General features: G+C 70.8%; 51 protein-coding genes, 2 tRNA genes and 1 riboswitch. Of the genes, 20 read left to right on the top strand and 33 right to left on the bottom strand.

The window, feature by feature from the left end; translation table 11 throughout:
• Window positions 1-194 precede the first annotated feature (194 nt).
• The 4 genes from ACFW47_RS33510 to ACFW47_RS33495 all read right to left on the bottom strand — a co-directional run bounded on the left by ACFW47_RS33510 (window position 195) and on the right by ACFW47_RS33495 (window position 5022).
• Complete coding sequence (locus ACFW47_RS33510; RefSeq protein ID WP_386286756.1) at window positions 195-1685, bottom strand: glycoside hydrolase family 3 protein; 1491 nt, start codon at window positions 1683-1685, stop codon at window positions 195-197.
• A gap of 8 nt (window positions 1686-1693) precedes the next feature.
• Window positions 1694-2590 (bottom strand): carbohydrate ABC transporter permease, encoded by an 897-nt coding sequence (locus ACFW47_RS33505; protein ID WP_386286754.1) that lies wholly within the window; start codon window positions 2588-2590, stop codon window positions 1694-1696.
• A complete protein-coding gene (locus ACFW47_RS33500) occupies window positions 2587-3579 on the bottom strand; it encodes a carbohydrate ABC transporter permease (RefSeq protein WP_386286752.1) in 993 nt (330 codons plus the stop codon). Before ACFW47_RS33500 ends, ACFW47_RS33505 begins: the two co-directional genes overlap by 4 nt.
• Before the next feature lie 138 nt (window positions 3580-3717).
• Window positions 3718-5022, bottom strand: coding sequence for a sugar ABC transporter substrate-binding protein (locus ACFW47_RS33495; protein ID WP_386286750.1), 1305 nt, complete (start codon window positions 5020-5022; stop codon window positions 3718-3720).
• Window positions 5023-5475: 453 nt separating this feature from the next.
• On the opposite strand from ACFW47_RS33495, the gene ACFW47_RS33490 reads away from it, so the two are divergent.
• The 6 genes from ACFW47_RS33490 to ACFW47_RS33465 all read left to right on the top strand — a co-directional run bounded on the left by ACFW47_RS33490 (window position 5476) and on the right by ACFW47_RS33465 (window position 12555).
• Window positions 5476-6240, top strand: coding sequence for a GntR family transcriptional regulator (locus ACFW47_RS33490; RefSeq protein ID WP_073724313.1), 765 nt, complete (start codon window positions 5476-5478; stop codon window positions 6238-6240).
• 135 nt (window positions 6241-6375) lie between these two features.
• Entirely contained in the window at window positions 6376-6633 is a 258-nt protein-coding gene (locus tag ACFW47_RS33485) for a DUF3311 domain-containing protein (protein ID WP_386286748.1), read from the top strand.
• Window positions 6630-8240, top strand: coding sequence for a monocarboxylate uptake permease MctP (gene mctP / locus ACFW47_RS33480; RefSeq protein ID WP_386286746.1), 1611 nt, complete (start codon window positions 6630-6632; stop codon window positions 8238-8240). The genes ACFW47_RS33485 and mctP overlap by 4 nt, the downstream gene beginning before the upstream one ends.
• Before the next feature lie 72 nt (window positions 8241-8312).
• Window positions 8313-8819 carry a GNAT family N-acetyltransferase gene (locus ACFW47_RS33475; RefSeq protein ID WP_386308103.1) on the top strand — a complete coding sequence of 169 codons (507 nt, stop codon included), beginning with the start codon at window positions 8313-8315 and terminating at the stop codon, window positions 8817-8819.
• A 60-nt stretch (window positions 8820-8879) separates the two neighbouring features.
• A riboswitch (cobalamin riboswitch) is annotated at window positions 8880-9041 on the top strand.
• Window positions 9042-9163: 122 nt separating this feature from the next.
• A complete protein-coding gene (locus ACFW47_RS33470) occupies window positions 9164-11536 on the top strand; it encodes a ribonucleoside-diphosphate reductase subunit alpha (RefSeq protein WP_386308102.1) in 2373 nt (790 codons plus the stop codon).
• Window positions 11536-12555: a ribonucleotide-diphosphate reductase subunit beta gene (locus ACFW47_RS33465; protein ID WP_386286740.1), complete on the top strand. Its 1020-nt coding sequence runs from the start codon at window positions 11536-11538 to the stop codon at window positions 12553-12555. Before ACFW47_RS33470 ends, ACFW47_RS33465 begins: the two co-directional genes overlap by 1 nt.
• On the opposite strand, the gene ACFW47_RS33460 is transcribed toward ACFW47_RS33465, so the two are convergent.
• Window positions 12468-12713 (bottom strand): hypothetical protein, encoded by a 246-nt coding sequence (locus ACFW47_RS33460; protein WP_386286738.1) that lies wholly within the window; start codon window positions 12711-12713, stop codon window positions 12468-12470. The two genes, ACFW47_RS33465 and ACFW47_RS33460, sit on opposite strands and share 88 nt — an antisense overlap.
• A 92-nt stretch (window positions 12714-12805) precedes the next feature.
• Between ACFW47_RS33460 and ACFW47_RS33455 the strand changes: the two genes are divergently transcribed.
• On the top strand, window positions 12806-13780 hold the full coding sequence (locus tag ACFW47_RS33455; RefSeq protein ID WP_386308101.1) for a GlxA family transcriptional regulator: 975 nt from the start codon (window positions 12806-12808) through the stop codon (window positions 13778-13780).
• Between the two features lie 16 nt (window positions 13781-13796).
• On the opposite strand, the gene ACFW47_RS33450 is transcribed toward ACFW47_RS33455, so the two are convergent.
• The 10 genes from ACFW47_RS33450 to ACFW47_RS33405 all read right to left on the bottom strand — a co-directional run bounded on the left by ACFW47_RS33450 (window position 13797) and on the right by ACFW47_RS33405 (window position 23772).
• Window positions 13797-15191, bottom strand: coding sequence for a cytochrome P450 (locus tag ACFW47_RS33450; protein WP_386308100.1), 1395 nt, complete (start codon window positions 15189-15191; stop codon window positions 13797-13799).
• Window positions 15188-16279: an epi-isozizaene synthase gene (cyc1, locus tag ACFW47_RS33445; protein ID WP_386286732.1), complete on the bottom strand. Its 1092-nt coding sequence runs from the start codon at window positions 16277-16279 to the stop codon at window positions 15188-15190. Before cyc1 ends, ACFW47_RS33450 begins: the two co-directional genes overlap by 4 nt.
• Window positions 16280-16528: 249 nt before the next feature.
• On the bottom strand, window positions 16529-17179 hold the full coding sequence (gene def, locus ACFW47_RS33440) for a peptide deformylase (protein WP_386308099.1): 651 nt from the start codon (window positions 17177-17179) through the stop codon (window positions 16529-16531).
• 90 nt (window positions 17180-17269) lie between these two features.
• Complete coding sequence (locus tag ACFW47_RS33435; protein WP_386308098.1) at window positions 17270-18250, bottom strand: tetratricopeptide repeat protein; 981 nt, start codon at window positions 18248-18250, stop codon at window positions 17270-17272.
• Window positions 18251-18364: 114 nt separating this feature from the next.
• The gene (locus ACFW47_RS33430) at window positions 18365-19618 is read right to left on the bottom strand and encodes a metal-dependent phosphohydrolase (protein ID WP_386286728.1); all 1254 of its coding nucleotides are present in this window, start codon (window positions 19616-19618) and stop codon (window positions 18365-18367) included.
• Window positions 19615-20940 carry an HD-GYP domain-containing protein gene (locus ACFW47_RS33425; protein WP_386286726.1) on the bottom strand — a complete coding sequence of 442 codons (1326 nt, stop codon included), beginning with the start codon at window positions 20938-20940 and terminating at the stop codon, window positions 19615-19617. Before ACFW47_RS33425 ends, ACFW47_RS33430 begins: the two co-directional genes overlap by 4 nt.
• A 100-nt stretch (window positions 20941-21040) precedes the next feature.
• Window positions 21041-21352: a mycothiol system anti-sigma-R factor gene (gene rsrA, locus ACFW47_RS33420; protein ID WP_386286724.1), complete on the bottom strand. Its 312-nt coding sequence runs from the start codon at window positions 21350-21352 to the stop codon at window positions 21041-21043.
• Window positions 21349-22032, bottom strand: coding sequence for an RNA polymerase sigma factor SigR (gene sigR / locus ACFW47_RS33415; protein ID WP_019326972.1), 684 nt, complete (start codon window positions 22030-22032; stop codon window positions 21349-21351). Before sigR ends, rsrA begins: the two co-directional genes overlap by 4 nt.
• 275 nt (window positions 22033-22307) lie before the next feature.
• Complete coding sequence (locus tag ACFW47_RS33410) at window positions 22308-22955, bottom strand: alpha/beta family hydrolase (RefSeq protein ID WP_386308097.1); 648 nt, start codon at window positions 22953-22955, stop codon at window positions 22308-22310.
• A gap of 1 nt (window position 22956) precedes the next feature.
• A complete protein-coding gene (locus ACFW47_RS33405; RefSeq protein WP_386286722.1) occupies window positions 22957-23772 on the bottom strand; it encodes an SOS response-associated peptidase in 816 nt (271 codons plus the stop codon).
• A 102-nt stretch (window positions 23773-23874) separates the two neighbouring features.
• Here ACFW47_RS33405 and ACFW47_RS33400 point away from each other — a divergent pair, with 102 nt between their 5' ends.
• The 4 genes from ACFW47_RS33400 to ACFW47_RS33385 all read left to right on the top strand — a co-directional run bounded on the left by ACFW47_RS33400 (window position 23875) and on the right by ACFW47_RS33385 (window position 27541).
• Complete coding sequence (locus tag ACFW47_RS33400) at window positions 23875-24597, top strand: M50 family metallopeptidase (RefSeq protein WP_386308096.1); 723 nt, start codon at window positions 23875-23877, stop codon at window positions 24595-24597.
• A 131-nt stretch (window positions 24598-24728) separates the two neighbouring features.
• On the top strand, window positions 24729-26045 hold the full coding sequence (gene aroA / locus ACFW47_RS33395) for a 3-phosphoshikimate 1-carboxyvinyltransferase (RefSeq protein ID WP_386286718.1): 1317 nt from the start codon (window positions 24729-24731) through the stop codon (window positions 26043-26045).
• A 12-nt stretch (window positions 26046-26057) separates the two neighbouring features.
• Window positions 26058-27071 (top strand): ribosome small subunit-dependent GTPase A, encoded by a 1014-nt coding sequence (rsgA, locus tag ACFW47_RS33390; protein WP_386286716.1) that lies wholly within the window; start codon window positions 26058-26060, stop codon window positions 27069-27071.
• A 146-nt stretch (window positions 27072-27217) separates the two neighbouring features.
• On the top strand, window positions 27218-27541 hold the full coding sequence (locus ACFW47_RS33385) for a multidrug efflux SMR transporter (RefSeq protein ID WP_019326978.1): 324 nt from the start codon (window positions 27218-27220) through the stop codon (window positions 27539-27541).
• Between the two features lie 16 nt (window positions 27542-27557).
• Here ACFW47_RS33385 and ACFW47_RS33380 read toward each other — a convergent pair whose 3' ends face one another.
• Window positions 27558-28169: a TetR/AcrR family transcriptional regulator gene (locus ACFW47_RS33380; RefSeq protein ID WP_386286714.1), complete on the bottom strand. Its 612-nt coding sequence runs from the start codon at window positions 28167-28169 to the stop codon at window positions 27558-27560.
• 208 nt (window positions 28170-28377) lie between these two features.
• On the opposite strand from ACFW47_RS33380, the gene hisN reads away from it, so the two are divergent.
• Together hisN and ACFW47_RS33370 are read left to right on the top strand one after the other, a co-directional pair.
• Window positions 28378-29178: a histidinol-phosphatase gene (hisN, locus tag ACFW47_RS33375; protein ID WP_386286712.1), complete on the top strand. Its 801-nt coding sequence runs from the start codon at window positions 28378-28380 to the stop codon at window positions 29176-29178.
• Between the two features lie 111 nt (window positions 29179-29289).
• The gene (locus ACFW47_RS33370; protein ID WP_386286711.1) at window positions 29290-29691 is read left to right on the top strand and encodes a cyclic nucleotide-binding/CBS domain-containing protein; all 402 of its coding nucleotides are present in this window, start codon (window positions 29290-29292) and stop codon (window positions 29689-29691) included.
• Between the two features lie 95 nt (window positions 29692-29786).
• On the opposite strand, the gene ACFW47_RS33365 is transcribed toward ACFW47_RS33370, so the two are convergent.
• Window positions 29787-31238 carry a catalase gene (locus ACFW47_RS33365; protein WP_386286709.1) on the bottom strand — a complete coding sequence of 484 codons (1452 nt, stop codon included), beginning with the start codon at window positions 31236-31238 and terminating at the stop codon, window positions 29787-29789.
• A 144-nt stretch (window positions 31239-31382) separates the two neighbouring features.
• Here ACFW47_RS33365 and ACFW47_RS33360 point away from each other — a divergent pair, with 144 nt between their 5' ends.
• Window positions 31383-31799, top strand: a complete 417-nt coding sequence (locus ACFW47_RS33360; RefSeq protein WP_386286707.1) for a Fur family transcriptional regulator — start codon at window positions 31383-31385, stop codon at window positions 31797-31799.
• A 129-nt stretch (window positions 31800-31928) separates the two neighbouring features.
• On the opposite strand, the gene ACFW47_RS33355 is transcribed toward ACFW47_RS33360, so the two are convergent.
• From ACFW47_RS33355 to ACFW47_RS33340, 4 genes are all read right to left on the bottom strand, one after another.
• Window positions 31929-32002, bottom strand: a tRNA-Met gene (locus ACFW47_RS33355).
• 98 nt (window positions 32003-32100) lie between these two features.
• Window positions 32101-33909: a tetratricopeptide repeat protein gene (locus ACFW47_RS33350; RefSeq protein ID WP_386308095.1), complete on the bottom strand. Its 1809-nt coding sequence runs from the start codon at window positions 33907-33909 to the stop codon at window positions 32101-32103.
• A 240-nt stretch (window positions 33910-34149) separates the two neighbouring features.
• Window positions 34150-34223 (bottom strand) — tRNA-Met (locus tag ACFW47_RS33345).
• A 75-nt stretch (window positions 34224-34298) separates the two neighbouring features.
• Window positions 34299-37286, bottom strand: a complete 2988-nt coding sequence (locus ACFW47_RS33340) for a UPF0182 family protein (RefSeq protein WP_386286949.1) — start codon at window positions 37284-37286, stop codon at window positions 34299-34301.
• A gap of 164 nt (window positions 37287-37450) precedes the next feature.
• Here ACFW47_RS33340 and ACFW47_RS33335 point away from each other — a divergent pair, with 164 nt between their 5' ends.
• Complete coding sequence (locus ACFW47_RS33335) at window positions 37451-37993, top strand: PPA1309 family protein (RefSeq protein ID WP_386308094.1); 543 nt, start codon at window positions 37451-37453, stop codon at window positions 37991-37993.
• Window positions 37994-38023: 30 nt separating this feature from the next.
• Here ACFW47_RS33335 and ACFW47_RS33330 read toward each other — a convergent pair whose 3' ends face one another.
• The 4 genes from ACFW47_RS33330 to ACFW47_RS33315 form a co-directional block, all read right to left on the bottom strand.
• The gene (locus tag ACFW47_RS33330) at window positions 38024-39118 is read right to left on the bottom strand and encodes a PDZ domain-containing protein (RefSeq protein WP_386308093.1); all 1095 of its coding nucleotides are present in this window, start codon (window positions 39116-39118) and stop codon (window positions 38024-38026) included.
• Window positions 39119-39167: 49 nt separating this feature from the next.
• A complete protein-coding gene (locus tag ACFW47_RS33325; protein WP_198941314.1) occupies window positions 39168-39332 on the bottom strand; it encodes a hypothetical protein in 165 nt (54 codons plus the stop codon).
• A gap of 121 nt (window positions 39333-39453) precedes the next feature.
• Window positions 39454-39915 (bottom strand): molybdenum cofactor biosynthesis protein MoaE, encoded by a 462-nt coding sequence (locus ACFW47_RS33320; RefSeq protein ID WP_386308092.1) that lies wholly within the window; start codon window positions 39913-39915, stop codon window positions 39454-39456.
• Window positions 39916-40036: 121 nt separating this feature from the next.
• Window positions 40037-41158 (bottom strand): SDR family oxidoreductase, encoded by a 1122-nt coding sequence (locus ACFW47_RS33315; protein ID WP_073724366.1) that lies wholly within the window; start codon window positions 41156-41158, stop codon window positions 40037-40039.
• A 192-nt stretch (window positions 41159-41350) separates the two neighbouring features.
• Here ACFW47_RS33315 and ACFW47_RS33310 point away from each other — a divergent pair, with 192 nt between their 5' ends.
• Complete coding sequence (locus tag ACFW47_RS33310) at window positions 41351-42805, top strand: zinc-dependent metalloprotease (protein WP_386286697.1); 1455 nt, start codon at window positions 41351-41353, stop codon at window positions 42803-42805.
• Window positions 42802-43317, top strand: a complete 516-nt coding sequence (locus ACFW47_RS33305; protein WP_386286695.1) for an NUDIX hydrolase — start codon at window positions 42802-42804, stop codon at window positions 43315-43317. The genes ACFW47_RS33310 and ACFW47_RS33305 overlap by 4 nt, the downstream gene beginning before the upstream one ends.
• Before the next feature lie 58 nt (window positions 43318-43375).
• Here the strand turns inward: ACFW47_RS33305 and ACFW47_RS33300 are convergent, their stop codons facing one another.
• From ACFW47_RS33300 to ACFW47_RS33285, 4 genes are all read right to left on the bottom strand, one after another.
• Complete coding sequence (locus ACFW47_RS33300) at window positions 43376-44131, bottom strand: AIM24 family protein (RefSeq protein ID WP_386286693.1); 756 nt, start codon at window positions 44129-44131, stop codon at window positions 43376-43378.
• A gap of 17 nt (window positions 44132-44148) precedes the next feature.
• Window positions 44149-44829, bottom strand: a complete 681-nt coding sequence (locus ACFW47_RS33295; RefSeq protein ID WP_386286692.1) for an AIM24 family protein — start codon at window positions 44827-44829, stop codon at window positions 44149-44151.
• Between the two features lie 13 nt (window positions 44830-44842).
• On the bottom strand, window positions 44843-46654 hold the full coding sequence (locus tag ACFW47_RS33290) for a TerD family protein (RefSeq protein ID WP_386308091.1): 1812 nt from the start codon (window positions 46652-46654) through the stop codon (window positions 44843-44845).
• Between the two features lie 145 nt (window positions 46655-46799).
• Window positions 46800-47396 (bottom strand): M48 family metallopeptidase, encoded by a 597-nt coding sequence (locus ACFW47_RS33285; RefSeq protein WP_386286688.1) that lies wholly within the window; start codon window positions 47394-47396, stop codon window positions 46800-46802.
• A gap of 250 nt (window positions 47397-47646) precedes the next feature.
• Here ACFW47_RS33285 and ACFW47_RS33280 point away from each other — a divergent pair, with 250 nt between their 5' ends.
• Both ACFW47_RS33280 and ACFW47_RS33275 read left to right on the top strand, forming a co-directional pair.
• A complete protein-coding gene (locus ACFW47_RS33280) occupies window positions 47647-48861 on the top strand; it encodes a TOMM precursor leader peptide-binding protein (RefSeq protein WP_386308090.1) in 1215 nt (404 codons plus the stop codon).
• Window positions 48854-50248, top strand: a complete 1395-nt coding sequence (locus ACFW47_RS33275; protein WP_386286684.1) for an ABC1 kinase family protein — start codon at window positions 48854-48856, stop codon at window positions 50246-50248. Before ACFW47_RS33280 ends, ACFW47_RS33275 begins: the two co-directional genes overlap by 8 nt.
• A 107-nt stretch (window positions 50249-50355) precedes the next feature.
• Here the strand turns inward: ACFW47_RS33275 and ACFW47_RS33270 are convergent, their stop codons facing one another.
• The 4 genes from ACFW47_RS33270 to ACFW47_RS33255 all read right to left on the bottom strand — a co-directional run bounded on the left by ACFW47_RS33270 (window position 50356) and on the right by ACFW47_RS33255 (window position 53914).
• Window positions 50356-50679 carry a hypothetical protein gene (locus tag ACFW47_RS33270; RefSeq protein ID WP_386286682.1) on the bottom strand — a complete coding sequence of 108 codons (324 nt, stop codon included), beginning with the start codon at window positions 50677-50679 and terminating at the stop codon, window positions 50356-50358.
• Entirely contained in the window at window positions 50676-51044 is a 369-nt protein-coding gene (locus tag ACFW47_RS33265; protein WP_073724386.1) for a WhiB family transcriptional regulator, read from the bottom strand. The genes ACFW47_RS33270 and ACFW47_RS33265 overlap by 4 nt, the downstream gene beginning before the upstream one ends.
• A gap of 173 nt (window positions 51045-51217) precedes the next feature.
• Window positions 51218-51550, bottom strand: coding sequence for a hypothetical protein (locus tag ACFW47_RS33260; RefSeq protein ID WP_386286680.1), 333 nt, complete (start codon window positions 51548-51550; stop codon window positions 51218-51220).
• A gap of 162 nt (window positions 51551-51712) precedes the next feature.
• The gene (locus ACFW47_RS33255) at window positions 51713-53914 is read right to left on the bottom strand and encodes an ATP-dependent DNA helicase UvrD2 (RefSeq protein WP_386308089.1); all 2202 of its coding nucleotides are present in this window, start codon (window positions 53912-53914) and stop codon (window positions 51713-51715) included.
• Between the two features lie 181 nt (window positions 53915-54095).
• Here ACFW47_RS33255 and ACFW47_RS33250 point away from each other — a divergent pair, with 181 nt between their 5' ends.
• Complete coding sequence (locus ACFW47_RS33250) at window positions 54096-54338, top strand: mycoredoxin (RefSeq protein ID WP_055417962.1); 243 nt, start codon at window positions 54096-54098, stop codon at window positions 54336-54338.
• Window positions 54339-54522: the final 184 nt, after the last annotated feature.

The following is a 54522-nucleotide window of genomic DNA, read 5'->3' as shown; positions in this document are numbered from 1 at the left end:
GATCAACGTGCTGTTCGCGATGCTCCGCGACGGAACCTTCTACGAACCCAGAACCCCACGCCTCGCTTGACGAACGACATAGAGGCACCCCCCCCCGCTGATCACCCCATCCCACCGCTGAACTCCCCGGATACGACAGAGGCGCCGGCCCTCACCCGAGGGGCCGGCGCCTTCGGCGTTCCCGTGGACGTGCGCTACGCGCCCGCGACGGCCTCCGCCGCCGCGCGGCCGCAGACGCGGGCCGCGCCGTGGGTGGCCAGGTGGAGGGAGCCGCGGGGCTCGGCGCGAGGGACGCCCATCTCGACCACGATCGTGTCGGGTCGGGTCGCCAGCAGCCTGTCCAGGGCCGCCGCCATCCAGGGGTGCCGGTGCTCGTCGCGGACGACGGCCACGATGCGGCGCTTCCCGGCGGCGGCCAGCACCTCTCCCCCGGCGTCCGGGCCGGTGAAGCTGCCGGTCTCCGTCCCGGGGAGCAGACGGGAGAGCTCGGCGGCGATGCCCCATGGCGTCTCGTCGCCGACCGCGATGTTCGCGACCGGCGTGAGCGCGGCGACGTACGGCGGCTCGGTGAGCGGTGTGAAGCCGTCGGCGCCGGTGAGCCGCAGGGCGCGGCGGGCGGCGCGCAGGCCCACCTCCGTGTCGGCGGAGCCCGCTGCCCCACCGGAGGGGCGGTTCGCCGCCGCCCAGCCGGCCAGGGCCCGGACGCGTTCGGCCGCGTCGGCCAGGCGTTCCTCGGGCAGCTCGCCCGAGCGGACGGCCTCGACCAGGGCGTCGCTCAGCCGCCGTACCGTGTCCTCGTCGGAGAGCCCGCCGCCCACGCAGATCGCGTCGGCGCCGGCGGCGACGGCCAGCACGCTGCCGCGTTCGATGCCGTACGTGCCGGCGATGGCCCGCATCTCGATGCCGTCGGTGACGATCAGGCCCTGGTAGCCCAGTTCACCGCGGAGCAGGTCGGTGAGGATGCGCCGGGACAACGTTGCCGGACGGTCCGGGTCCAGTGCCGGGGCCAGGATGTGGGCGCTCATCACCGCACGGCTGCCGGCGGCGATGGCCGCGCGGAAGGGGACCAGGTCGCGAGCGGCCAGCACGTCGCCGTCCACGTCGATGCGCGGCACGGCGTGGTGGGAGTCGACGGCCGTGTCACCGTGGCCGGGGAAGTGCTTGGTGCAGGCGGCCACGCCGGACGACTGCAGGCCGGTGACGTACGCGGCGGTGTGCCGGGCGACCAGGTCGGTGCCCGCGCCGAAGGACCGCACGCCGATCACCGGGTTGTCCGGGTTGGAGTTAACGTCGGCGGACGGGGCCCAGTTGAAGTTGACTCCGCAGTCCGCGAGCCGGCGGCCCAGTTCCGCGGCCACCTCGCGGGTGAGCCCGACGTCGTCCACCGCGCCGAGGGCGAGGTTGCCGGGGAAGGAGGAGCCGGTGCGCACCTCCAGGCGGGTGACGTCGCCGCCCTCCTCGTCGATGGCGACGAGGACGTCCTCGCGCTCGGCGCGCAGCCGCGCGGTCAGCGCGGCCACCTGCTCGGGCGTGCTGACGTTGCGTCCGAACAGTGCGACGGACGCCAGGCCCTCGTCGAGGCGGCGCAGCAGCCAGTCCGGGGCGGTGGTTCCGGTGAAGCCGGGCTGGAGGACCGCGAGCGCGTCGCGCGTGAGGGTGTCGGTGGCCCTGGCGATGGTGGTCATCGGTGGCGTCATCCCTTCACGGCGCCGGAGGTGAGACCGGCGGCCATCTTCTTCTGCACGAGCATGAAGAACGCGACGACCGGTATCGCGATCAGTGTCGAGGCGGCCATGAGCGCGCCGTAGTCGGTTCCGCGGTCGGTGGTGAAGTTCATCAGCCACACGTTGAGCGTGTACTTGTCGTTGTCCTGCAGCACGATGTAGGCGAGCAGGTACTCGTTCCACGCGTTGATCAGGGAGAAGATCGACGCCGCCGCCAGTCCGGGGGCGAGCAGCGGGAAGATCACCCGCCAGAAGGCACCCATGCGGGAGCAGCCGTCCACCATCGCGGCCTCTTCCAGCTCCTTGGGGATGTTCACGACGAAGCCGCGGATCATCCAGGTCGCGAACGGCAGCGTGGAGACGAGGTAGATGATGATCACGCCCCAGTACTCGTTGATCGCGCCCAGGTCGTTCAGCTGGATGTAGAGGGGGATGAGCATGGTGGTCGGCGGCAGCAGCTGCACCAGCAGCAGAATGATCATGAAGACCTTGCGGCCGGCGAACCGGAAGCGCCCGATGGCGAAGGCGGCGATCGTGGAGAGGATCATCGCGCCGACGACCGCGGTCACACAGATGATGAGGCTGGACTGGATCGCGGTGCCGAAATTGGGCGCGTCGATCGCCCGGGAGAAGTTGTCCAGGGTGAGGGACGACGGCCACAGCGTCTGGTCGTAGGACCGGATCTCGTGGTTGGGGCGCAGGGCGCTGATCACCAGCCAGTACACCGGGAAGGCCATCACCACGAAGGAGACGAGCCCCACGAGGTTGTAGAAGTGCCGGCTGCGCTTCTTGCGGTCGGGCCGCAGGGCGGTCTCGAGCGCGGGCTCCGTCGCGCCCGGGGCGGTCGTGGCGGTCGTGGTGCTCACTCGACGTCTCCGATCTTGATCAGCTGGCGCAGGTAGTAGACGGCCACGCCGGACAGGAGCAGCACGGTGATCAGCGCGATGGCGGCGCCCTGGCTGAAGGAGTTCGACTCGAAGGCCTTCTCGTAGGAGTACAGGCCGAGCAGGTTGTACTCCGGCTCCGGTTTGTTGCCGCGCATCAGGAAGACCTGGCCGAAGACGTTGAAGTCCCAGATCACGGAGAGTGTGGCGACCATCTGGAAGACCGGCTTGATGACGGGCCAGGTCACATACCGGAAGACGCCCATGCGTCCGGCGCCGTCGAGTTCCGCGGCCTCCTCCAGCTCGGCGGGCACCTGGGTGAGCGCCGCGTACAGGGTGACGGCCACGAACGGCACGGCTCCCCACACCACCACGGCGCCGATCACGAGGAAGCCCTGCTTGGGGTCGAGGAACCAGTTGTGGCCCTGGAAGTCGAGACCGAGGTACTCGGTCAGCACCATGTTGGCGACGCCGTAGTCGGAGTCGGCGAACCAACGGAAGATCGAGGTGGCCACGAGCAGCGGCAGCGACCAGGCGGCGATGAGCGCGCCGGTCAGCAGCAGCCGTACGGCCTTGGTCATGCGCTGCATGGAGTGGGCGAGGAAGAGCCCGACGGCCATGGTGGCGACGACGCATACGACCATGAACAGGACAGTGCGCCACAGGACGTCGTAGAACTCGCTCTCGCCGAGGATGTTGGTGAACTGCTCCAAGCCGACCCACTCGGCAGCCTGACCGGTCCACAGTTCCTTTCTGCCCACGTCCTGGAAGGACATGATCACTGTCTTGATCAGCGGCCAGACGAACACCGCGGCGAGTGCCACGACGGCCGGCGCGATCAGGAGATAGGGCAGCAGGGGCCCGTTCGTCCACCGGCTTCGCCGGGGTGCGGACGGTGCCGGGCCGTCACCGGCGGGTGGCCGCGGGGCGGGCACCTCCGGGCCGGCGGTCTTGATGTCGGCGGCACTCACTGTGCTGGCCTTCCGTTCGAAGGGTTCTGCATCGGAGCGGTGGCCGGTCCGCCGGAGGCGGCCGGCCACCCAACCGGCCCTGCCCGGCCGCGTGGCCGGGCAAGGCACCGGAGGTCAACGGGAGCCGAGCGGGGAGGCTCAGGCGCTCTCGTTGATCAACGAGTTGATCTCCGCGTCGGCCGCCTTGGTGGCGTCGGCGACCGACTTGCCCTTGAGGATGTCGAGCAGCATCGTCTCGAGCGTTTCCTTCTTCTCGATCGCGGCCCAGCCGGGGGCGATCGGGGTGAACCAGGCGTCGGGGACCGCGTTGGCGATCGGGGCCGTCTCCGGCTTGGCCTTCAGCGGCTCGAGCTGCTTGGTGTTGTTGGGCAGGATGTCCTTCTCAGCCAGCGCGGCCTGGGACTTCTCGTTGGTGAACATCGAGATCCAGTCCTGCGCCAGGTCCTGCTGGTCGGACTTGGAGACGGTGGCCAGGTCGGAACCACCGATGAAGGAGGGCAGGGTCTTGCCCTCCGGGCCGGGCATGCCCGCGACGGCGATCTTGCCCTCCAGCTTCGGGTTGCCGTTCGTCTTCGAGTCGACGACGCTGCCGGCCTCCCAGCCGTTGCCGTAGAGCAGGGCCGCCTTCTCGTTGGCCATGACGTTGGCGTGGTCCTGCTCGTCCTTGGTCTGGTCGCCGTTGTTGTACTTCTTGACCAGGTCGACGAAGTGCTGGATGCCCTTCTGCGCCTCCGGCGTGGACAGGGCCGCCTTCCACTCCTTGCTGCCCTCGTCGTACGTGGCGATCTCGCCGCCGTACGCGGCGACGTAGGACATGGCGGCGTACCAGTAGCGGCCCGGGAGGTAGAGCGCGGAGAAGGCGTTGTCCGCCTTGTACTTGTCCTGGACCTTGTCGAGGGCCTTGAGCAGGTCCGCCTCGGTCGTCGGCAGCTTGTCCGACCCGGTGCCGGCCTTGAACATGTCCTTGTTGTAGATGGCGACGCGGGCGCCCGCGTAGTACGGGACGCAGTAGAGCTTGCCCTCGTACGTGCAGGTGTCCTTGAGGCCCTCGATCCAGGTGTCCGAGTTGTCGTACTTCTTGGCGTCGATCTCGCCGAGGGCACCGTTGAGGATGTAGGTCATGGTCTCGGTGTTGCCGAGCTCGACCACGTCGGGGAACGAGTCGCCGGACAGGGCGGCGTCGAGCTTCTTGGTCTTGTCCGCCCACTGCTGGTACTGGACGTTGACCTTGACGCCCGGGTACTTCTTGTTGAACTCGTCATTGGCCTGCTTGACCAGTTCCGGCCAGCTGCTCTGGGCGTCGACCATGAGCCAGACGGTGAGTTCGCCCTTGCGGTCCTTCGGGTCCTGCTTGGACGAACCGTTGTCGTCGGAGCCCCCGCACGCCGCGATGGATGCCATCATGCCCGCGATACCGATCGCGGCTATCAGCTTGCGCTTCACGCCACCCTCCTCAGGGATGCCACAAACCCCCCTGCCTCCCTGCGGTTCAAGCGTGAACGCGTACCGCTCCTGGGGCCGGGACCTGGACCAATGGTGTAGACCAGTACGGGGAGCTTGGCCCAGACCAATAGGGCTGTCAAGGGTGTTCAACCACGCTCCCGGCGTCCGTGATGCGACCGAGATATGCAGGGACCTTTCATTGCGCAACCGGCAGATCGGACGGACCGGGACCGGGTGTACCACTGTCCGTCGAACGACGTGCCGGTACGGTTCCGAACGCGCGTACCAGCACCGTCTGGCGGCGCTGTGGACTAGACCAACAACGGTCCCGGCGGTATACAGAGGGGATCACGGAGCGTGCCGGACCATGCCGGCGCGAAGCCGTGCCACGATGTGAGCCGTGGCCGACAGGGATAGCGGTCGCTTCGGCGCCCGGAGCCGGGAAGGCAGAGCATGAGCACCGACGTCAGCAGTGCGGAGAACGAGGGTGGGACGACAGTCCGTACCGCGCGCGTGCCCAAGTACTACCGCCTGAAGAAGCACCTGCTCGACATGACCCGCACCCAGGCCCCGGGCACCCCGGTCCCGCCCGAGCGCACCCTGGCCGCGGAGTTCGACACCTCGCGCACGACCGTGCGCCAGGCCCTGCAGGAACTGGTCGTCGAGGGCCGCCTGGAGCGCATCCAGGGCAAGGGCACCTTCGTCGCCAAGCCCAAGGTGTCGCAGGCCCTGCAACTCACCTCGTACACCGAGGACATGCGCGCCCAGGGCCTCGAACCGACCTCGCAGCTCCTGGACATCGGCTACATCACCGCCGACGACCGGCTCGCCGGGCTGCTGGACATCACGGCCGGCGGGCGGGTGCTGCGCATCGAGCGGCTGCGCATGGCCAACGGCGAGCCGATGGCCATCGAGACCACCCACCTGAGCGCCAAGCGCTTCCCGGCCCTGCGCCGCTCCCTGGTGAAGTACACGTCCCTCTACACCGCGCTCGCCGAGGTGTACGACGTCCACCTGGCCGAGGCGGAGGAGACCATCGAGACCTCCCTGGCCACCCCGCGCGAGGCCGGTCTGCTCGGCACCGACGTCGGCCTGCCGATGCTGATGCTGTCCCGGCACTCGCAGGACCGGACGGGCCAGCCGGTGGAGTGGGTGCGCTCGGTGTACCGGGGCGACCGCTACAAGTTCGTCGCCCGCCTCAAGCGGCCCCAGGACTAGACCAAGACCGCCCGCAGGCCCCTGACGTTGCGGTTGGGGACCGATATGCGGACGAGGGCTTCCGCTGTCCTGAACCCGTCACCTACATTTCGTGCGCACTGCACGAGGTGATCAGCGAGGGGACGGAGCCACCGCATGTCACAAGCCCCACCCGAGAGCAGAGAACCGGTGGTGACGCCGGTGCGCGTCGTCATCGGCCTCTGCCTTCTCGCACCGTTCGTCGCCATGCTCTGGGTCGGTTCGTACGCCAAGTCCGACCCGGCCTTCATCGGTATCCCGTTCTTCTACTGGTACCAGATGGCGTGGGTGATCGTCTCCACGGCTCTGACGATGATCGCCTACAAGCTGTGGCAGCGTGACCAGCGCGCCCGCCGGGAAGGCGGTTCCCGGTGAACGACGGCGTGAACGGCGTCGCACTCGCCGTCTTCATCTTCTTCTTCGTCCTCGTGACCGCCATGGGCTTCCTGGCGGCCCGCTGGCGCAAGGCCGAGAACGAGCACAGCCTCGACGAGTGGGGCCTCGGCGGCCGCTCCTTCGGCACCTGGGTCACCTGGTTCCTGCTCGGCGGCGACCTGTACACGGCGTACACCTTCGTGGCCGTCCCGGCGGCGATCTACGCGGCGGGCGCGGCCGGCTTCTTCGCGGTGCCGTACACGATCCTGGTCTACCCGCTGATCTTCACCTTCCTGCCGCGCCTGTGGTCGGTCTCCCACAAGCACGGGTACGTGACGACCTCGGACTTCGTGCGCGGCCGGTTCGGCTCGAAGGGGCTGTCGCTGGCGGTCGCCGTCACCGGCATCCTCGCCACGATGCCGTACATCGCGCTGCAGCTGGTCGGCATCCAGGCCGTGCTGGACGTGATGGGCGTCGGCGGCGGCGAGGACACCAACTGGTTCATCAAGGACCTGCCGCTGCTGATCGCCTTCGGCGTGCTGGCGGCGTACACCTACTCGTCGGGGCTGCGCGCGCCCGCGCTGATCGCGTTCGTCAAGGACACGCTGATCTACATCGTGATCGCGGTGGCCATCATCTACATCCCGATCAAGCTCGGTGGCTTCGACGACATCTTCGCCTCGGCGAACGACAAGTTCACCGAGGCCGGCAAGGGCGGACTGATACCGGACCACGGCGGCCAGTGGACGTACGCCACCCTGGCGCTCGGCTCGGCGCTCGCCCTCTTCATGTACCCGCACTCGATCACCGCGACGCTGTCCTCGCGCAGCCGTGAGGTGATCCGCCGCAACACCACCATCCTGCCGCTGTACTCGCTGATGCTGGGCCTGCTGGCGCTGCTCGGCTTCATGGCGATCGCGGCCGGGGTGACGGTGGAGAACGGGCAGCTGGCGATCCCGCAGCTGTTCGAGAACATGTTCCCGGACTGGTTCGCGGGCGTGGCCTTCGCGGCGATCGGCATCGGTGCGCTGGTCCCGGCGGCGATCATGTCGATCGCCGCCGCGAACCTCTTCACCCGCAACATCTACAAGGACTTCATCAAGCCGGACGCCACCCCGGCCCAGGAGACGAAGGTCTCCAAGCTGACGTCCCTGCTGGTGAAGGTGGGCGCGCTGGTCTTCGTTCTGGGCATGGACAAGACGGTCGCGATCAACTTCCAGCTGCTGGGCGGCATCTGGATCCTGCAGACCTTCCCGGCCCTGGTCGGCGGCCTGTTCACCCGCTGGTTCCACCGCTGGGCGCTGCTCGGCGGCTGGGCGGTCGGCATGGTCTACGGCACGGTCGCCGCCTACGGTGTCGCCTCGCCGACGCAGAAGCACTTCGGCGGCTCGTCCGACGAGATTCCCGGCATCGGCGAGATCGGCTACATCGGCCTCACCGCCTTCGTGCTGAACGTCCTGGTCACGGTGGTCCTCACCTTCGTCCTGCGGGCGGTCAAGGCGCCCGACGGCGTCGACGAGACCAAGCCGAGCGACTACACGGCGGACGCCGGCGACCCCGGCGTCCAGGTGGAGCTGCCGCCGGCCACGGCGGGCTCCTCGCACTGACCTCCGGTCAGTAACGGGCCGTCGGAGAGATCCGGCGGCCCGTTGTCGTACCCGTCGGGCACACTCGTCCGCATGGACTTCACGATCCGGCGGGCGGCGGCCGACGAGTACGAGACCCTCGGCGAGATCACCGCACAGGCCTATCTCCAGGACGGCCTCCTCGACTTCGGGGAGAGCGACGCGTACCTCGGCGAGCTGCGGAACGTGGCCAAGCGGGCGGCGGCCGCCGAGGTGCTGGCCGTCGTGGCGGACGGCCGGGTGCTGGGCGGCGTGACCTTCGTGCCGTCCGGCGGCCCCATGGCCGACATCGCCCGGCCCGGCGAGGCCGAGATACGCATGCTCGCCGTCGCCCGCGAGGCCCGCGGACGCGGGGCCGGCGAGGCCCTGGTGCGGGCCTGCGTCGACCGTGCGCGGGCCGTCCAGGCCTGCACGAGCGTCGTGCTGTCGACCCAGCGCACCATGCGCACCGCCCACCGGCTCTACGAGCGGCTGGACTTCGTCCGCGCCCCCGGCCGGGACTGGAACCCGTTGCCGGAGCTGGACGACATCACCCTCCTCGCCTACGAACTGAGGCTCTGACACCGGCGCGAGACGTCCCATGACACACCACCGAGACACAACATCTGGGGGTGCTCGCGACACCCGGCACAAGATGTATGCTCGTGCTCGCTGTCGCCGCAGGGGAATCCGGTGCGAATCCGGAACTGTCCCGCAACGGTGTACATGCGTGCATCCGCACGTCTCCGCACGTGCGCGCACGCATGTCCAGTCCGAGGACCTGCCGACGGTGCGCCCGGCCGCCTTGGCCCGGGCGCCATGACGTCCGGGCCTCGTGGAGTGGGCCGGTGGACGCGACGCCGTGCGCGCTCGTGAGCTGCCCCTGCCCTCCGCCAGGCCCCGTGCCGAGCGAGGGAGTGCTCCACGTGACCATCGCGCCAGCCGATCCGGCTTCAGCGACCCCGGTGACGGCGACCGGTGAACCCGACGGACCCGGTGCCGCGCTGCTGCGGACCCTGACGGACCTGACCGCCGACCTCCCCGACGCCGACCCCGGCCGGGTCGCCGCCGCCGCGCTGCGCGGCCGGTCCGCCCGCGCGGACGAGGCCGAGCTGCGCGAGCTCGCCACCGAGGCGGCGGCGGGGCTCATCTCCGAGGACCCGGTCTACTCGAGGCTCGCCGCCCGCCTGCTGGCCATCGGCATCCGCGCGGAGGCCGCCTCGCAGGGCGTCACCTCCTTCAGCGGCTCGGTCGCCACCGGCCACCGCGAGGGCCTGATCGCCGACCGCACCGCCGCGTTCGTACGGCTGCACGCGCAGCGCCTGGACGCGCTGGTCGACCCGGCCGCCGACGACCGCTTCGGCTACTTCGGCCTGCGCACCGTGTACAGCCGCTACCTGCTCCGGCACCCGATCACCCGCCAGGTCGTCGAGACCCCCCAGCACTTCATGCTCCGCGTCGCCGCCGGACTCGCCGAGGACGACACCGCCCGCTCCGTGGACGAGGTGGCCGCGCTGTACGGCCTGATGAGCCGCCTCGACTACCTGCCCTCCTCCCCCACCCTCTTCAACTCCGGCACCCGGCACGCCCAGATGTCGTCCTGCTACCTCCTGGACTCCCCCAGGGACGAGCTGGACTCCATCTACGACCGCTACCACCAGGTCGCCAACCTCTCCAAGCACGCCGGCGGCATCGGCATCGCCTACTCCCGCATCCGCTCCCGCGGCTCCCTGATCCGTGGCACCAACGGACACTCCAACGGCATCGTCCCGTTCCTGAAGACGCTGGACGCCTCGGTCGCCGCCGTGAACCAGGGCGGCCGGCGCAAGGGCGCGGCGGCGGTCTACCTGGAGACCTGGCACGCGGACGTCGAGGAGTTCCTGGAGCTGCGGGACAACACCGGCGAGGACGCCCGCCGCACGCACAACCTGAACCTCGCGCACTGGGTGCCGGACGAGTTCATGCGCCGGGTGGACGCCGACGGGCCCTGGTCGCTGTTCTCCCCGGCCGACGTCCCCGAGCTGGTCGACCTGTGGGGCGCGGAGTTCGACGCCGCCTACCGCAGGGCGGAGGCCGCCGGACTGGCCCGCAAGACGCTGCCCGCGCGCGAGCTGTACGGCCGCATGATGCGCACCCTCGCGCAGACCGGCAACGGCTGGATGACCTTCAAGGACACCGCCAACCGCACCGCCAACCAGACGGCCGAGCCGGGCCACGTCGTCCACTCCTCCAACCTCTGCACGGAGATCCTGGAGGTCACGGACGACGGCGAGACGGCGGTCTGCAACCTGGGCTCGGTCAACCTCGGCGCGTTCGTCGACGTGACCGGGGGCGGCATCGACTGGGAGCGGCTGGACGCCACCGTCCGCACCGCCGTCACCTTCCTGGACCGGGTCGTCGACATCAACTTCTACCCGACCGAGCAGGCGGGCCGCTCCAACGCCCGCTGGCGTCCGGTCGGCCTCGGCGCGATGGGCCTCCAGGACGTCTTCTTCCAGCTCCGGCTGCCCTTCGACTCCCCCGAGGCGAAGGCCCTGTCCACCCGCATCGCCGAGCGGATCATGCTCGCCGCGTACGAGACCTCCGCCGACCTCGCGGAGCGGAGCGGCCCGTTGCCGGCCTGGGAGAAGACCCGCACCGCCCGGGGCGTGCTGCACCCCGACCACTACGGCGTCGAGCACACCTGGCCCGAACGCTGGGCGGCGCTGCGCGAGCGCATGGCCACCACCGGACTGCGCAACTCCCTGCTCCTGGCGATCGCCCCGACCGCGACCATCGCCTCCATCGCGGGCGCCTACGAGTGCATCGAGCCGCAGGTGTCCAACCTGTTCAAGCGCGAGACGCTGTCCGGCGAGTTCCTCCAGGTCAACTCCTACCTGGTGGACGACCTCAAGCGGCTCGGCGTGTGGGACGGCCGCACCCGCGAGGCGCTGCGCGAGGCGGGCGGCTCGGTGCAGGGCTTCACCTGGATCCCCGAGGACGTCCGCACCCTGTACCGCACCGCCTGGGAGATCCCGCAGCGCGGCCTGATCGACATGGCCGCCGCCCGCACCCCGTACCTCGACCAGGCCCAGTCGCTGAACCTGTTCCTGGAGACGCCGACCATCGGGAAGCTCTCCTCGATGTACGCGTACGCCTGGAAGCAGGGCCTGAAGACCACGTACTACCTGCGCTCGCGCCCGGCGACCCGCATCGCCCGCGCCGCCGCCCGGGCCACCGTGCCCGCCCAGCAGACCCCCGACCCCGAAGCGGTCGCCTGCTCCCTGGAAAACCCCGAGTCCTGCGAGGCCTGCCAGTAATGACCACCGAGACCACCACCAAGAACCTGCTCGACCCGGGCTTCGAGCTGACCCTGCGCCCCATGCGCTACCCGGACTTCTACGAGCGCTACCGGGACGCCATCAAGAACACCTGGCACGTCGAGGAGGTCGACCTCCATTCGGACGTCGCCGACCTCGCGAAGCTCAGCCCGGAGGAGCAGCACCTGATCGGCCGGCTGGTGGCCTTCTTCGCCACCGGCGACTCGATCGTGGCGAACAACCTGGTGCTGACGCTCTACAAGCACATCAACTCCCCCGAGGCGCGGCTGTACCTGTCCCGCCAGCTCTTCGAGGAGGCCGTGCACGTCCAGTTCTACCTGACGCTGCTGGACACCTACCTGCCCGACCCGGACGACCGGGCCGCCGCCTTCGCGGCCGTGGAGAACATCCCCTCGATCCGTGAGAAGGCGGAGTTCTGCTTCAAGTGGATGGACTCGGTCGAGTCGCTCGACCGTCTTCAGACGCAGGCCGACCGCCGCCGCTTCCTGCTCAACCTCATCTGCTTCGCGGCGTGCATCGAGGGCCTGTTCTTCTACGGCGCCTTCGCGTACGTCTACTGGTTCCGCAGCCGGGGCCTGCTGCACGGCCTGGCCACCGGCACCAACTGGGTGTTCCGGGACGAGACGATGCACATGTCCTTCGCCTTCGACGTGGTCGACACCGTCCGCAAGGAGGAGCCGGAGCTGTTCGACGACCGGCTCCAGCAGGAGGTCACCGACATGTTGCGGGAGGCCGTCGAGGCCGAGCTGCAGTTCGCGCGCGACCTGTGCGGTGACGGCCTCCCGGGGATGAACACCGACTCGATGCGGCAGTACCTGGAGTGCGTGGCCGATCAGCGTCTGGAGCGGCTCGGCTTCGCCCCGGTGTACGGCTCCGAGAACCCCTTCTCCTTCATGGAGCTGCAGGGCGTTCAGGAGCTGACCAACTTCTTCGAGCGGCGCCCCTCGGCGTACCAGGTGGCGGTGGAGGGCACCGTCGACCTGTCCGAGGACTTCTGAGTCTCCTTCCCCGCCCCCTCGCCCTCCCGGGCCTCCCTGAGCTGACGGTCGATGCGCCTGTCGCGCACGATGCCGATCACCGAGGGGAGGACCATGAGGACCAGGAGTCCGAAGGTCACGAGCATTCCGATCAGGGCTTCGATCTGGTTTCCGGTCATGACACCACTGTCGCGCCGGATACTCCTTACCGGGAGTGGCAGGACTGCCGCAAGGCCTCGATTTCCTGCCACTCCCGAGGCACACTGGCGGCATGCTGCAGAACGTGGCCGCCGTGCTGCTGGACGGCGTGCATCCCTTCGAACTCGGCGTCGTCTGCGAGGTCTTCGGCATCGACCGGAGCGACGAGGGCCTGCCGGGGTACGACTTCGCGGTGGTGTCGGCGGAGGGCCCGGCGCTGAGCACGCACGTCGGCGGGCTCTCCGTCTCCACGCCGTACGGGCTGGACCGGCTGGAGGAGGCCGACCTGATCGCCGTACCGGCGGGCAGCGACTACGCCCGCCGGGAGTACCCGCCCGAGCTGCTGGCCGCCCTGCGGCGGGCGGTGGACCGGGGCGCGCGGGTGCTCAGCGTGTGCTCCGGGGTGTTCGTGCTGGGCGCCGCCGGACTGCTGGACGGGCGGCGGTGCGCGGTGCACTGGCACCACGCCGAGGAGCTGGGCCGGCAGTACCCGACGGTGGCCGTCTCGCCGGACGTGCTCTACGTGGACGAGGACCCGGTGATCACCAGTGCGGGCACCGCCGCCGGCATCGACGCCTGCCTGCACATCGTGCGCAAGGAGCAGGGGCCGGAGGTCGCCAACCGTATCGCCCGGCGCATGGTCGTACCCCCGCACCGGGACGGCGGTCAGGCGCAGTACATCGAGCGGCCGCTGCCGCGCTCCTCCTGCGACACCGTCGGCGAGGTGCTGGTCTGGATGGAGCAGCACCTCGACGAGGAGGTCACCGTGGACCAGCTCGCGGCCCGGGCGCACATGTCCCCGCGCACCTTCGCCCGCCGCTTCCAGCAGGAGACCGGTACGACTCCCTACCGCTGGATACTGCGCCAGCGCGTGCTGCTGGCCCAGCGGCTGCTGGAGGCGACGGACGAGACGATGGACGCGATCGCCTGGCGCACCGGCTTCGGCACGGCGGCGGCCCTCAGGCACCAGTTCGTCAGGGCCCTGGGGACCACCCCGCACGCCTACCGGCGCACCTTCCGGGGCCCTCAGGCGGTCGGAGCGGCCTGAGCGTCACCGTGCCCTGTCACCGCGCCACGGGCCTGACCAGCAGGTCGTGCGGCCGCAGCGTGATGCCGACGCGGACCGCGTCGTTCGAGCCTGCCACCTGCTCGAAGCGGTACTTCGTGGCGAGCGCCGCCGTGATCAGGGTCAGCTGCGCCATGGAGAAGTGGTCACTGGGGCACTTGCGCTTGCCCGCGCTGAACGGCTTCATGGCGTATTTCGGCACGTTCCCCGCGCGTTCCGGCAGCCACCGGTCCGGGTCGAACTCGAGGTTGTCGGTGTACGACTTCGGATCGCGCTGGATTGCGTACGGACTGTAGATGATGTCCGCCCCGGCCGGAATGCGATAGCCACCGAGTTCGGTCTCGACGACCGCGCGGCGCGTCAATACCCATACGGCGGGCCGCAAACGCATGGCCTCGATGATGACATTGCCGGTGTGGGTGAGCTTGCGGACGTCCTCGAATGCCACGGGACGCCCGCCGGTGACCGCTTCGACTTCGTCGCGTATGCGGTCGGCATGTTCCGGGTGGTCGGCAAGTGCCTGCAGCAACCACATGATCGTGGAGGCGATGGTTTCGCTGCCGGGGGTGAGTATCGCGACCACTTGGTCGTGGATCTCCTGTTCCCCGATCGGGTCCCCATTGTCGTCCTTCGCCTCCAGCAATGCCGTCAGCAAATCGTCCGGCTTTTGACCGGATGCGCGGCGCTCGGCGATGATCTCGTCGACCAGGTGGTGCAGATCGGCCAACGCGTCGTTGAAGGCCCGGTTGGCCGGAAGCGGCAGCCGGTACAGCGGCCCCAGCGGGACCACCATCCGCCGGTACATGCCGCGGAAGACGGTGGCGAGGGCGGTGCACAGCCGCTCGGCCCGCTCGTCCATGTACTGGCCGCGCAGCAGGCAGCGGGCGGCGACCCGCACGGCGACGCGGAAGGACTCGGAGGTGGCGTCGACGGTCTGCCCCGGCCGCCAGCGCTCGGTGAGCGCGTGTGCCTCCTCCTCCATGATCGGGCCGTATGCGGGGATGGCGTCGAGCCGGAACGCCGGCTGTATGGTGCGCCGCTGGCGCCGGTGGAGCGGGCCGTTGGCGGTGGCCACGCCCTCCTTGCCGAGCAGGCCCTCCAGCGACTCCCACAGAGGGCCGGCTATGTGGTAGTCGGGGCTCAGGGCCAGGGCGCCGGTGAGGTCCGGGCTGGTGACCGCGTAGACGGTCTTGGGGCCGAGCTTGATGCGAACGATGTCACCGTGGTCGCGCAGCTGGGACATGAAGGCCAGCGGGTCGCGGGCCAGCCGCCAGCCGTGGCCGAGGAGCGGGACGCCACCGCCCGCGACGGGCGGCTCGCGCAGCTCCGGTGCCGGATCGGTCGGGTCGGTCGGTTCGGTCCGGGTCTCGGGATTGACGGACTCGACGGTCATTTCTCACCTGCCGCTTCGTTGTTGACGTACGGGGGCGTGGACCGGTCGTCCCAGCTGTCGACCATGTAGCGGCCGGACTCGTGGTGGAACCAGTAGACGGAACTGAACCAGTTCCGCATATTGCCGACGCAGGCCCGTACGGCGCCGCTCAGTTCCTTTCCGCGCACGGTTCCGTCGGCGAGCGAGTCGGCGAACCGCAACGCGTCCTGTTCCACGGCGAGGAATTCCGTTATGCATTCCTCGACGCGTCGCCTGACTTCCCCGATGGCTTCTTCGAGGGTCAGTCCGTGGTGCGTGATGAGACTGATTCCGAGATTGTGGACCTCGTCGCCCGCTATTTCCTTGGGCAGTGAGCAGAGGTCGTTGTACCAGGCGGCGAATTCCTGGCTCAGCAGGGCCGCCCGGCGATATGCCGGGTGCTTTCGAACGGCGTCCGGCAGTTCGCACCCCGCGCTCGGCTCCAGCAGGTCGGTCCAGATCCAGTGGGCGAACGTGAGCCGGCGCAGTTCGAGGTACTCCTCCACACCGGGCACGATTCCGTGCGTGCGGTTGTGGAATTCGCGGTCGTACGCCTCGATCACCGCGTGGAAGTGCCGGGCGAACCGGGCGTTCCAGGTCGCCGGCGCCGGCAGGAAGGACTGCAGCCGCCGCACACTGTCGGCGAACCCGGCCACCAGCGTGTCCTCGTGGTGCAGGTGGTCCCCGGGTGAGTCGAGTGCCGTGTGCAGCCGGTCCCGCAGCCGTCGCCAGGCGGCGGGCCGGCCGTGGACGACGTCCCGGTCGTGCCGGTCGTCCCAGACGAAGAACCAGGCGCTGTAGTCCGCTATCGCCTGCATGACCTCGTCGGGGGCGCCCAGGTAGTACCCCGCCATGAGGTCGGTGTAGCACAGGCCATCGGCATATTCCGCGACCTTGTCCGCCGGCATGAGCCGTTTTTCGAGCATCCAGGTGCGTGTCTTCTCCTGGAGCTTCGGCCAATACGGGTGCAGTTGCCGGGGAAATGCCGCCTCGATCACCGGAAGGCGGAGCGACGGCGGTACCGCGATCGCGGTCGGTGTCGCTGTGGAGCCCTGTGAGAAAGCGTGCACGGACAAACCCCTCTCAGCCGCCGGTGGCGCACCCCCCGCACCGAGCGGGGCGTGCGCCGTTGCGTATCCCCGCACTTCCCATTCAGCACCACAACTGACCGTTCTGGGAACGGATTTGCTCCATTCACTACCCCAGCGTGCCGGAATTCTCCTGTTGTGTGGTGGCTTCAGGCAAACGAACGGCGCCCGCCCAGGGGTGACCCGGGCGGGCGCCGAACGCGTGTGAGGTGTGCGGCGGGTGAGGCGCCGTCAGTCGTTCGCGACCACGGGGTAGCGCGGCTCGTTCTCGGCCATCTGCCGCAGCGCGTCCTTGCGTTCGCGCTTGGAGAGCCGGTCGATGTAGAGGTACCCGTACAGGTGGTCCGTCTCGTGCTGCAAGCACCGTGCGAAGTACCCGGTGCCGCGCACCCGGACCGGGTTGCCCTTCTCGTCCTGTCCGGTCACCTCGGCGTAGTCGGGGCGGGCGAGCGGTGCGTAGGCGGTCGGCACGGACAGGCAGCCCTCGTTGCTGTCGTCCAGGCTGCGCCGGCCGGCGGGCAGTTCCACGAGCTTCGGGTTGCAGACCACGCCGACGTGGCGCACGCCCTGGTCGTCGGGGCAGTCGTAGACGAAGACCTTCTTCGAGACACCGATCTGGTTGGCGGCCAGGCCCACGCCCTCGGCGGTGCGCTGGCTGGCGAACATGTCCGCGACCAGCTGCTGGAACTCCTCGCCGAAGTCGGTGACGTCCGCGCACTCCTTGTGCAGCACCGGATTGCCGACCACCGTGATCGGCCGCGAGGTGCCGCGCTCACGCCACGCGGTCTCGCGCTCCTCGCAGTCCTCGGTGTCGACGACGAACCCCTCGTCGTCGACGGGGAGCACGCCCGCGTGCTGCTGATCGGTGTCCTGCTGGGCCATGACCGACGTATGCCTTCCTCGTACAACCAAGGGGTGGTGCTGCTGGTGGTGACTGCTGCTGGAGTCTCCTGGTAAAGACTACGGGGCCGCTCAGCAGACCTCTTCCAGGTCCCGCCAGTCACGCGAATCCGGACTGTCGGCCACCCACCCGTCCAGCAACCCCTTCACCAGCCCCGCCGGCGCGGCCACCCCGCACTCCCGCTCCGGCACCCACAGCTGCCCGTCGGTGCGGTGGCCGAGCGGCCCCGGATGACCGGGCTCACTGTGGTCGTGCGGGTCGAGGTGCTCGCCGTCGCCCTCGTCGGAGGGCATCCGGGACTCCGAGCACATCCGGCACAGCAGCCGCACGGACGACGACCAGTCCTCGGCGGCGAAGCCGGCGTCGGCGGCGAGCTGCTCCAGGGCGTCCCGGTCGGACTCGGTGGCGGCCTCCAGGAGGACCACCCAGGTGGGCACCGGCGAGGGCGCCCACAGCTCGATCTCGTCGAAGACGGGGAAGGAGTGCCCGGCGGTGGTGGTCCGTTCCCCGTGCGGTACTCCGTCGTGCAGGACGACCTCGCCCCAGCGGCGGCCGGAGGACGGCAGCGGGATGGACAGCACCTCGATGCGGGCGGGGTCCAGCCGCCGCCCCCACACGACCTCGGCCTCCCCTTCCGGGGACAGCCGTACGGCCGCGCTGCCGAGGTCCATGCCGAGCGGCTCCCCGGCATCGGTCGCGGTCCCGGGGGTGCGCAGCCCGTAGGCCTGCCAGGCGCGGCGGGCCAGCGGCCAGTCCTGGAGGGCGGTCGCGGCGATGCCCACGTTCCACCAGTCGGGCGCACCGGTGTCCCGGTCGAGCAGCGCCACGGCCCGCAGGCCGGCCGCTCTGGCCTGCTCCCAGTCGTGCCGGAACTTGTGCAGCAGCGCGAGGTTGAACCACGACTCCGACAGCCACGGTTCCAGGTCGGCGGCGCGCGTCAGCAGAGCGCCCGCGTCCTCGTAGCGACCGTCGCCGATCAGCGTGAACGCGCGGTCGGTGGCCTGCCGCCAGGAGGCGGAGGGCCGGTGCCGTCCCTTGCCGAAGATCCTCACGATTCCCGCCTGCCAGTTCCGTTCAGTGGGCTGGCTGTGCCTTTCCGCGCCCCCGGACACCTTCTCCTTCGCATCCAACCACGTACGGCCACGAGGTCGCTCATTACCCATGGGTTACCCAGCCGCGGGCATGCTAAGGCAGCCTCGTGACAGCACTCGTGCCAGTGCTTCCACGACGTCGGGAGCGTAATCGTCCGCGGGAGCCAGCCGCAGCTCCTCCAGCGCCGCGAGGCCGCCGCCGGGCCCCGCGCCCCGCGCCTTCTCCTCGTAGGCGTTGACGGCCCGCACGATGCGCGCGGCGACCGGCTGCTCCCGGCACGGGTCGGCCTGCCGCTCCACCACCACCGCGACCGCCGCGTCGACGCCGGTCTGGCGGACGACGGCCCCGCCGAGCAGCGCGATCCGCCGCTGCTCGGTCACGGGCAGGGCGGCGGTGGCTCCCGCCGGGACCGGGTCGACCAGGCTCAGCTGGCCGATGTCGTGCATGAGGGCCGCGTACTCGAGGACGGTCAGCCCGGTGCCGGACAGCCCCAGTTCCCGCCCCACGGCGCTGCTGAGCTCGGCGACGCGGCGGGCGTGCCCCGCCGGGGTGTACCCGGCGATCTCGGTGGCCCGGGCCAGTGAGGCGATGGTCTGCCGGTAGGTGGCGCGGACGGCCGTGTAGCGCCGGTAGGACAGCTGGGTGAGCAGCAGCGGCACGCTGAGGACGGGCAGCGCCCACAGTCCCGCGACGGCCACCGCCAGCGCCATCACCGCGCCCGTGGCGCACACCGCGGAAGTGATGCCGAGCATGCCGCGCAGCTCCTCGCGCAGCAGCGGGCCGAAGGGCCAGCCGGTGCGGGCGTGCGCGGGTGCCGCGGCGAGCAGGGCGTCGCACAGCGCGGTCAGGACGAGCAGCGCGATCAGCAGCAGCGCCTGGGCGGGGCCGTCCCAGTCGCGGGAGACGCCCTGGGTGGACAGCGGCTGGAAGCACACGGCGGCGAAGGCGACGGTGAGCACGCGCCGCGCGAGGTGGTCGAGCACGGGACCGCCGCCGCGCGCGATGTGCGGCACGCTGCCGAGCAGCGAGGCGGCGAGCACGACCGTGACGGTCTGGGCGACGCCGTGGTCGGCGGGCGTCCCGGCGACCTGCCCGAGCAGCGCGTACGCCAGCGCACCGGCGGCCGCCAGGGGCGCGGCCTCCCGGGTGTCGGGAGCGGTGCGCCGGGTGAGTTCGCCGAGAGCGACCAGGGCGGCGAAGGCGAGGGCGACGGGCCGCTGCGCGAGCCCCGACCACAGCACGGAGGTGAGGCAGCCGAGCGCGAGGAGCCCGGCGCCGGCGGGTATCAGCAGGAGCGGCGCCGGGCACCGCCGTCGGTCCGGCCTCACGACGCCCCCTTGCCCACGCCGTCCCGTGCCTCACCGGTCCGGCCCGCGGGCACCCCGGCGCGGAGCGGCGGCCCGCCGTCGGACGTCACCGCCGGACGCCAGCCGTGCCGGTCCAGGGCCCGGACCAGGGCCCCGACCATCCGCGGGTCGAACTGTGCCCCGGCGCACCGCTGGAGCTCCGCCACGGCCACCGTGACGGGCCGGGCCCTGCTGTAGGAACGCGTGGACGTCATCGCGTCGAAGGCGTCGGCGACGGCCACCACCCGGGCCGACTCGGGGATGCGGTCGCCGGCCAGTCCGTAGGGGTAGCCGCTGCCGTCCAGGCGTTCGTGGTGGTGGAGGACGGCGGCCCTGGCCTCCCCCAGGAAGCGGATGCCGCGCACCATCTCGTGCCCGTACTCGGGGTGCAGTTCGATCACGCGGCGCTCTTCGGGCGTCAGCGGCCCGTCCTTGCGCAGCAGGCGGGTGGGCACGCCGAGCTTGCCCACGTCGTGCAGGATCCCGGCGAAGCGGAGCGTCTCGACGCGGTCGTCGTCCATGCCCAGCTCTCGGGCGATCATCATCGAGGCCTGGCCGACGCGCTCGCTGTGCCCGCGCGTGTAGCCGTCCTTGATGTCGACGGCCTGCACGAGGGCGCGGATGGTCGCCTGGTGCGCGGCCCGTTCCCGGTGGTACTGGGCGAACGCCCACCACGCCACGCACATCGGCAGCAGCACGAGCAGCGCGGCGACGGGGCCGTAGGGGCTGCGCCACAGCACGGCCATCATCAGCCCGGCGAGCCCGTGGACGGCGATCGGCCCGAGCGAACGGGAGAACAGCCCCCGCCAGGCCCGCCGTGCGGGCACCCGGTCGGCAAGGAGCAGGATGCCGCCGTCCAGCACGGTCAGCACCAGGCAGAACGCCAGTACCGCGGCCCCGGCCGGGACGAGCGCGTAGGGGAAGTCGGGGGCGACGACCGCGTCCCGGCCGCCGCACTCCCAGTGCACCCGGGCGGCGGCCCACACGGCGAGCGTCAGTTGCGCGGCCCGCCAGATCCGCCGGAGCACGAAGGGCCGCTGCGCCACCGGGGACAGCAGTGCCCCGGGCAGCGCCACCAGCGCGGCGGCCGGCGGCGGCAGCAGGAACGCCCCGGCGAGCAGCACGGGGTAGCAGGTCCCGACGAAACGGGACCTGGCGACCAGCTCCGAGCCCGCGTACAGCCCGGCGAGCAGGAGCACGGCCCACCACGGCGTGTGTGTCTCAGGCAACGGGCGCAGGCTGACCAGCGCGGCGAGGACGGCAGCGGCGACGTACGCGCGCGCCCCCGCCGGTACCGCGTCCATGAGCCCCTCCCCCGGCCATGCCAGTCAGGCTCCGGAGCCTAGGGCGGTGGCGGGAGGGCGCGGGCAGACAACCCGCGGATTAGCACGTACGGGTGACGCCTCAGGACTCCTGCGGAGCCGACGGCGCGGCCGTCACGTCGTGCTCGGGCACGGACTGCCCGGAGCGGATCAGGTCGATCCGGCCCATGACCTTGGAACGCAGGTCACCCGGCACGTCGTCCTGTCCGCAGCACCGCTTGACCAGCTTCTTCACGGCCTGCTCCAGCCCGTACTTCTCCAGGCAGGGCGAGCACTCCTCGAAGTGGTGCTCGAACTTCACGCAGTCCGAGTCCGGCATCTCCTTGTCGAGGAACTCGTAGAGATGATCGAGGATTTCGCTGCAATCCGTCTCGTGCGGCTCTCCGCAGCTCATGACCCCGAGCCTTTCGCTTCGTTCGACTTGCCGGCGCCGGCCGGGACCAGGCCGCGGTCGCGGGCGTAGTCCTCCAGCATGCCGCGCAGCTGACGGCGTCCACGGTGCAGCCGGGACATCACCGTACCGATGGGTGTCCCCATGATGTCGGCGATCTCCTTGTAGGCAAACCCCTCGACGTCCGCCAGGTAGACGGCGATACGGAACTCCTCGGGGATGGCCTGGAGGGCTTCCTTGACGTCCGAGTCGGGCAGGTGGTCGAGCGCCTGCGACTCCGCGGAGCGCAGACCCGTCGACATGTGCGACTCGGCGCGCGCGAGCTGCCAGTCCTCGATCTCCTCAGCCGCGCTGCGCTGGGGTTCGCGCTGCTTCTTGCGGTACGAGTTGATGAAGGTGTTGGTGAGGATGCGGTACAGCCACGCCTTGAGGTTGGTGCCCTCGCGGAACTGGTGGAAGGACGCGTACGCCTTGGCGTAGGTCTCCTGCACCAGGTCCTCGGCGTCGGCCGGATTACGCGTCATGCGCAGCGCGGCCGAGTACATCTGGTCGAGGAACTCGAGCGCGTCCCGCTCGAAGCGCGCGCTGCGCTCCGCGGTCGACTCCGCGCCCGTTCCCCGGCCCTCGGGCTGCTCCGCCTGGCCGTGTTCGGTCCCTGCGTCGGTCCCAGTGACCGGACCCACCTCCTCCAGTGTTGTCGTGAAACCGAGACCGGTCCCACTCGAATCGGAGGATAGACGACCTGCGGTCGGGGGCGCTTGCCGATCCGGTCCGCCCGCCGCCCGAATAGGGGCGGTCTTCGCCGCGTGCAGCACCGTCCAGTCCAAGTCGGCGCGGCCACGACTGGGGCAGAAGGCTGAACCCATGCGGCGGACTTCCTCTCCTACGGCGTCGGTGCTGACTCTCAGCAACGTATGTCCGCCACAACATCGGGCGCCCACGCGTCATTCCCGGGCGTTCACCCGAGTGAGCCGACCCACTCCGCGACGCCCTCGGTGATCAGTTCCAGGGCCCGCTCCTGCGTGATCTCCGCCCGCTTGGGCACGGCGAAGCCGTGGTCGCCGTACGGGATCTCGATCAGGTCGTACGTCTCCCCGGCGTCCGCGGAGGCCTCGGGGAACTCCTCCGGCCTGCCGAACGGGTCGTTGCCGCCCTGCACGACGAGGGTGGGGACGCCCGAGCCGAGCAGTTCCTCCGCACGGGACTTCTCGGGCTTGCCCGGCGGATGCAGCGGGAAGCTGAGGGCGAGTACGGCGTGGGCGCCCAGTTCGGCGGCGGTACGGCAGGCGACGCGGGCGCCGGCGCTGCGTCCGCCGGCGATCACCGGCAGGCCGGCCGCCCGGAGCGCGGGCCAGATTCCGCGCCAGCCGGTGTCCAGGGTCTTCGGCGCGGGCGCCAGCTTCTTCCCCGCCACCCGCCAGGGCTGCTCGACGAGGGCGACGGTCACGCCGTGCGCGGGCAGCGCGGCCGCCAGCGCCCGCAGGTCCCGAGCCTCGATGCCGCCGCCGGCGCCGTGCCCCGCGGCGAGGACGAGGCGGGGCTTCGGCGCCCGGTGCCAGGTGATGCGGGCGGGGCCGGCGTCGGTCTCGACGTTCTCGCTGGTCATGTCAGAAGAGTGTGCCCTCTTCGGGGCCCTCCAGCTCCTCCAGCAGCTCCGGCCCGTTGTTGCGGACGTTGCTCACGGCCGTCGAGACGGGGAACGCCCGCATGAGGCCGGCGGGCGGGGGTGTGAGGAGGGAGGACAGCTCGTCGGGGTCGGTGCGCGCCGGGTCGAGCCAGTCGTCCCAGCGGTCCGGCGTGAGCATCAGCGGCATCCGGGGGTGGATGTCGGCGAGGGCGTGCGGGCCGTCGGCGGGGGCGACGGCGAGCGGCGTGGTCTCCGCCTCCGTGGTGATCACCGAGCAGGTCACCCACCAGGCCTGGGGGTGGTCGTCGGGCAGGGTCCTGTCCCGCCAGAACTCGTACAGACCGGCCATCGCGAAGACCGTGCCGTCGGCCGGGGTCACGAAGTAGGGCTGCTTGCGCGGGCGCTTCTTGCGGCCCTCCACCTCCAGGTCGCGCTCCTGCTTGCCGGTGACCCACTCGTAGTAGCCGTCGGCGGGCAGGATGCAGCGCCGGGCGGCGAAGGCGCGGCGGTAGGAGGGCTTCTCGTGGACGGTCTCCGCGCGGGCGTTGATCATCCGCGCCCCGCCCTCGGGCGTCTTGGCCCAGGAGGGGACGAGCCCCCACTTCAGCTTCCGCAGCTGACGAACCGGCTTCGGGTCCTCGACGTCTTTCAGGGGACGGTCCAGGACGGCGTAGACCTCCTTGGTGGGGGCCACGTTGTAGTCGGGCTCCAAGGTCTCCTCGGGCTCCCACTTCTCGATTTCAAAGATTCCCGCGAGATCCTCGGGTCGACGACTCGCCGCATACCGTCCGCACATACGTGCCACACTGCCAGGCCCGCCCGTCTCCCGGCCACCACCCCTCAACGAGGCGCTTCGCGCCGCACCCGCTGAACCGTTCTACGAGGAGCCCCACCGAACATGGACCACCTCGCAACGGCCTCGCTCGCCTCCCTCTGGGACGAGGTCTCCGGCACCCAGCCCGACCCCGACCTGTGGGTGGTGATCGCCACCCTCGTCGCCGCGCTCGCCCTCGTCGTGCCGCACGGGGTGTGGCGGATAGCGCGCAACGCCATCACCATCGCCCACGAGGGCGGTCACGGGCTGGTGGCGCTGCTGACCGGGCGCACGCTGACCGGCATCACGCTGCACTCCGACACCAGCGGCCTCACCGTCAGCCGCGGCAAGCCGCACGGGCTCGGGATGATCCTCACCGCGGTGGCCGGCTACACCGCTCCCCCGCTGCTGGGTCTCGGCGGGGCCGCGCTGCTGGCCGCGGGACGCATCACGCTGCTGCTGTGGCTGGCGACGGCGCTGCTCGTCGCGCTGCTGGTGATGGTCCGCAACGCGTACGGGGTGCTGACGGTGGTGCTGTCCGGGGGCACGTTCGTCCTGGTGTCGTGGCTGGCGGGTCCGCAGGTGCAGGCGGCGTTCGCCTACGCGGTGGTGTGGTTCCTGCTGCTGGGCGGGGTGCGGCCGGCCTTCGAGCTGCAGGCCAAGCGGGCGCGGGGCGGGGCCGGCGACTCGGACGCGGACCAGTTGTCCCGGCTGACGCACGCGCCGGCGGGGGTGTGGTTCTTCCTGTTCCACGCGGTGTCGCTGTGCTCGCTGATCGGCGGGGGGCGCTGGCTGCTGGAGGTGTGACGCGGCGGCACCCCCTGCGGACCCAGTAGCCGGCGCATATATGCACGGCAAGTGCACTGTCGCGATTTCGGTCCGGTTTCGACGCTTTTGATCAAGATCTCCGGCCGCGTTCAGCCATTAAAGTGGGGCCCATGACCGTGAACCCCGCGCACACCGCCCTCTGGCCCGCCCCGCACGCGAGCGGAGCCGTCGACGCGACCGTCCACGTGCCGGGGTCCAAATCGGTCACCAACCGCGCCCTGGTGCTGGCCGCCCTCGCCTCCGAGCCCGGCTGGCTGCGCCGCCCGCTGCGCTCCCGCGACACCGTGCTGATGGCCGAGGCGCTGCGCGCGATGGGCGTCGAGATCGAGGAGGGCGTCGGCCCGGACGGCACCGGCGAGTTCTGGCGGGTCATCCCGGCGGGCCTGCGCGGCCCGGCCACGGTCGACGTCGGCAACGCCGGCACGGTCATGCGCTTCCTGCCGCCGGTCGCCACCCTGGCGGACGGAGCCATCCGCTTCGACGGCGACCCGCGTTCGTACGAGCGTCCCCTGCACGGCGTGATCGACGCGCTGCGCGCCCTGGGCGCCCGGATCGACGACGACGCGCGCGGCGCGCTCCCCATGACCGTGCACGGCGGCGGTGCCCTGGAGGGCGGCCCGGTCGAGATCGACGCCTCGTCGTCCTCGCAGTTCGTCAGCGCCCTGCTGCTGTCCGGCCCGCGCTTCAACCAGGGCGTCGAGGTCCGCCACACCGGCTCGGCCCTGCCGTCCATGCCGCACATCCGGATGACCGTCGACATGCTGCGCGCGGTCGGCGCCCAGGTCGACACCCCGGAGTCCGGCGGCGAGCCGAACGTCTGGCGGGTCACGCCGGGCGCGCTGCTCGGCCGGGACCTGACCGTCGAGCCGGACCTGTCCAACGCCCAGCCGTTCCTGGCGGCGGCGCTGGTGACCGGCGGCCGGGTCGTGATCCCCGACTGGCCGTCCCGCACCACCCAGCCCGGCGACCGGCTCCGCGAGATCTTCACCGAGATGGGCGGCTCCTGCGAACTGACGGACTACGGTCTCGTCTTCACCGGTTCGGGCGCCGTGCACGGCATCGACGTGGACCTCGGCGAGGTCGGCGAGCTGACCCCGGGCATCGCGGCCGTCGCCGCCCTCGCGGACTCGCCCTCCACCCTGCGCGGGGTGGCGCACCTGCGCCTGCACGAGACGGACCGCCTGGCCGCGCTCACCAAGGAGATCAACGAGCTGGGCGGCGACGTCACCGAGACCGCCGACGGCCTGCACATCCGCCCGCGCCGCCTGCACGGCGGCGTCTTCCACACGTACGAGGACCACCGCATGGCCACCGCGGGCGCGATCATCGGCCTCGCGGTCGAGGGCGTGGAGATCGAGAACGTGGCGACGACGGCCAAGACGCTGCCCGAATTCCCCGACCTGTGGACCGGGATGCTCGGGGCGTAGGGACGGATCGCCATGCGCCGCTACGGCAAGCACACCGACGAGGACGACATCCGCTCCCGCCCCAACCGCAAGGGCAACCGTCCGCGCACCCACATCCGCCCCAAGCACGAGGACGCCGCCGAGGGCCTGGTCCTCACCGTGGACCGCGGCCGGCTGACCTGCCTCGTCGAGGACCGGGTGGTCATGGCGATGAAGGCCCGCGAACTGGGCCGCAAGGCAGCGATCGTCGGCGACCGGGTGGCGCTGGTCGGCGACCTCACCGGCAAGAAGGACACCCTCGCGCGCATCGTCCGCATCGAGGAACGCACCTCCGTCCTGCGCCGCACGGCGGACGACGACGACCCGTACGAGCGCGTCGTCGTCGCCAACGCCGACCAGCTCGCCATCGTCACGGCCCTCGCCGACCCGGAGCCGCGCCCCCGCCTCATCGACCGCTGCCTGGTCGCGGCGTTCGACGGCGGCCTCACCCCGCTGCTGGTGATGACCAAGTCGGACCTCGCCCCGCCCGACGAACTCCTGGAACTGTACGGAGCGTTGGACATCCCGTACGTCGTCACCAGCCGCGAGGAGCTGGAGAACGGCGCGGCGGCCGGCCTCGTACGCGAACACCTGGACGGCAAGATCACGGCCTTCGTCGGCCACTCCGGCGTCGGCAAGACGACCCTGGTGAACACGCTGGTGCCCGAGGACCGCCGTCGCGTGACGGGCCACGTCAACGCGGTGACGGGCCGAGGCCGGCACACGACGACCTCGGCCCTCGCCCTCCCCCTGTCCTCCGAGGCGGGCGGCTGGGTCGTGGACACCCCGGGCGTACGGTCGTTCGGGCTCGCGCACATCGATCCGTCCCGAGTGATCAACGCCTTCCCCGACCTGGTGCCCGGCACCGAGGGCTGCCCGCGCGCGTGCAGTCACGACGAGCCCGACTGCGCGCTGGACGCGTGGGTCGCCGAGGGGCACGCCGACCCGGCGCGGCTGTACTCGCTGCGCCGGCTGCTCTCCACCCGGGAGCGGAAGGAAGGCGACTGACGTTCGCGTTGTTCGCCGTGCTGACCTTCGCGTTGTTTGCCGTGCGTTGGGACCGGTAAGGGCATAATCGCACCAAGCCGGATCCAAGCCTGAGCAAAAACCGGACGCAGCGGTCACGGTACGACGGGACTACGGGAGGACATGACATGGCGTGGCTGCTGGTCATAGTGGCCGGGGTGCTCGAAACCGGCTTCGCCGTCTGCCTGAAGCTGTCGCACGGCTTCACCCGCCTCTGGCCCACCATCGCCTTCTGCGTGTTCGCGCTGGGCAGCTTCGGTCTGCTGACGATGTCGCTGAAGAAGCTCGACGTCGGTCCCGCGTACGCGGTGTGGACCGGCATCGGCGCGGCAGGCACCGCCATCTACGGCATGGTCTTCCTCGGCGACCTGGTCTCCACCCTGAAGATCGTCTCGATCAGCCTGGTCATCATCGGCGTGATCGGGCTCCAGCTGTCGGGCTCGGCACACTGACCACCCGGCGCCGGCGTCAGGACGCCAACTGGCGCGGCAGGACGGTGCGTACGAGTTCCGCCACGCCACCCTCGCCGGGCGGGGCCGCGACGCAGGACAGGGCCAGGCGTACGGCCAGTTCGCAGGAGCGGGCCAGGTCCCCGGTGTCCGGTGACGGGTCGCCGTCCAGGGCGGCGACGGCACGATCGCGGACCAGCGCGACGAAGTCGCGGGGCGAGGGCAGCGGGCCGTCGGCCCGGCGCTGGGCCGGCACGACGGACGACGACGGCACCGCCGTCAGGGGCGGCGCGGGCAGGCGCTCGCTCCAGCATCCGGTGAGCATCGCCCGGACCAGGGCGTTGTCGCGGGCGACGGAGACGGTCCACTCGGCGGTCGCGGTGAGCCGGTCACGACGGGCGCCGGGGCCACCACCGGCGAGCGCGCGCTCCACGCCGGCCAGGTACCCGTCCGCCTCCCTGCGGACGAGCGCCCGGGCGAGGCCCTCCTTGCTCCCGAACTCGTTGTAGAGCGTCTGCCGGGACACCCCGGCCGCCGCCGCCACGTCCACCATCCGCACGGCGGACCAGGGCCGACGCTCCAGGGCCAGGTAGGCGGCGTCGAGCAGGGACTCCCGGGCTGCGGGCACCATCGCCTCCTCGGGCCGAGCGGCTTGTCGCCCAGATTTGACGGGTATGCGCCCACTGTCAAGGCCCTTCGCACGCCCCGTCACAGCCGCGGCGGTCGCGCCGCGCGGCCGCCGCGCCGGGCCACGCACCCACCCCCGCGCCGCGCACCCCGCCACGCCCCGCCAAACCCCTTGTGGCCCCATCCCTCCCCCGCCAGATAGCGTGACCCGCATGCCCGACTACCTCGACGACCTCCGCCTCGCCCACGTCCTCGCGGACGCCGCCGACGCCGCGACGATGGACCGCTTCAAGGCCCTCGACCTCAAGGTCGAGACCAAGCCGGACATGACTCCGGTGAGTGAAGCGGACAAGGCCGCCGAGGAACTGATCCGCGGTCACCTCGCCCGAGCCCGCCCACGCGACGCCGTCCTCGGCGAGGAGTACGGCACCGAGGGCACCGGCCCCCGCCGCTGGATCATCGACCCGATCGACGGCACCAAGAACTACGTCCGCGGCGTCCCCGTCTGGGCCACTCTCATCGCCCTCACGGAGGCGGGCGAGGGCGGTTACCAGCCCGTCGTCGGCCTCGTCTCCGCCCCCGCCCTCGGCCGCCGCTGGTGGGCGGTGAAGGACCACGGCGCGTTCACCGGCCGCAGCCTGACCTCGGCCTCACGGCTCCAGGTGTCCCAGGTCTCCGCCCTCGCCGACGCCTCCTTCGCCTACTCCTCGCTCAGCGGCTGGGAGGAGCAGGGCCGGCTCGACGGCTTCCTGGACCTGACCCGCGAGGTCTGGCGCACCCGCGCGTACGGCGACTTCTGGCCGTACATGATGGTGGCCGAGGGCTCGGTCGACATCTGCGCCGAACCCGAGCTCTCCCTCTGGGACATGGCCGCGAACGCGATCATCGTCACGGAGGCCGGCGGCACCTTCACCGGTCTCGACGGCCGCCCCGGTCCGCACAGCGGCAACGCGGCCGCGTCGAACGGCCGGCTCCACGACGAACTGCTCGGCTACCTCAACCAGCGGTACTGACCGCCCTCTTGTTGACCCGCCCTTTGCCTGCCACTCTGAGAGTCCCCCCACTTGTGAACTTGTGAATCCATGAACTAACTCATGGATCACCGGCAGGAGGTGGCTCCACCCATGCTCGTCCGCGAAGCCATGAGCACGGTCGTCCTCACCATCGGCCCAGCCCACACCCTCCGCCAGGCCGCCGCCCTGATGTCCGCCCGCCACGTCGGCGCGGCGGTCGTCCACGACCCCGACGCCGGCGGCATCGGCATCCTCACCGAACGCGACGTCCTGATCTCCCTGGGCCTCGGCCAGGACCCCGACACCGAGCGCGCCCACGCCCACACCACCACCGACGTCGTGTTCGCCGCACCGTCCTGGACCGTGGAGGAGGCCGCCCGGGCGATGGCGCACGGCGGCTTCCGCCACCTGATCGTCCTGGAGCGCGGCGAGCCCACCGGCATCGTCTCGGTCCGCGACATCATCCGCTGCTGGGCCCCGGCCCGGGAGCGGACGCGACGCGTCCCGGCCTGACCCCGCACGCGGCACTTGGAACGCGAAGCGGGCCGGAACCCCGTTCCCGGGAGTTCCGGCCCGCCGCCACGACAAGCGGTCCAGTGCTGGATGTGTCAGCCGCGCAGGGCCTGGACCGCGGCCTCCAGCCGCTTGCCGAAGTCGCCGTCGGCCTGACGGAAGTTGTTGACCGCGCGCTCGATGATGTCGTCGCGCGAGACGCCGGAGAGAGCGCCGGCCAGGTTGTTGATCAGCCGCTCCTTCTCCTCGTCCGTCATCAGCCGGTAGAGGTTGCCCGCCTGGACGAAGTCGTTGTCCTCGGCGTGCGACGGGGCCTCGGTCTCACCGGTGACACCGGAGACCGCGACCGGCTGCCACAGGGCCTTGTCCGTCTGGAACGGGCCGCCGAAGCTGTTCGGCTCGTAGTTCTTCGCGCCCTTGTGGCGGCCGTCGTACAGGTAGCCGTCACGGGAGTTGGTGCGCGCCTCGGTGGCGTGCGGACGGTTCACCGGCAGGTGGTCGGCGTTGATGCCGACGCGGTAGCGGTGCGCGTCGCCGTACGCGAAGAGCCGGCCCTGGAGCATCTTGTCCGGGGACGGACCGATGCCGGGCACGAAGTGGGCCGGGGAGAAGATCGACTGCTCGACCTCGGCGAAGATGTTCTCCGGGTTGCGGTTGAGCTCCAGCTTGCCGAACCAGACGATCGGGTAGTCCGCGTGCGGCCACACCTTGGTCAGGTCGAACGGGTTGAAGCGGTACGTCGCGGCCTCGGCGACAGGCATGATCTGCACGCCGACGGTCCAGGACGGGTACTCGCCGCGCTCGATGGCCTCGCGCAGGTCGCGCTGGTGGGAGTCGGGGTCCTCACCGGCGAGCTTGTCGGCCTCGGCCTGGGTGAGGCACTTGATGCCCTGGTCCGTCTTGAAGTGGTACTTGACCCAGAAGGCCTCGCCCGCCTCGTTGTTCCACTGGTAGGTGTGCGAACCGAAGCCGTCCATGTGGCGGTACGACGCCGGAATGCCGCGGTCGCCGAAGAGCCAGGTCACCTGGTGCGTCGACTCGGGCGACAGGCTCCAGAAGTCCCAGACGTTGTCCATCTCCGTCGAGCCCGTGTACGGGTCGCGCTTCTGGGTGTGGATGAAGTCGGGGAACTTGATGGCGTCCTTGATGAAGAACACCGGGGTGTTGTTGCCGACGAGGTCGTAGTTGCCCTCTTCGGTGTAGAACTTCAGCGCGAAACCACGCGGGTCGCGGACCGCGTCCGCCGCACCCAGGTTGCCGGCCACGGTCGAGAAGCGGAGGAAGGTCTCCGTCTCCTTGCCGACCTCGGACAGGAACTTCGCCCGGGTGTACTTGGTGACATCGGCAGTGACCGTGAAGGTGCCGTAGGCGCCGGCGCCGCGGGCGTGCACGACACGCTCCGGGATGCGCTCACGGTTGAAGTGGGCCAGCTTCTCGAGGAGGAGCTGGTCCTGGACGAGCACGGGGCCGCCGACGCCCGCGGTCTCGCTGTTCTGGTTGTCGGCTACCGGAGCACCGGCCTCCGTAGTGAGCGGTCCCTGAGTCACGTACGCCTCCTGCGCCAATCCTGCAAAACCTGTCCCTTGGCTAATGCCGTTACCGATCCTACAATGGACATTGTCTAAGTCAAGTAAGACTCCAAAGTCACACACGTTCGGGGCCTGGCCCCCCTTGCTGTTAGGCTGGTGCGCATGAGTGACCTACTGGAACGGCTGCGTGGACGCGGCTGGCGCATGACCGCGCAGCGGCGCGTCGTGGCCGAGGTCCTCGACGGCGAACACGTCCACCTGACGGCCGACGAGGTGCACGCCCGCGCCGTGGACAAGCTCCCGGAGATCTCCCGGGCGACCGTCTACAACACTCTGGGCGAGCTGGTCACGCTCGGTGAGGTGCTGGAAGTAGCGACGGACAAGCGCGCCAAGCGGTACGACCCGAACGCGCACCGGCCGCACCACCACCTGGTCTGCGCCCAGTGCGGCGCGATCCGCGACGTGCACCCGACCGGCGATCCGCTCTCCGACCTCCCGGACTCGGAGCGCTTCGGCTTCACCGTCTCGGACGTCGAGGTGACGTACCGCGGCACCTGCCCGAACTGCGCGGCGGCGTAGGGCACACCACACTCGCACGAAGCCCCGGCACCGATGGGTGCCGGGGCTTTCTCGTGACGTCAGCGCCCAGCTGGCCGCCGAACGCACCGAGGGCCGGAACCCTTTCGGATTCCGGCCCTCGATCATCAGTAGCGGGGACAGGATTTGAACCTGCGACCTCTGGGTTATGAGCCCAGCGAGCTACCGAGCTGCTCCACCCCGCGGCGATGAATGCAACATTACGTCAACCCCACGACCGGAAGCAAATCGCCCCTGCCCACCCCCACCGGCACCGGCACCTACAAACCCCGCCAGCGCAGCGTCACGCCGACAGCTCCTGCCGCAACGCGTCCCGCAGCCGAGCCGCCCGCTCCCCCACTTCCCGCGGTCCCAGCGACACCGCCCGGTCGGCCCACCGCTGCCCCTCCGCCAGCTCCCCCCGCCGCGCACACACCAGCGCCAGCCGCAGCGCCGCCCTCCCGTGCCCGGCGTCGGCGGCCCGCCGCCACCACACGACGGCCTCCGGTTCACTCCCCTCACGGGCGAGCAGCAGCCCCAGGTTGAACGCGCCGTTGCGCGACCCGGCCTCGGCCGCCTCCCGGTACCACCGCGCCGCCTCCACCACGTCGCCCCGCGCCGCGGCCATCATCCCGACCCGCACCTGGGCCCGCCGGTGCCCCTGGGAGGCCGCCCGCTCGTACCACTCCTCGCACTCGGACTTCTCCTGCGCCGGCTCGCCGAGCTCGTGCTCGGGCGCGGGCGGCCGGCGCGCGTCGAGAACCGTCGCCAGCCGGTACGCGGCCTCGGCGCTGCCGCCGCCCGCCGCGCACCGCAGGAACCGTTCGGCCTCGCGCTCGTCACCGTCGCGCAGGCGCGCCATTCCCACCTGGAGGGCCGCCTCCGTGTGCCCGGCGGAGGCAGCCCGCTCGTACCAGCGCAGCGCCGCCCGCTCCTCGCCCCGGCCGGCGTGCAGGATGCCGAGGTTGAAGGCGGCGTCGACGCTGCCCGCCTCGGCGGCCTTGGAGAACCAAGGCTCGGCGCCCGCCTCGTCCCCGGCGCGCAGCAGCAGGATGGCGAGCGCGTTGGACGCCTCCCGGTGCCCGGCGTACGCGGCCCGCCGGTACCACTGCTCGGCCTGTGTGGTGCGGCCCTGGTCGGCGCAGAGCAGCCCCAGGTTGTACGCCCCGTTGTCGTCCCCGGCGTCCATCGCGGCGCGGTACCAGCGCTCGGCGGTCTGGGTCTCGCCGCGTTCCGCGTGCAGCGCGCCCAGGGCGTTGGCGGCGTTGCCGTCTCCGTCCTGCGCGGCTCGCAGCCACCACACGGCGGCACTCTCGGTGTCGCCGGCGTCCCGCAGCAGGAAGCCGAGGGCGCACGCGGCGCGGGCCTCTCCGTCCTTGGCGGACGTCAGGTACCAGCGGCCGGCCTCCTTGAGCTCGCCCCGCTTCTCCAGAATCGTCCCGAGGTGCAGTGCGGCCCGCCGGTGACCACGTGCGGCGGCCTGGCGGTACCACTGCTCGGCCTCGTCGGCGGTGTCCGTGTCACCTGCGTCGCGCCCCCGCCCGGCGCACCGGTCCAGCGACCGGGCCAGCCGGTACGCGGCCTCCCGGTGCCCGCGCTCGGCCGCGGCCCGCATCCACCGCTCGGCACCGGCCTCGTCGCCACGGTGTTCCAGCAGGTCGGCGAGTGCGTAGGCGCCGAGGACGTGCCCCTGCTCGGCGGACTGGCACAGCCAGTACTCGGCGGCGGGCTCGTCCCCGCGTTCACGGAAGTGGCGCCCCAGCGCGTGGGCGGCCGCGGCGGAACCGGCGACGGCGGCGATCCGCCACCATCCCGCGGCCTCGTCGGCGTATCCGCGCTGGTGCAGCAGGACACCCAGGTTGTTGGCGGCGGCCCGGTCACCGGCGGCGGTGGCGGCACGAAGGTGGGACTCGGCTCCGTCGAAGTCGCCGCGGCGCAGCAGCATCGCGCCGAGGACGCTCATCGCCTCGACGTCACCGGCTTCGGCGGCCAGCCGTCGGCGTACTTCCTCGGCGGCCTCGTCGGCGGCTTCCTGAGCCTCGTCCGTGGCCTCCTCCTGATCGGACGGCTGCGCAAAACGCCCTGTCCCGAACAGATTTGCCATGTCCCCCATAACGTCCATCGTCGCACCACCTGCAACCTGGGTACATCCGGTATACCGCAGCCAGTGAGGTCACTTCAGCGTTTTGTCGACATGCCCACAGGGAGACAAGTCAAACACAGATCTCCCCAACTTCCCCTGGCGGCGCGGCCGTCGGCATCACCGGCACATGCGTTCGCACATCACGAAGGCCCGGATCCCTTTCGGAATCCGGGCCTTCGTGGTCGTTCGCACAAAGCTCACGAACTTCAGTAGCGGGGACAGGATTTGAACCTGCGACCTCTGGGTTATGAGCCCAGCGAGCTACCGAGCTGCTCCACCCCGCGCCGTTGTGTTCACAACCGTATCACGGCGCGGGACGGCCCCTGACCAGCTCTGACGGCCGGCGGGGAGCAGCGTGGTCAGCCGGTGTCCGAGCCTGAGCCCGCGGTGTCCCCGGTGGGCGTCGCGCTCGGCGTGGACTCCCCCTCCTGGGCCTTGTCCCCGCTCTTGTCGTCACCGTTCTTGTCGCCGGCGCCCTGGTCGGTCTTGGCCTGGGCCTCCTCGGCCCGCTTCAGCGCCTCCTCCAGGTCCTTCTGCGCCTCGGCGTACGCGGCCAGGTCCTTCTGCTCCAGCGCCTTCTGGCCGGCGTCGAAGGCCTTCTGCGCGTCGCTCAGCGCTTCCCGGACCGTCGGGTTGGTGGACGTCGGTGGCGGCTCGGGCGTGTCCTCGCCCTCGTCCGCCGGCGGATCGGTCTCGGCCGCCTGCTCTCCGAAGACCTTGCTGAGGGCCTCGTCGAGGGTGTTCTCGAAGGCGGTGTTGCCTCCGTAGCTCACCAGCACCTTGCGCAGCAGCGGGTACTTGAGGTCGCCACCGCGCACGTAGACCGGCTCCACGTACAGCAGTCCGCCGTCGAGCGGCACCGTCAGCAGGTTGCCGTACTCGACCTCGGAGTCGCCGCCTCTCAGCAGCCTGATGGTCTCGGCGATGTCCTGCTCCGAGTTCAACTGGCTCTGGACCTGTTTCGGTCCGTTGACGGTCGTGCTCGTCGGCAGTTTCAGGATTCTGATCTTGCCGTAGCCGTCCGTCCCCGCCTCGGCGTCGACGGCCATGAACGCGCTGAGGTTGTCGCGTCCGTTGGGCGTGAACGTCGTCGTCAGCGAGAACGCCTGCTGGTCCTGGTCGGGCATCTTCATGCTCAGGTAGTACGGCGGCACCGCGTCACCCGACTTGTTGGTCGGGTCGTCGGGCACCTGCCACACCTCGCTGCCGCTGAGGAACGTGTTGGCGTCCTTCACGTGGTAGCGCGTGAGCAGCTCGCGCTGGACCTTGAACAGGTCCTGCGGGTAGCGCAGATGCGCCATCAGCTCGTCCGTGATCTCGCTCTTGTCCTGGACCGTGTCCGGGAAGGCCTTCATCCAGGTCTTCAGGACCGGGTCCTTCTCGTCCCACTGGTAGAGCTTGACGTCACCGCTGTACGCGTCGACGGTCGCCTTCACGGAGTTGCGGATGTAGTTGACCTGGTTCTGCTGGGCCACCACCGCCCGCTGGTCGTTGGCCGCGGTCAGCGAGTCGGCGGTGGTGTCGCCGAGCGTCGTGCGGGAGGCGTAGGGGTAGCCGTTCGTCGTCGTGTAGGCGTCCACGATCCACTGGATACGGCCATCCACCACCGCCGGGTAGGCGTCGCCGTCGATGGTCAGCCACGGGGCGACCGCCTCGACGCGCTCCTTGGGCGTGCGGTTGTACAGGATCCGCGACCCCTCGCCGATGGCACCGGAGTAGAGGATCTGCGGCTCGCTGAACGCCGCCGCGTACGCCGCCCGGTTGATCGGGCTGGACAGGTCCACCCCGCCGTCGCCCTTGTAGCTGAAGGTCTTCTCGCCCGAGTCGTCGGAGTAGTCGATCTCCTTCTGGGGACCGCCGACGATCGAGTAGGTGTTGGTCTTCTCGCCGTAGTAGATCCGCTGCTCGTACGTGCCGAGGTCACCCTTGGACGGCAGGTCGGACTCGGTGAAGACGGGGCGGCCCTCGGAGTCGACCTCGGTGCCCTTGGCCGCGACCACGCCGTAGCCGTGGGTGTAGCGGAAGTGGTTGTTGATCCAGTTCTTCTTGGGGATGCCGGCCAGGTTCAGCTCGCGCAGGCCGATGACCGTGTCCTGGTCCTTGCCGTCCTTGGAGTAGCGGTCGACGTCCAGGTTGGTCGGGAACGCGTAGTAGTTACGCATCTGCTGGAGCTGCTGGAACGTCGGCGAGATGACGTTCGGGTCCATGATCCGGATGGACGCCGCGTTGTCCACGTCGTCACGGAGCTTGGTCGGGTCCTTGGTCTTGCTGACGCCGGGGTACTCGGTGACCTGGGTGCCCTCGATGCCGTAGGCCTCGCGCGTCGCCTTCAGGTTCTTCTCGACGTACGGCGCCTCCTTGGCCTGCTCGTTCGGCTGGACCTGGAACTTCTGGACCAGCGCCGGGTACAGACCGCCGATGAGGATCGCGGACAGCACCATCAGACCGAAGCCGATCACCGGCAGCTGCCAGGTGCGGCGCCACAGGGTCGCGAAGAACAGCAGCGCGCAGATGACGGCGATGCAGAACAGGATCGTCTTGGCCGGCAGGTAGGCGTTGGCGTCGACGTACCTGAGGCCCGTCCAGCTGTCGGTCGCCTTGAAGTCGCTGGACTTCACCGCCAGCCCGTACCGGTCGAGCCAGTAGGCGACCGCCTTGAGGGCGACGAAGACACCGAGGAGCACCGACAGGTGCCCGGTGGCGGCGGCCGTGGCACGGGCGCCCGGGCTGGTGACGCGCAGCCCGCCGTACAGGTAGTGGGTGAGCGCGGCGGCGATCACCGAGATGATCACGGCCGCGAAGCCGAAGCCGAGCAGGAACCGGTACCAGGGCAGGTCGAAGGCGTAGAACGATACGTCCAGCTTGAACTGGGGGTCCTTCTGCCCGAACGAGACGCCGTTGACCCACATCAGCCAGGTCCGCCACTGGCCGGAGGCGGAGGCGCCGGCGATGAGGCCGACCAGGGCGGTGATGCCGAGCAGCAGCCACTTCTTGTACGGGGCGATGCCCATCCGGTACCGGTCGAGGTTCTGCTGCTCCATCGACATGGCGCTCAGCGGCGGGCGCAGCCGGTGGGCCAGCCAGATGTTGAACCCGACGGCGAGCGCCATGAGCAGGCCGAAGACGAAGAAGAGACCGATCTTGGTCCACAGGGTCGTCGTGAAGACCGACGAGTAGTGGACCGACCGGTACCAGAGCCAGTCCGTCCAGAATCCCGCGAACATGGTGAACGCCATGCCTAGCACGGCGAGGACACCGAGTGTCATCAGCAGGGTTCGGACGCGCCGGGACGGGCGGCCCACTCTGATCCGCGGCCCCGTCGGGGGGCCTCCGCCGCGGTCCGGCATCTGGAAAGCCAAGGTGCGCACCTCGAAGTTCGCTGTTGATCCGTCAGGCCCTCGGGTTCGTGGGCCCCCCGTGCGCCCCCGTGATGGTGGGCCCACACTTATGCAACTTACTCATCGTTTACTCGGTTCCCGATTCGGGCCAGTAACGAGGCAGGATTGTGACCATGTCCAACACCCCCATGGCAGCGAGCCCCCTCACCCGGGCCGTACTCGAGATCGACGAGTACGTCTCCGGACTCGGCTGGGACCAGCCCGCACGCCTCTTTGCACTTGTCGACACCGCGCGGCTGAGGGCCGATCAGCCCTCGCTCGCGGACCGGCTCGGTCTCCAGGACGAGCCGGAGAGCTCCGGCCTGACCCCGATCGAGCAGGACGAAATTCCAACGGACCAGGCGCTCGACGAGTTCCTGGGCACCATCGCCTGGCCGGACGCGGTGGTCGGCTGTGCCCTCGCCGTGGAGCGCCTGATGCTGCCGCCGTCCGCCGAGGCCCAGGTCCCGCAGGGCCTGAGCGAGGCCAAGCTGGCTCAGTGGGTGGCGGAGCACCCGGATCGCCAGGAGGTCCGCATGACGGTCGCGGTGCTGCGCGACGGTGCCCGCGACTCCGCGCTGCGGCTGCGGGAGAAGGACTCCGCCACGGAGGTCCTCACCGGCTCCGACCTGGTGCCGGGCCTGGCCCAGGCACTGTCGGCGACCTTCGAGGAGTAGGTCCGGGGCGGTACGCGGCTGTCCGTCCGGTCAGCCCTTCGCGCACGTCGGCAGGTCGTCCGTCTTCCCGGAGCGGATGTCCTCCAGCGCGCCGAGGGCGTCGTCGATGGTGTCCACCTTCACCAGGGTGAGCCCGTCGGGGGTGTCCTCGGCGGCGGCCGCGCAGTTGTCCTTGGGCGTCAGGAAGTACCGGGCGCCCTTGTCACGCGCGCCGATGGTCTTCATTCCGATGCCGCCGATCGGGCCGACCTCGCCGGCGTCGTCGATCGTCCCCGTGCCCGCGACGAACTCGCCGCCGGTGAGGTCGCCCGGCGTGAGCTTGTCGTAGATGCCGAGGGCGAACATCAGACCGGCGCTCGGCCCGCCGACGTCGGCCAGCTTGATGTCGATGGTGAACGGGAACGTGTGGTCGGTCCCGGCGGAGATCCCCACGATGGCGCGCTTCTCACCGCCGTCGTCGGAGGCCGCGGTGGTGACCGTGACCTTCTCCGTCTTGGTGGGCGTCCGGCCCTCCTTCTCCGCGTCGGCCTGCTCCTTGGCGGGCACGATCGTGAAGACGACGTCCTGGCCGGGCTTGTGCTCGGTCACCAGTTCCGCCACGTCGGTGGGCTTCTTGACGGGCGTCCCGTCCACGGCCTTGATCACGTCACCGGCGTGCAGCCGGCCCTCGGCAGGGGAGTCCTTGACCACCGTGGAGACGACCACCCAGGACTTCACCGGGATGTCCAGCGCCTTCAGCGCGGCGACCTTGGCGCTCTCCTGGGACTGGCTGAACTCCTCGGCGTTCTCCTGGGTGGCCTCTTCCTCGGTCTTGCCGTCCGGATAGAGGGTCTCGTGCGGCACCACGCGGTTGTCGTGCGCCAGCCAGCCGTAGACCGCCTCCACGAGGTTCATCTTGTAGTCGGCGCTGGTGACCCGCACGGTGGTCATGTTCAGATGACCACTCGCCTCGTAGGTCTTGTGTCCGGAGATCCGCAGCACCGGCTCGCCGTCGTGATCGCCCAGCGTGTTCACCGTCGGCCCCGGGGACATCTCCGAGTACGGCACGGGGATGAACACACCCGCGCACAGGAGCGCGATCAGCATCAGGGTGGAGGCGAGCATCGTTGCGGTACGGCGTGGCATGGCACGACAGTACGGGACGCGGCTGTCAGAACACCGTCAGGGCGTTCGGTCAGGCTCCGGTGCGGGGACGTTCCATCGCCTCGCGGAAGCGGGCGTACCCGTCGAGTTCGGGACCGTCGCCACGGATCTTGCGGGTCCGGTTGGCCCAACTGCCCCACAGCCCCGCGCCGACGGCAGCCACAAGCGGAATCAGCAACCAGGCAAGCGCTGCCATGCCGACCTCCCAACCCCATGAGCGTCCGCTACTGACTGATCAGCAGATTAACCATCCGCAGTGACAACGCTCACGCCGGGGGGTCGGTTACGCAACCGGAGCTGCAGGGCCGGCCCCGCTTTCAGCAGGCGCCCACCCACTCTTCGGTTCCGTCGGAGAACGTCTGGTGCTTCCAGATCGGGACCTCGTGCTTGAGGTCGTCGATCAGCTTGCGGCAGGCATCGAAGGCCTCGCCCCGGTGCGGGCAGGACACCGCGACGACCACGGCCAGATCGCCGACCTCCAGATCCCCCACACGGTGGACCGCCGCGAGCGCCCGAACGGGGTACTCCGCGACGACCTTCTCGGCGATGCGCCGCATCTCGGCCTCGGCGCTCGGATGACAGGAGTACCCGAGCCGGTCGACGTCGGTGCCGCCGTCGTGGTTGCGCACGGTCCCCACGAACAGCGCGGTGCCTCCGGCCGCGTCGTCCCCCACGGCCCGGAAGACCTCGTCCACCGAGAGGGGCGTCTCCCGGATGCCGATCAGCTTCACGGGGTCGGGGGCGGCCAGCTCACCGGGGTGGTCGTTCGTGGTTGCCATACGCCCATCGTGCCCCACGGCGCGACGGCGCGGAATAGCGTGATCGCCCGGCACGCGCACGTACCTCCTTGTTGCCTCCTACAGCGCCGCCCTCCCGGGCGGTGCCGGGCGGACACCGCGGTCAGATCCGGCGCCGGGCCTTCCGCGCCCGCCGCACCACCGCGGCCGCACCCAGCAGCGCCACCGTCGCTCCGGCGGCTCCCGCGGCCGTCGCGTCCTTGCGCCCGAGGCGCCGCCCGGCGACCGTGTGCCGCCCGGAGACCTCCTCCAGCAGCTCCGCCAGCACCTCCTCGTTGGTGTACTTCGGCCGCCAGCCCGCGTCGTGCAGCCGGCTGCCGCTCACCACCCAGGGGTACATCGTGTACGCCAGGTCCCCGGCCGGGGAGGGCGTCAGGCCGATGCGGTGCAGTCGGGCCGCCGCTCCGAGCGCGACCGCCGAGGGCAGCTCCATCCTGCGGATGCCGCTGAGTTCCTCGACCTCCTCCTGCTCCAGCCAGCCGTCGCACCCGACGGCCAGCTCGCCGTCCGCCTTCTCCAGAACGGCGTACTCCAGGGCGCTGCACAGGTCGTCGACGTGGCAGAACTGCCAGGCCGGCCGCGATCCGGCCACGACGAGCAGCCGGGGCGACTCGAAGTACCTGGTCAGCGCGGTGTCCATGCCTCCGACCAGCACCGCCGGCCGCACGACGGTCACATTGAGCCCGGGGTGCGCCCGCGGCGCGCGCCGCGCGAGCCGCTCGATCTCCAGCAGGTCGCCGACGCCCGTGGCCTCGGCCGTGGCGCGCAGCTCGGCGTCCTCGGAGAGCGGCAGCTCGTTGTCCGGGAGGGCACCGTAGACCATGGCCGAGGTGCAGAGCACGACCCGGTGCACGCCGGCCGCCGCGGCGGCGGTCAGGACGGTCTGCGTCCCCCGTACGTTGTAAGCCGTCCGGGCCGCCGCGTCGGTCTCCAGGTCGAGGTCGAGCGCCAGGTGCACGACGACGTCCGCGCCGCGCAGTTTCTCGGCGATGGCCGGGTCCCGCACGTCCAGGACCTGCCACCGCGCCGCCGCGCACTCCCCACGCCGTTCGTCGATGGCCACGACCTGTCTGACCTCGTCGGACGCGGCCAGCCGCTCGGTGAGCAGCGCCCCGATCCCGGATGCGGCACCGGTGACCGCGACGACGGGGCCGCGCGCGCCGGGGCGTGCGGAACTGGTTGACTGGTTTCGCGCTGCGCGAACCTGCGGATCTGGGGAACTCACCGGGCGTCTCCAGCGGTTGTCTTCAGTACGGGCGCGCTCGACGCGTACGTACCAGGTGGCATCCATCCTGCCGCAGGCCGTCAGTCGGCGAAGCACCGAGGCCCGAACCGCCCCGGGTGTCTACGCTGGGTGGTGAAGTCGGGCAGCCGTGCCGCCGGAAAGAACCGGCGGCCTTACCAGCCGAGGAACCCCGTGAGTGACACCCCATTCGGATTCGGCCTTCCGCCGGAGGAGCCGGACGACGGCGACGAGGGCAAGAAGAAGGACCAGCAGAGCGGCGGTGGTCAGGGACCGGCCAACCCGTTCGGTTTCGGGACGCCCGGAGCCGGAGGCTTTGGCGGCCCCGGCGGCCCGGGCGCGGACAACCCGTTCGCCGCCATGTTCGGCTCCATGAACCCCAACGACCTGGGCGCCGCGTTCCAGCAGCTCGGCCAGATGCTCTCCTACGAGGGCGGCCCGGTGAACTGGGACATGGCCAAGCAGATCGCCCGCCAGACGGTCGCCCAGGGCACGCCGGACGGCACCAAGGACGCCAGCGTCGGCCCCTCCGAGCGCAATGCCGTCCAGGAGGCCGTCCGCCTGGCCGACCTGTGGCTGGACGACGCGACGGCCCTGCCCTCGGGCGCGGGCACCGCGGTGGCGTGGAGCCGCGCGGAGTGGGTCGAGGCGACCCTGCCCGCCTGGCGGGAGCTGGTCGACCCGGTCGCCGAGCGCGTCGGCACCGCCATGGGTGACGTGCTGCCCGAGGAGATGCAGGCCATGGCCGGCCCCCTGATCGGCATGATGCGGTCCATGGGCGGCGCCATGTTCGGCACGCAGATCGGGCAGGCCGTCGGTGTCCTCGCCGGCGAGGTCGTCGGCTCGACCGACGTGGGCCTGCCGCTCGGTCCGGCCGGGAAGGCCGCCCTGCTGCCGGCGAACATCGAGGCGTTCGGCAAGGACCTCGGCGTCTCCCAGGAGGAAGTGCGGCTGTACCTGGCCCTGCGCGAGGCCGCCCACCAGCGCCTCTTCGCGCACGTGCCGTGGCTGCGCTCGCACCTGTTCGGCGCCGTCGACGGCTACGCCCGAGGCATCAAGGTGGACACGGCGAAGCTCGAGGACGTGGTCGGCCAGTTCGACCCGCAGAACCCCGAGCAGCTGCAGGAGGCCCTCCAGCAGGGCATGTTCCAGCCCGAGGACACTCCGGAGCAGAAGGCCGCCCTGGCCCGTCTGGAGACGGCTCTGGCGCTCGTCGAGGGCTGGGTGGACGCGGTGGTGCACGCCGCCGCCAAGCCGCGCCTGTCGTCGGCCGACGCCCTGCGCGAGACGCTGCGCCGTCGTCGTGCCTCCGGCGGCCCGGCGGAGCAGACGTTCGCCACGCTGATCGGCCTGGAGCTGCGCCCGCGTCGCCTGCGCGACGCGTCCCGCCTGTGGGCGTCCCTGACGGACGCGCGCGGTGTCGACGGCCGGGACGGCCTGTGGGCCCACCCGGACATGCTGCCGACGGCGACCGACCTGGACGACCCGGACGGTTTCGTCCACCGCGAGCAGCTGGACTTCTCCGAGCTGGACAAGATGCTCGGCGAGGCGGCGGGCAAGCCCGACCTGAAGAAGAAGGACGAGAAGGGCTCGGACGAGGCCGGCGACAAGGGCGACGACAGCGAGTGAGCCTCCACGACGACGCCGTCCTGGTCCTGAAGGCGTACGAGGACCAGGACGAGCTGCGCCAGACCTATCTGGACCACCTCGCGACGCACCCGGACGGCATGTGGAAGGCGTGCGGGGACGGGCACATCACGGCGAGCGCCATGGTGATCGACCCGTCCCGCGAGCGGGTCCTGCTGACCCTTCACAAGAAGCTGCGCATGTGGCTGCAGATGGGCGGACACTGCGAGCCGGCCGACGAGACGCTGGCGCGTGCCGCGCTGCGCGAGGCCACGGAGGAGTCGGGCATCGCCGGACTGGCTCTGCTCTCCGGCGGTCCCGTGCGGCTGGACCGCCACCAGACACCCTGCGCCTGGCACCTGGACGTCCAGTACGCGGCGCTGGCTCCGCAAGGGGCCGTGGAGGAGATCAGCGATGAGTCGCTCGACCTGCGCTGGTTCCCCTACGCCGAGGTCGCGGACGTGGCCGACGAGTCGGTCGTACGCCTGCTGGAGGCGACCCGCGCCCGGCTGTAACCGGTAAGGGGTGACCGCCTGGCGATCACCCCTTACCGAACTGTGGCCGTGCCCGCGCTCAGCTCCAGACGTTGCCCTGGTTCTGACCGCGTGCCCCTTGCTGGCCCATGCCGTACTGGGCGGCGACGCCCGAGCCGATCTGCGCGTTCTGCGGCGGCAGCAGCTCGCTGGGCTGGACGAGCGCGAAGCCGCTGCCCATGAAGCTGAGCTCCCAGCCCTCCCCGGTGCTGCCCCGGCGCCGCCACACCCCGGAAGAGTGCGTCTGCGCCTGCATCTGCACGCGCAGGCCGGTGGACCAGGCGACGATCGCGTCGGCGTCGCAGTTGACGTACTTGTCGGGCGTCACCTGCATCAGCAGCGGGGAGCCCGAGGTCATGAGGGCGACCTTGCCCCGGCCGGTGATGTTGAGCTGGTACTTCCCCGAGCCGGAGATGCCGTACAGGCTGTCGACCGCGATGACCTCGTGGTGCAGGGACGAGTCCATCGCCAGCACGTAGCTGCTGTCGACGGTCAGGCCCTCCTGGTCGACGTCCATCACGTGCACGCACTGGGCGAGGTTGGCGAAGAAGACCGTGCCCTGCCCGTGGCAGCGCATCAGGTCGAGGCCCTCACCGGTGCGCGCACGCGCGCGTGACTGGTTGTTGCTCTGGTACTCGGCGTCGAACTCGACGAGCCCCTGATAGGCGACCATCGTGCCCTTGCGGGCGAGCACGTCGTCGTGGCCCTCCAGGGCGACGCGGAGCATGTGCTTGTTCTGCAGGCTCCAGGCGTCCTGGGTCTGCTGGTCGTTGTAGGCGAAAAGCGGGCTCTGCATGGTGTTCTGGCTCCCCCTCAGCCCCGGACCCGGAGGCGGTCGGTGCTGTCCTCGCTGGGCTGGACGACGACGATGCCCTGACCGGAGAAGGCCATCTGGTAGGCCTCGCCGCTGCCGCGGCCGATCAGTGACTGCGCCTTGAAGCTGCGTTTGCCCTTCACCTTGAGGTTCGGGGACCAGGCGACGAGCGCGTCGGGGTCGACGTACGTCTCGTCCTCGCCACCACCGCAGTCGACCACGATCGGCTTGCCCCGGGAGGTGAGGGCGACCCAGCCCTGTCCGGAGATCTTGGTGTTCCACAGGCCCTGCCCGGCGAACTTCGCCAGGCCCTTGACCCGCTCCACGCCCCAGCTGAGGTGGGCGTCGAAGGCCAGCAGGTTGGTGGCGTTGACAGAGATGCCGTCGCCGTTGAGGTTGATGACGACGACGTTCGCGCCGTAGTCGGCGAGGTAGAGCAGTCCGTCGCCGGAGCACTTCATCAGGGGCGCGCCCTCGCCGGTCATCCAGTCCTTCGCGATCTGGCGGACGGCCGGCGGGTTGGGCTCGTACTGGACGAAGCCCTCGTAGGCGACCATCGAGCCCACGCGCGCGAGGAGGTCGTTCCCGGTCTGCATGGCGACCTTCAGCATGTGGTTGCCGTGGTTCTCCATGCGGGCGGCGACCGGTGCGGGGGCGTAGCCCGCGAGCGGCTGGTTCATGTCGGGCTCTCCCTCAGATCTCGTACGGCTGGACGACGACGAAGTTGCCGGGCGCCGCCCGGAACTGCAGGTTGACGCTCTCGCCCGTGTCGCCGGCGTAGGAGTTGCGGCGCATCCGCACCTGGCTGGAGACGACCACCTGGGCGGCGGCCGACCAGGCGACGACCGCGTTGCAGTCGGCGAAGGTGGTGGGCGTGACCGGGAGCACCACGGGCACGCCGTGCGTCTTGACGACGATCGTGCCGGTGCCCTGGAACTGCATCGTGAACAACGCGCCACCGGGGATGCCGTGCCCCTCGATGCGACGGACCTCGTACTGGAGACTCTCGTCGAAGGCGAGGACGTTCTCCGCGGAGACGCAGACGGCGTCGCCCTGGAGCTCGATCGGGTGCAGCATCGAGGAGTTGTCGGCGAGGAAGACCTGCCCCTTGCCGGTGCAGCGCATCAGCTGCATCTCCTGGCCGGTGGCGTTGCCCACGACACGGCCGGCGAATCCGGCGCCCTTGTAGCTGAAGTCGACCTTGCCCTGGTAGAGCACCATGCTTCCCTGCCGGGCCAGCACGGGCTGACCGTCCGCGCCGAGGTCGACGCGGACCAGCTTCTTGTTCTGCTGGGTCCAGCGCTGCCCGGTGGCCGTCTCGCGGAACTGCTGGAGCGCGGCCGTCACACCGGCGCCCTGGGGTGCTCCCTGGGGCATGCCCTGGGGTGCCGCGCCCGGCGCCAAGCCCTGCGGGGCTCCGTAGGGCGCCTGCTGACCGTAGCCGGGGGGCGGGGTCGGCTGGCCGTATCCGGCGGGCGGAGCCTGCTGGCCGTAACCCGGAGGCGGGGTGGGCTGGCCGTACCCGGGAGGCGGGGTCGGGGCCTGGGGCGGCTGAGGCGCTTGGGGTTGGTGGGGCGTCTGAGGCGCTTGCGGGTGGCCGTAGCCGGGAGGCGGCGGAGCGGTCTGGCCCGGCACCTGGCCGTGCGGCGGCTGCTGCTGGCCCGGCTGGCCGTACGGCGCGGGCGCCGGGGCCGGCGGAGGCACCGGGGAGCCGCCGGGCGGCGTGTTCATGGGCGCGACGATCGTCTGCGCGGCGTGCACGTCGGAGCCGGGTGCCGGGGCGGGCGCCGGAGGCGGGGTGGCGCCGGCCGGCGGGGCGAAGCCCTGCGCGGCGGCCTGCGGCGCGGCAGCCGGGGCCGGCACAGGGGCGGCGGGAGCGCCGAAGGGGGGCGGAGCCGCGGCCTGGGCCGGCGGCGCGAAACCAGGGCCGGCACCGTCGGCACCGGCCTGCGCCTGCTGCGGTGCGGGGGCCTCTTCCTCGGCCACCTCGCCGCCGAAGTTCCTCAGCAGCGCGTCCAGCCCGCCGTCGAAGCCCTGTCCGACGGCGGCGAACCGCCACACGTCCTTCAGGTAGAAGTCGCCCAGCATCACGGCGCGCTCGGTGGAGAACTCCGCACCGCTGAACGGGTACCGGGCCACCTCCTCGCCGCCCGCGACGATCCGGATGTACCCGGAGGCCACCTGCGACATCTGCCCCGCACCGTCGACCGTCGCCGTGAAGGACAGCTTCTGGATCTGCGGCGGGATCTTGTCGAGGGTGACACGGAACGACTCCGTGTCACCCGCCTGCGCACCCAGGAGCTGGATGGACTCCTCGGGGGTCTTCGGCTGGTTGAAGAACACGAAGTACCGGTCGTCCGACAACCGCTCGTCGGCGTCGAGACCGAAGCAGCTGATGTCGAAGCTCAGCCCGGGGCCCGAGATCTGCACGCCTACGTACAGATCCGTGCCCGCGGTGAGGTCACTGATCCTGGCCTTGTGGCCGCGTTGGAATTCCCTGGCCATGCGTTACGACCGTCCCCCATCCGAATGTGAGTGCGTCGCGACAGGCTAACGGCAATCCCGGACAGGGGAAGAAGTCGGTACAGACCCGGTACAGAACCCGTGCGCCGCCGTGGCGGAGCCCTTGCGGGACGTACTCCGGGACGCGCTACTCGCTGCGCGCGCCGGGTACGTGCGGCAGCCGGTCGGCGGCGACGACGCCCTCGAGGTACCCGCGGGCCCGCTCGGTCCGCGGGTACGCCTCCAGCAGCCGCCAGAACCGGGGGCCGTGGCCGGGAACGAGCAGATGCGCCAGTTCGTGCAGCAGGACGTAGTCGACGACGTACTCGGGCATGCCCTGGAGGCGGTGCGACAGCCGGATGCTTCCCTCGGACGGGGTACACGAGCCCCAGCGGGTGTTCTGGTTGGTGACCCAGCGGACCGAGGTGGGCCGGGCCCGCCCCTCGAAGTACTGGCCGGACAGGCACTCGGCGCGCTCGGCGAGTTCGGCGTCGCCGAGAACGCGTTTGCTCTCCTGGGCGGCGAGCTTGTCCAGCATGACGCTCACCCAGCGTTGCTCCTCCGCCTCGGACATGCGGGCGGGGATCAGCACGACGGTGCGATCGCCCTCGCGGTACGCGGAGACCGTCCGGCGTCGCCGGGTGCTCCTGCGGACCTCGATCGCGCTCGTCGCCGAGCCGTTCGGCGGCGGATTCGTCGGTGTGCGCTGGGACGCCCCGGCGCGGTGCAGTGGGTCGGCGGACACGCCACGACGTTACCCGCTGCACACGGGGAAGTCCCGGCTCCGGGACGCTTCGGCCCCGTTCCGGCACTCCTCGCCCGGCGTGCACGACTGATTCGTACGACGAATACCCACCGCCTGTGGACAACTTTCGACGCCTCGGCGCGCATCCGGGCATGCTGGCACTCGCCGGCGCATTCGCGACCGACCATTGCGGACCGGCACGTGCAGAATCTCGAGATCTGAAGATCTGAAGACCCACGGGGGGCCTGGCATGCATCCGATGGTGAAGCCCGCGCTCAGGCGCGGCTGGCGTGATCTGAACACCGTGCAGTTCGGGATGACGCCCGCGCACGCGTTGACGCTCGGCCCGGTGGACACCGCGACGGGCGGCTTCCTGGAGCTGCTCAACGGCACCCGCGGTCCCGCTCTCCTGCGCGAGGAGGGACGCCGCATGGATCTGCCGGACGGTCATGTCGACCGGGTGGTCGAGGGGCTCGCCCGTGCCGGTCTCCTCGACGACTCCAGGGGCGGCGGGCCGGACGCCGACGCCCTGCGGGAGAAGAGCGAGGTGCTCGACCGGCTCCGGCCCGACCTCGCTTCCCTCTCCCTCACCACGTCCGCTCCGGGGGAGGCGATGAGGCACCTGGCCGCACGACGCGCCCTGCGGGTCCGGGTGAGAGGCGCCGGACGGGTGGGCGCGGTGCTGGCCGGTCTTCTGTCGGGCGCGGGCATCGGCGTGGTCGACGTCCTCGACGGCGGGTGCGTCGAGCCGTGGGACGTCGCCCCGGGCGGGCTCCCCGCCGAGTCCGTCGGGAGCCGCCGGGACGAGACGGCCCGCCGTGTCGTCCGCCGGGCAGCCCCCGGCCGGCCGACACGCCGTGGTACAGCGACGCCGTCCGAGGAGGACGCCCCGGGGTTCTCCCTGGTGATCGTCGCCCCACGCGACGACGTCGCGGTGCACGCCCCCGACCCCGCCGCCGCGGATTCCCTCATGGCTTCCGGCACGCCCCACCTGTACGCCGGTGTCGTCGAGGGGACCGGTGTGGTCGGTCCGCTGGTCCTGCCCGGCGAGACGGGGTGCGCCGGGTGCCTTCAGGCGGACCGCACCGACCGGGACCCGGCCTGGCCACGTCTGGTGGCGCAGTGGCGCTCCGGCGGCCGCCGACAGGTCCCACCCTGCGATCTCACGCTGGCCACGACGGTCGCAGGGCTGGCGGCGGCCCACGCTCTCGCGTTCCTGGACGGCGGTACGCCCTCCAGCGTCGGCACCCGCTGGGAGGTGTCGCTGCCCGGACTGCGCTGGCACAGGCGCCCGGTTCCCGCGCACCGCGCCTGCCCGTGCGAAGCCGCCGGAAAAGGTAAGCAGGAACACATCCCCGTGGAGGGGGAGCGGCGCGCGACAATGGCTGGGCAAGGGCCGTCAGCGGACATTCGCCGTGAGGCAGAAGCCGCCCGGCCGGCTGGGACTTGGAGGGCGCATGTCTGATCTTCCGCGCAAGGCGGTCACCCGGACCGCCAAGCTCGCCGCGCTCCCGCTCGGCTTCGCCGGGCGGGCGACCTGGGGGCTCGGTAAGCGAATCGTGGGCGAGTCCGCGGAGATCGTCGGCCAGCAGCTGCAGCAGCGGACCGCGGAGCAGCTGTTCAAGGTGCTGGGCGAGCTCAAGGGCGGGGCGATGAAGTTCGGGCAGGCCCTGTCCGTTTTCGAATCCGCGCTGCCCGAGGAGGTCGCCGGCCCCTACCGGGCGGCCCTGACCAAGCTGCAGGAGGCGGCGCCGCCCATGCCGACTCGCACGGTGCACGCCGTTCTCGCGGAGCGGCTGGGCGAGGACTGGCAGGACCTGTTCCTGGAGTTCGAGGACAGGCCGGCCGCGGCGGCTTCCATCGGCCAGGTGCACCGCGCGGTGTGGCACGACGGCCGAGCGGTCGCGGTCAAGGTGCAGTACCCGGGCGCCGGCGAAGCCCTGCTGTCCGACCTGAACCAGCTCAGCCGCTTCGCTCGCCTGCTCGGCCCCCTGGTCCCGGGCATGGACGTCAAGCCGCTGATCACGGAGCTCAAGGACCGGGTTTCCGAGGAGCTGGACTACGACCTTGAGGCACAGGCCCAGCGCACCCACGCCGAGGAGTTCGCGGACGATCCGGACATCGTGGTGCCGGACGTGGTCCACCAGTGCGAGCAGGTGCTGGTCACCGAATGGATGGACGGCGTCCCGCTGTCGGAGATCATCGCGGACGGTACGCCGCGGCAGCGGGACCGGGCCGGCCAACTGCTGGCGCACTTCCTCTTCTCGGGCCCGGCACGCACCGGCCTCCTGCACGCCGACCCGCACCCCGGAAACTTCCGGCTGCTGCCCGGCGGGCCGGACGGCGAGGACGACTGGCGCCTCGGTGTCCTGGACTTCGGCACGGTCGACCGGCTTCCGGGCGGTCTGCCCGAGCCCATCGGGCAGGCCCTGCGCATGACGCTGGACGGCGAGGCGGACGCCGTCTACGAGATGCTCTGCTCCGAAGGCTTCGTCAAGGAGTCGATAGAGCTGGACCCCGACGCCGTCCTCGACTACCTCCTGCCGATCATCGAGCCGGCCCGGGTCGACGAGTTCACCTTCACCCGCGGATGGATGCGGAGCCAGGCGGCCCGGATCGGCGACCCGCGCTCCCCCGCGTACCAGTTGGCCAAGCAGCTCAACCTGCCGCCCGCCTACCTCCTGATCCACCGCGTGACCCTGAGCACCATCGGTGTGCTGTGCCAGCTGGGGGCAACGGTGCGACTGCGCGACGAGCTGGAGGACTGGCTCGTGGGTTTCCTCCCCGAGGACGACGAGGAGGGGTACGAGGTGGAGACGTACGACGTGGACGAAGCGGCGGCGGAGGCCTGAGCCCCCGGTCCTGACACGCCGTGGGGGCCGGTCCGTTCGGACGGACCGGCCCCCACGGGAAGAGGTGTCGCCTCCTGGGTCGGGAGGCAACCGCTTCGGGTGATCGGTTACTGCATCACGGCCATGGCGAGCGCCCGCCGGGCACGCATCGAGGCGCGCTCGGCCCGGCGCTGCATGCGGCGAGCGGTCGCCAGGCGCAGCGCCCGGCGTTCCTGCTCGGCCTCGTGCAGCCGGTCGTGCATATGCGCACGAGCCAGGGCTTCTGGGATGAGTTGCATCTCACGGGTCCTGTTCTGACGCGAGTCCTTCGCGTCGCTGGTGGTGAAGTCTTCAGGCGCGGTGCCTGCGATGTCGTGGGTGGACGGCTTCATCGGGGCCTGCTTCTTGGGGTCGTGCGTGAGGGGGCGGTCGATCGTTCCTGCGGTGTTCATGCCGTGACCGGGTTCTTGCGCGGGCGACCACGGGGCCGCTTCCGGGCGACGACGACACCCTGGACGAACAGCTCTCCGCCCCAGACACCCCAGGGCTCACGCCGCTCCTTGGCACCGGCGAGGCAGGCCTCGATCAGCGGGCAGGTACGGCAGAGGGACTTGGCGTACTCGACGTCCGCCGGCGACTCCGCGAAGAAGACCTCCGGGTCGTAGGAGCGGCAGGGGACGGGCACGCCGAGGTTCTCGATGGCGTCGTCGAGCGCGGTGAGCGCGGTGAGCGGGGTCAAGGTGGGGTCCTCCGTGGGGCCGGGCTTGGGGATCGTGTCGGAAGGCGGTACGGACGGGGCGTGCGCTTCGAGTTGCACGGTCGGTCTTCCTCGTCTGGTCGTTCCGGCCGGTCGGCCGGGTGGCGGCTTGGTACCGGGTTCTTTTCTTGTCCCGAGGCTCCTTCGTGCCGTCGTCCCCGTTCGGGGACAAACAGAAGGGCCGCGGATCCCGGATGGGGTTCCGCGGCCCTGAAGGCGCCGGCCTGATCGAATCAGGCTGGATCACTCCAGGGTTCTGGCCCACGGAAGGCCCACATCAGGTGGTGCTGCGTCGTCTGCTTCCGGAATCCGGCACCGGTCGCCGTAAAGGCATAGGCCTGCGCCTGTGCCACTACTGCTGCTTCCAGTGCCTCGGTCGGTCGCTCATTGCGCTCACGGACGGGAAGGCCCGCGGGGGCAACGCAGGAGGACGCCGGGAGCACGGCACGAATGCCGGACACACCGGTGCCCGGGTTCGAGGCGCCGAGCATGCACAGGGAGACGGCCGAGCGATCGGTCATTTTGGCGGTGGAGCTGACGGTGGAGCTGAAGTTGATGCTGATCACTGGACTCGCCTCCTCTCGGCGTCTAGGGGACTGGACGAACCAGTCCGCGGATATGCAAGTACAACACGGATTCAGGGCCTCCGGGAAGGCCGCTGTTCCCGTGACCAAGAACCTATGGGGATTCCCGGGGCATGCGCAAACTATTTTTTCGACGAGTTGGTTTCAGCCGTCCCCGTCAAGCCCCGCGCCTTCCTGGCCTGCACAGATGGCCAACACGTCGGCTCCGTAGCGGTTGAGCTTGCGCATCCCGACCCCTGGGATGCGTGCCAGCTCGTGCTCGTCCTCCGGGACGGACTCGGCGATCGCCATCAGCGTCTTGTCGGTGAAGACGCAGAACGCGGGCTGCCCGCTGAGCCCCGCCTGGACCGAGCGCCACTCACGCAGCCGCTCGTAGACGCCCTCGTCCATGTCGGACGGGCAGTCCTCGCAACGCATCAGTTTCATCTCACCCGCGTCGGTGAGCGTGCGCCCGCATACCCGGCAGCGAGCAGGTGTCCGACGCGTGCGTCTCGGGGCGAGGGCCGTGGCGCCACTGCTCCCTGAGCCGCGCTCCACGCCCCCGGCTCCGCCGACCGCCGTACCCGCGCCGGATGGCCCCGATCCGGGCCGCAGCCCCTTCAGGAAACGGCTCGGGCGGCGGCTGGGCCGTCCTCCGGGTGAGCGGGCGAGAGCCCAGGAGAGGTGCAGGCGCTCACGCGCGCGGGTGACGCCGACGTACAGGAGGCGGCGCTCCTCCTCGATCTGCTCGTCGGTCTTTGCGTAGGTGATCGGCATCATGCCCTCGGCCACGCCCACCAGGAAGACGACGTCCCACTCCAGGCCCTTGGCCGAGTGCAGGGAGGCGAGCGTGACGCCCTGGACCGTCGGAGCGTGCTGCGCACCCGCCCGCTCGTCGAGTTCGGCGACGAGGGCGCTCAGCGTGGCGCCCGCTTTGGCCGCGGCGAAGTCCTGGGCGAGGTTGACCAGGGCGGCCAAGGACTCCCAGCGCTCACGGACGGCGCCGGAACCGGCCGGTGGCACGGGTGTCCACCCCTCCCCGGACAGCACCGCGCGCACCTGCGAGGGCAGGTCCACGGCGTCGTCGAGCAGGGAGTCGTTGCCGCCGAAGCGCGCCGCGGCCCGCAGGGCGCTGTGGGCCTTGCGCACCTCAGGTCGGTCGAAGAAGCGCTCCGCGCCGCGCAGCTGGTAGGGGACTCCGGCGTCGGCGAGAGCCTGTTCGTAGGTCTCCGACTGGGAGTTCGTGCGGAAGAGGACGGCGATCTCGGCGGCCGGCACGCCCGCGTCGATGAGCTCGCGGATGCGGCGGGCGGCACCCTCCGCCTCGGCCGGTTCGTCCGGGTACTCGGCGTAGACGGGTTCCGGGCCGGCGGGACGCTGGGACACCAGCTCCAGACGGTGGTCGGCGGCCCGGCCGCGGGCCTGGGAGAGCAGGCCGTTGGCGAGGTGGACGACCTGCGGGGTGGACCGGTAGTCGCGGACCAGCTTGACGACGGTGGCGCGGGGGTGACGGCTGCGGAAGTCGAGCAGGTGATCGGGGGTTGCTCCCGTGAACGAATAGATCGTCTGGCTGGCGTCGCCGACCACACAGAGGTCGTCGCGGTCCCCGAGCCAGAGCTCCAGCAGGCGCTGCTGGAGGGGGCTGACGTCCTGGTACTCGTCGACCACGAAGTGCTGGTACTGGGCGCGGACCTGTTCGGCGACGTCCTGCCGGTCCTGGAGGACCGCGACGGTCAGCAGCAGCACGTCCTCGAAGTCGATCACACCACGCCCGCGCTTGAGGTCCTCGTAGGCGGCGTAGATCTGGGCGATCTCCGCCGGGTCGCGGGGCGCCTCGCGACCGGCCTTGGCCGCCGCGAGGGCGTAGTCGGCAGGGACGGTCTGGGTCACCTTGGACCACTCGATCTCGGCGGTCGCGTCGCGCAGCTCGCCGCGGTCGAGACGGATCCGGCACGCGGCCGCGGCGTCGGCGACGAGCTGGATCTTGCGGTCGACGAGCCTGGGCAGGGAGCCACCGATCGCTTTCGGCCAGAAGTACTGGAGCTGACGCAGCGCCGCCGAGTGGAACGTCCGGGCCTGTACACCCGCCGCACCGAGCTGGCGCAGCCGACCGCGCATCTCCCCGGCGGCGCGGTTGGTGAAGGTGACGGCGAGCACACTGGAGGGCTGGAGAATGCCGGCGCGCACGCCGTAGGCGATGCGGTGGGTGATCGCCCGGGTCTTGCCGGTACCGGCGCCCGCCAGTACGCACACCGGACCGCGCAGGGCGGTCGCCACTTCGCGCTGCTCGGGGTCGAGCCCTTCGAGCACCGCGTCGGCAGAGTCCGGTACCTGCGGGAAGAGGGTGGAGTGCGTTGCTGCTGTCACACCGCCATGCTGCCAGGTCGCGCGTGACGGGTGCGCCGGTTGTCCACAGGCACGCACTGATAGTCGTACGAATGCGACAGGCGTCACGCCACGGGAATGGTGGCGCCACCGCGGACGTTCCCTTCGTGCGGCCCTCCAGGTGCCGTCGATTTTCCCGAGCCGCCGAAGGAGCGCGAGAGACATGCCGGGCACTGTGACGATGTACAGCACCACGTGGTGCGGCTACTGCCGTCGGCTGAAGAGCCAGATGGACCGCGAGGGCATCGCGTACACCGAGATCAACATCGAGCAGGACCCGGAGTCCGCGGCGTTCGTGGAGAAGGCGAATGGCGGAAACCAGACGGTCCCGACCGTGCTCTTCCCCGACGGATCGACGCTGACGAACCCGTCGCTGGCGCAGGTGAAGCAGAAGGTCGGCGCGTAAGCGGTCCGGCACGCCCGGCCGACAGGCGACGAGACGTCCGGCACGACACGGACAGAGGGGTGGGGGGGGGCCGGGGGGGGGGGGGGCCCCCCGGGGGGGGGGGGGGGGGCCGCCGCCCGGCCGCGGCCGGGGCGGGGCGGGGGCCAGAGCGAGAAGCGGGGGGGGGGGGGGGGTGTGGGGGTGG

It is taken from the genome of Streptomyces sp. NPDC058796 (genome assembly GCF_042745235.1).
In the GTDB taxonomy this organism is placed as follows: domain Bacteria; phylum Actinomycetota; class Actinomycetes; order Streptomycetales; family Streptomycetaceae; genus Streptomyces.
Note: the sequence above shows the minus strand (reverse complement) of the source record. Positions and strands in the feature narration are given on the sequence as shown.

Bases quoted from the DNA above. Each gene is read 5' to 3' on its own strand.
- ACFW47_RS33510 (WP_386286756.1), bottom strand. From the start codon at position 1,685: ATGACCACCATCGCCAGGGCCACCGACACCCTCACGCGCGACGCGCTC.
- ACFW47_RS33490 (WP_073724313.1), top strand. From the start codon at position 5,476: ATGAGCACCGACGTCAGCAGTGCGGAGAACGAGGGTGGGACGACAGTC.
- ACFW47_RS33485 (WP_386286748.1), top strand. From the start codon at position 6,376: ATGTCACAAGCCCCACCCGAGAGCAGAGAACCGGTGGTGACGCCGGTG.
- ACFW47_RS33475 (WP_386308103.1), top strand. From the start codon at position 8,313: ATGGACTTCACGATCCGGCGGGCGGCGGCCGACGAGTACGAGACCCTC.
- ACFW47_RS33465 (WP_386286740.1), top strand. From the start codon at position 11,536: ATGACCACCGAGACCACCACCAAGAACCTGCTCGACCCGGGCTTCGAG.
- ACFW47_RS33460 (WP_386286738.1), bottom strand. From the start codon at position 12,713: ATGACCGGAAACCAGATCGAAGCCCTGATCGGAATGCTCGTGACCTTC.
- ACFW47_RS33455 (WP_386308101.1), top strand. From the start codon at position 12,806: ATGCTGCAGAACGTGGCCGCCGTGCTGCTGGACGGCGTGCATCCCTTC.
- ACFW47_RS33450 (WP_386308100.1), bottom strand. From the start codon at position 15,191: ATGACCGTCGAGTCCGTCAATCCCGAGACCCGGACCGAACCGACCGAC.
- def (WP_386308099.1), bottom strand. From the start codon at position 17,179: ATGGCCCAGCAGGACACCGATCAGCAGCACGCGGGCGTGCTCCCCGTC.
- ACFW47_RS33425 (WP_386286726.1), bottom strand. From the start codon at position 20,940: ATGGACGCGGTACCGGCGGGGGCGCGCGCGTACGTCGCCGCTGCCGTC.
- rsrA (WP_386286724.1), bottom strand. From the start codon at position 21,352: ATGAGCTGCGGAGAGCCGCACGAGACGGATTGCAGCGAAATCCTCGAT.
- ACFW47_RS33410 (WP_386308097.1), bottom strand. From the start codon at position 22,955: ATGACCAGCGAGAACGTCGAGACCGACGCCGGCCCCGCCCGCATCACC.
- ACFW47_RS33405 (WP_386286722.1), bottom strand. From the start codon at position 23,772: ATGTGCGGACGGTATGCGGCGAGTCGTCGACCCGAGGATCTCGCGGGA.
- ACFW47_RS33400 (WP_386308096.1), top strand. From the start codon at position 23,875: ATGGACCACCTCGCAACGGCCTCGCTCGCCTCCCTCTGGGACGAGGTC.
- aroA (WP_386286718.1), top strand. From the start codon at position 24,729: ATGACCGTGAACCCCGCGCACACCGCCCTCTGGCCCGCCCCGCACGCG.
- rsgA (WP_386286716.1), top strand. From the start codon at position 26,058: ATGCGCCGCTACGGCAAGCACACCGACGAGGACGACATCCGCTCCCGC.
- ACFW47_RS33385 (WP_019326978.1), top strand. From the start codon at position 27,218: ATGGCGTGGCTGCTGGTCATAGTGGCCGGGGTGCTCGAAACCGGCTTC.
- ACFW47_RS33380 (WP_386286714.1), bottom strand. From the start codon at position 28,169: ATGGTGCCCGCAGCCCGGGAGTCCCTGCTCGACGCCGCCTACCTGGCC.
- hisN (WP_386286712.1), top strand. From the start codon at position 28,378: ATGCCCGACTACCTCGACGACCTCCGCCTCGCCCACGTCCTCGCGGAC.
- ACFW47_RS33370 (WP_386286711.1), top strand. From the start codon at position 29,290: ATGCTCGTCCGCGAAGCCATGAGCACGGTCGTCCTCACCATCGGCCCA.
- ACFW47_RS33360 (WP_386286707.1), top strand. From the start codon at position 31,383: ATGAGTGACCTACTGGAACGGCTGCGTGGACGCGGCTGGCGCATGACC.
- ACFW47_RS33350 (WP_386308095.1), bottom strand. From the start codon at position 33,909: ATGGGGGACATGGCAAATCTGTTCGGGACAGGGCGTTTTGCGCAGCCG.
- ACFW47_RS33340 (WP_386286949.1), bottom strand. From the start codon at position 37,286: ATGCCGGACCGCGGCGGAGGCCCCCCGACGGGGCCGCGGATCAGAGTG.
- ACFW47_RS33335 (WP_386308094.1), top strand. From the start codon at position 37,451: ATGTCCAACACCCCCATGGCAGCGAGCCCCCTCACCCGGGCCGTACTC.
- ACFW47_RS33330 (WP_386308093.1), bottom strand. From the start codon at position 39,118: ATGCCACGCCGTACCGCAACGATGCTCGCCTCCACCCTGATGCTGATC.
- ACFW47_RS33325 (WP_198941314.1), bottom strand. From the start codon at position 39,332: ATGGCAGCGCTTGCCTGGTTGCTGATTCCGCTTGTGGCTGCCGTCGGC.
- ACFW47_RS33320 (WP_386308092.1), bottom strand. From the start codon at position 39,915: ATGGCAACCACGAACGACCACCCCGGTGAGCTGGCCGCCCCCGACCCC.
- ACFW47_RS33300 (WP_386286693.1), bottom strand. From the start codon at position 44,131: ATGCAGAGCCCGCTTTTCGCCTACAACGACCAGCAGACCCAGGACGCC.
- ACFW47_RS33295 (WP_386286692.1), bottom strand. From the start codon at position 44,829: ATGAACCAGCCGCTCGCGGGCTACGCCCCCGCACCGGTCGCCGCCCGC.
- ACFW47_RS33290 (WP_386308091.1), bottom strand. From the start codon at position 46,654: ATGGCCAGGGAATTCCAACGCGGCCACAAGGCCAGGATCAGTGACCTC.
- ACFW47_RS33280 (WP_386308090.1), top strand. From the start codon at position 47,647: ATGCATCCGATGGTGAAGCCCGCGCTCAGGCGCGGCTGGCGTGATCTG.
- ACFW47_RS33275 (WP_386286684.1), top strand. From the start codon at position 48,854: ATGTCTGATCTTCCGCGCAAGGCGGTCACCCGGACCGCCAAGCTCGCC.
- ACFW47_RS33270 (WP_386286682.1), bottom strand. From the start codon at position 50,679: ATGAACACCGCAGGAACGATCGACCGCCCCCTCACGCACGACCCCAAG.
- ACFW47_RS33250 (WP_055417962.1), top strand. From the start codon at position 54,096: ATGCCGGGCACTGTGACGATGTACAGCACCACGTGGTGCGGCTACTGC.